The following is a 57,671-nucleotide window of genomic DNA, read 5'->3' as shown; positions in this document are numbered from 1 at the left end:
TGCATTGAGCCTGGAACTGAGCGCCGACAAGGACTCCTTCCTGCAGGACATGCGCCCGGCGGGCACCAACGTCAACTTCGCGCCGTTCCGCCAATAACACTGTAGGAGCCGGCTTGCTGGCGATGGCGGTGTATCTGACGCATCAATATTGACTGATACATCGCCATCGCCAGCAAGCCGGCTCCTACAAGTCATAGATCTGTGTCAGGCGCAAAAAAAACCCGCATCGGCGGGTTTTTTTGTGGCTTACGCGGTGGCTTTCTTCGCGTTGATCTTCTTCAGCTCTTCATCGCGCAATTCACGACGCAGGATCTTGCCGACGTTGGTGGTCGGCAGTGCATCGCGGAATTCCACGGAGCGCGGGACCTTGTAGCCGGTGACGTTGGCGCGCATGTGCTCCATCACCTGTTCCTTGGTCAGGGTCACGCCCGGTTTGGCAACGATGAAAATCTTGATCGCCTCGCCCGACTTTTCGTCCGGCACGCCAATGGCCGCGCATTGCAGCACGCCCGGCAGGGTAGCCAGCACGTCTTCGAGCTCGTTCGGGTACACGTTGAAACCGGACACCAGAATCATGTCTTTCTTGCGATCGACAATGCGCATGAAGCCATCGGGCTGGATCAGCGCGATGTCGCCGGTCTTCAACCAGCCTTCGCTGTCGAGGATCTCGTCGGTGGCTTCCTGGCGCTGCCAGTAACCCTTCATGACTTGCGGCCCCTTCACGCACAGTTCGCCGATTTCGCCCAGCGGCTGCTCGACACCGGCATCGTTGATAACTTTGCACAGGGTCGACGGCACCGGAATGCCAATGGTGCCGACCTGGATGTGCTGGATCGGGTTCACCGTCGCCACCGGGCTGGTTTCGGTCATGCCGTAGCCTTCGCAGATGGCGCAACCGGTCACCGCTTTCCAGCGTTCGGCCGCGGCCAGTTGCAGGGCCATGCCGCCCGACAAGGTGACTTTCAGCGCAGAGAAGTCCAGCTTGCGGAAGCCTTCGTTGTTGCACAGGGCCACGAACAGCGTGTTCAGGCCGACGAAGCCGCTGAACTTCCACTTCGACAGTTCCTTGACCATCGCCGGCAAGTCGCGCGGGTTGCTGATCAGGATGTTGTGGTTGCCCGCCAGCATCATGGCCATGCAGTGAAAGGTGAACGCATAGATGTGGTACAGCGGCAGCGGCGTGATCAGGATCTCGCAACCTTCATTGAGGTTGGAACCCATCAGCGCCTTGCACTGCAGCATGTTCGCCACCAGGTTGCGGTGGGTCAGCATCGCGCCCTTGGCCACGCCGGTGGTGCCGCCGGTGTATTGCAGCACCGCGACATCGCTGCTGGCCGGGTTGGCTTCCGCCACTGGCTGGCCCAGGCCTTTGCTCAGCACGTCGTTGAACTTGACGGCTTTTGGCAAGTGATAGGCCGGCACCATCTTCTTCACGTACTTGATGACGCTGTTGATCAGCAAGCGCTTGAGCGGCGGCAGCAGGTCGGCGACTTCGGTGACGATCACGTGCTTGACGCCGGTTTTCGGCACCACGGATTCAGCCAGGTGCGCCATGTTGGCCAGGCAGACCAGAGCCTTGGCACCGGAGTCGTTGAATTGGTGTTCCATTTCCCGCGCGGTATACAGCGGGTTGGTGTTGACCACGATCAGCCCGGCGCGGATGGCGCCGAAGACGGCAACCGGGTACTGCAACACGTTGGGCAGTTGCACGGCGATTCGATCGCCGGGCTGCAAGTCGGTATGCTGTTGCAGGTAAGCGGCAAACGCACCGGACAATTCGTACAGTTCACCGTAGGTGAGTGTCTTGCCCAGGTTGCTGAATGCCGGCTTGTTGGCGAAGCGTTGGCAGGATTGCTTCAACACTGCCTGAATATTCGGGTACTCGTCGGGATTGATGTCGGCAGCAATCCCGGCTGGGTACTTATCCTTCCAAAAGTCTTCGATCATGGAAGCCCACTCCTCAGCAACGCGAATTCAGCACCGCATTTGATGCGATTATTATTGGTGTTTGGCCATTGGTGAATCTGGCTGATAGAAGGCCGAGAAGTCACAAAGCGCGCCGAGAGTAGCAGCTTTGCAAAGGGTCGACTAGAGCCAAAAGCGGCCTCTACGGTCACAAATGTGACTAAAGACTTACAAGCAGTCATTTTAGAGCAAAAAACCTATAACGCCCTGAAACCCACGAAAACCGGGGCTTTAGCGTCCGCCGAAAAGCATCGCGGGCAAGCCCGCTCCCACAGGTTTCGTGTCGTTCACATATGTTGTGTACGGCACTGAACCTGTGGGAGCGTGGCTTGCCCGCGATCCGCGCGAAGCGCGGCCATTCACCCATCAGGCAATATCACGCAACTCCCGCCGCAGGATCTTGCCCACCGGCGTCATCGGCAGCGATTCGCGCAGCACGATGTGTTTGGGTACCTTGTACGCCGTGAAGTTCTCCTTGCAGTAAGCCTTCAGCTCTTCAAGGCTGACGCCCGCTTCACGGGCCACCACGAACAGCTTCACCGCCTCCCCCGACCGTTCGTCTGGCACACCGATGACCGCACAGTTGGCGACTTTCGGGTGTGCCATCACCACGTCTTCGATCTCGTTCGGGTACACGTTGAAACCCGAGACAATGATCATGTCCTTCTTGCGATCGACGATACGCACGAAACCGTCCGGGTCGATCACCGCAATATCACCGGACTTGAACCAGCCCTCGGCATCCAGCACTTCGGCCGTGGCCTCAGGTTTCTGCCAGTAGCCCTTCATGATCTGCGGGCCCTTGATGCACAACTCGCCGCGCTCGCCCAAAGGTTGTTCGACGCCGTCATCGCTGATGACTTTCAGCGCAGTGCCCGGCACCGGCAGGCCGACCGTGCCGATCCGCGACTGGTCGCCATACGGGTTGGTACAAGCCACCGGCGAAGTTTCGGTCAGGCCGTAACCTTCGGTGATGCGGCAACCGGTCAGTTGTTCCCAGCGTTCGGCAGTAGCCTTGACCAGCGCAGTACCGCCGGAGTTGGTGAGCTTGAGACTGGAGAAGTCCAGGGTCTTGAAGTCCGGGTGATCCATCAGCGCGACGAACAGCGTGTTGAGCCCCAGCAGCGCCGAAAACCGCCAGTTCTTCAGTTCCTTGATGAAGCCGCCGATGTCACGCGGGTTGGTGATCAGCACGTTGTGGTTGCCCGTCACCATCATGCACATGCAGTTCGCCGTGAAGGCATAGATGTGGTACAGCGGCAGCGGCGCGATCATGACCTCCTGCCCTTCGCGCAACAACGGTTGCCCGTCGCTGCCGAACTGTCCCAGACAGGCCCGTGCCTGTTGCATGTTCGCCACCAGGTTGCCGTGGCTCAGCATCGCGCCCTTGGCCAGGCCGGTGGTGCCGCCGGTGTATTGCAGCACGGCGATGTCGTCGAGACCGACGTTCAGCGGCTTGATACCCAGGCCACGGCCCATGCGCAATGCGCTCTTGAAAGAAACGGCCTGGGGCAAGGAATAGTCCGGGACCATCTTCTTGACCTTGCTCACCATCGTATTGACCAGCCAACCCTTGGCGGTGGGCATCAGGTCGCCCATCTTCGCTTCGATCAGGTACTGGATATCGGTGTCGGGGAGCACTTCCTGGACTTTCTGGCCGAACACGTTCAGGTACACCAGCGCCCGGGCACCGGAATCCTTGAACTGGTGACGCATTTCCCGCGCGGTGTACAGCGGGTTGGTGTTGACCACGATCAACCCGGCGCGCAAGGCCCCGAACACGGCAATCGGGTAATGCAGGACGTTGGGCATCTGCACCGCGATGCGGTCCCCCGCCACCAGATCGGTGTGGGCTTGCAGATAACCGGCGAAGGCAGCGCTCTGGCGCTCCAGCTCGGCGTAGGTCAGGGTCACGCCCATGTTGCTGAACGCCGGGCGGTCAGCAAACTTCTTGCAGGAACGCTCGAACACCTCGATCACCGACTTGTAGGCTCCCAGATCGATATCCAGGGGTACACCGGCCGGGCGTTTGTCATTCCAGAAATCAGGTTGCATTGTTCTTGTCCTCTTTACCTGAATCTATCCGTGGCCACTTTTCTGTCACTTTTCAAAAAAAATGCAAAAAGCGGAGCTTCACGGACACTAGCAGTTATGACGTAACAGGCAAATATGCCCACCGTCGTCATTGATCCCATGAATCTTCTTGCCGTGGCGTAAGCTGATCAGACGCCCAGCCAAGGATGCGTTATAAACTGCAACGAGCTGTTTGCGACCAGGCAGCCTCATGCAAAGGAACCGCCATGATCCATGACACATTCTGGCTGACCACGAGCGACCACAACCGCCTCTTCGTCAACCAGTGGCTACCCGACGGCAGCCTCAAGGCAATGATTCTGCTGGCCCACGGCATGGCCGAACACAGCGGTCGCTATGCCCCCCTTGCGCAAAAGCTGTGTGATCAGGGCTATGGCGTGTGCGCGCCGGACCTGCGGGGACATGGCAAAACTGCCGAAAACGGGACACTCGGGCATTTCGCCGATGACAATGGCTGGTCCAAGGTTGTGAGCGACCTGGCTTGCCTCAACCAGCACATCGGCCAGCAGCACCCAGGCATACCGATCGTACTGCTCGGTCACAGCATGGGCAGTTACGTTGCCCAGGCTTATCTGCTGCACCACAGTGCCAGCCTGCACGGGGCGATCCTCAGCGGCTCGAACTTCCAGCCTGTGGCGCTTTATCGCGCGGCACGGCAAATCGCCCGTTTCGAACGCCTGCGCCAAGGCCGCCAAGGACGCAGCGCGTTGATCGAATGGCTGTCGTTCGGCTCGTTCAACAACAGATTCAAACCGGCACGTACGCCGTTCGACTGGCTCAGCCGCGATCCGGCGCAGGTCGATCTGTACGTCAACGACCCGCTCTGCGGTTTCCGTTGCACCAATCAACTGTGGATCGACTTGCTCGGTGGCTTGCAGCAAATCAGCAAAGCGTCCAATCTCGCGCAGATCGACCCGGGCCTGCCGTTGCTGGTGATTGGCGGTGAATGTGATCCGGTGAGCGAAGGCAAACGTCTCAAGGATCTGGCCAGCGCACTGCGCGCGGCCGGCAGCCAGCACCTGCAACTGACCGTTTACCCGCAGGCACGGCACGAACTGTTCAACGAGAGCAACCGCGATGAAATCATCGCCGATGTGCTGAACTGGATCGCACAGGCCTTGAGCACGCCTCGGCCACACCGATCCGAATAGTTTTTTAGTGATTTTTTTAATTCGTCACAGGAATTGAGACAGATGACCCAGGTTACCAACACCCCTTACGAAGCCCTCGAAGTCGGCCAGACCGCCAGTTTCAGCAAGACCGTCGAAGAGCGCGACATCCAGTTGTTCGCCGCGATGTCCGGCGATCACAACCCGGTGCACCTGGATGCCGAATACGCCGCCAGCACCATGTTCAAGGAGCGCATCGCCCACGGCATGTTCAGCGGTGCGTTGATCAGCGCGGCGGTCGCCTGCGAGTTGCCTGGACCGGGGACTATCTACATCGGCCAGCAAATGAGCTTTCAGAAACCGGTGAAGATCGGCGACACCCTGACCGTACGCCTGGAAATTCTCGAAAAACTGCCGAAGTTTCGCGTGCGCATTGCCACTCGCGTGTTCAATCAGCGCGATGAACTGGTGGTGGATGGCGAGGCGGAAATCCTCGCACCACGCAAGCAACAGAGCGTGACCTTGACCACGCTGCCGGCCATCAGCATCGGCTAACCCTCTGTGGCGAGGGGACTGCCCCCTCGCCACAGTCCCCGTAGCACCTCAACTACTGCAGTCTCTTGCAATGCCTGTTCGCATAAAAAACGCCAGGCTAGCTGGCATTATTCATGTCGGTCATTTGGCCTGCATGTAGAAGGCCTGTATTTTCCAGACTGACTGAGTCAAGACGACCGATCGATGAATCCTGAAAAGCTCGAACTGCTGATCACCCGCGAAATGCCTTTCGGCAAGTACAAAGGGCGAATCATTGCCGACCTGCCCGGCCCTTATCTGAACTGGTTCGCCCGGGAGGGTTTCCCTCACGGCGAGTTGGGCGGCCTGCTGGCCCTGATGCAGGAAATCGATCACAACGGCTTGTCGGACCTGCTCGAACCGCTACGCGCCAAACACGGCAAACCGGCCCCGCGCCACTGAATCACCGACTGAGTAGCCCATGCCCGACAACACCCGCCGCGCCCGTGATGAAGCCTTCTGGCAAACCTTTGCCGACCGCTACGATGTCGAACCCGGCCCGCTCAACCTGGAGAACGGTTACTTCGGTCGCATGTCGCGCACGGTGGTCGAGGAATACCAGCGCAACATCGAGCTCATCAATCGCAGCAATTCGGTCTACGTGCGCCAGCGCTTCGAGCAGGGCGACAGCCTGAAGATTCGCGCGCAACTGGCCAGGTTGACAGGCGCACCCGCCGACAGCATTGCCCTGACCCGTAACGCGTCGGAAGGTTTGCAGTCGCTGATCCGCAACTACAACCGGCTCCAGCCCGGCGATCAGGTACTGGTATGCGATCTGGAATACGACACGGTCAAAGGCGCCATGCGCTGGCTGGCACGCAATCGCGGTGTCGAAGTGATCGAAATCGAACACGCCCACCCGGCAACTTTCGATAGCCTGCTCAATACCTATCGGGAAGCCTTCGCACGGCATCCGCGGCTGAAGCTGATGGCCCTGACCCACGTTACCCATCGCACGGGCCTGGTGATGCCGGTGCAGGAGATTGCAGCCGCGGCGAAGGAGCAGGGCATCGACGTCATCCTCGACGGGGCCCATGCCCTCGGCCAACTCGAATTTGACCTGGCCGGGCTCGGTATCGCCTTCGCCGGCTACAACCTGCACAAGTGGATCGGCGCACCGCTGACGCTCGGCTTTATCTACATCGCCCCCGAACGCCTGGCCGACATCGACCCGGACATGGGCGAGATGCACTTCCCGGTCACTGACATTCGCGCCCGTACGCCGTACAGCACACCGAACATTCCGGCACTGCTGACCCTGCCGCTGGTACTTGAGGAGCATCACGCCATGGGCGGCGCTGCGGCCAAGGGTTCGCGGCTCAACTACCTGCGCAACCTGTGGGTCCGCCCCGTACGCGAACTGCCGGGCATCGAAGTCCTGACCCCGGACGACCCGCGACTGTACTGCGGCATCACGTCCATGCGTTTCATCGCACAGACCGATCAGCAGCCGATGGTCGAGCGGCTGCTCAAGGACTACAACCTGTTCACCGTGGTACGCACCGGCGCGGCGTGCGGCCCGTGCATCCGCATCACTCCGGGACTGACCACCACCGCCGAGCACATGACGCGGCTGACCACGGCGCTGGCGCAATTGTGCTGACCTGCTTGCGATGGGCGTGAACGATGACGCGCGGCGCCTGTAGGAGCGAGCTGGCTCGCGATGGTCGTGAACGATGACGCGGGAACCCGATAGCCAGCGGTGCCTGGAGGTTTTTCGCGAGCAAGCTCGCTCCTACAAGTATCAAGGGCAAAAAAAAACGGTGCACCGACCAAGCGCACCGTAAAGCCGTAGAACACACAACGAGTGTCGGGTGAAGCGATCAGTCCAGCAGCGCCAAAGCCTCGGCGGTGCATTCCTGAATGCGGGCCCAGTCGCCGTTCTTGATCCACTCCGGATCAAGCATCCAGCTACCGCCCACGCACATGACGTTTTTCAACGCCATGTAGCTCTTGATATTGGCCGGGCCGACGCCGCCGGTCGGGCAGAATTTCACTTCGCCGAACGGGCCGCCCAAAGCCTTGATGGCTGCGACGCCGCCGCTGACTTCGGCCGGGAACAACTTGAATCGGCGGTAACCCAGAGCGTAGCCTTCCATGATTCCCGAGGCATTGCTGATGCCTGGCAACAGTGGAATCGGGCTGGCGACACTGGCTTCCAGCAAGTCGCGGGTGATGCCCGGCGTGACGATAAACTGCGAACCGGCCGCTTCGGCGGCAGCCAGCATCTGGCGATCGAGCACGGTGCCAGCACCGGTCACCAGCTCCGGACGCTGCTCGCGCAGAATCTGGATGGCCTTGAGGCCGAATTGCGAACGCAGGGTCACTTCCAGGGCCGTCAGGCCTCCGGCCGCGAGCGCGTCGGCCAACGGCAGAACGTCCTGCTCGCGGGCGATGGTGATCACCGGCAGAATCCGCGCCTTCGCGCAGAGGCTGTCGATCAGGGCAACTTTGTCCGCCATGGAAACGGTCGGGGATGGGTTTGTCATAGCGGCTGTTCCTTGGCTCATGGGCACCAGTAAATCTCTAACGTGGGTTGCAGAAATGCGCGCACCGGCATTTCGGCGACATCGTCACCGGCCAGCGCGAAACTCAGGGTGGTCAGCTTGGACTGACCGGAAATCGACAGAATCTTGTGTTTGGCCGAAGCCAGCAGCGCGCGACTCATGGTCAGGCGCTGACGCGGCACGGTCGGTGCCAGCATCGGCCAGCAACGACGTGTGCCGTCGACTTTCAAGGCCTCGTCAAGGTTCGGGCTGTCGGGGAACAGCGACGCGGTGTGGCCGTCATCGCCCATGCCGAGGATCAGCACGTCGATCGCCGGCAACTCGGACAGCAAGCGGTCGGCCTGCTCGGCCGCCTGTTCAAGGTTGGCACTGGCGCTGTACAGGCTCAGGAATTGCGCCTTGGCCGCCGGGCCTTGCAATAGGTATTTCTTGAGCAGGCCAGCGTTACTGTCGGCGTGCTCCACCGGCACCCAACGCTCGTCAGCCAGGCTGACCACTACGTTGGACCAGTCCAGCGCCTGCCTGGCCAGGTGCTGGAAAAACGCCACCGGGCTGCGGCCACCGGACACCACCAGCGTCGCTGTACCCTGGGCGTCGATTGCATCGCTCAATTGTTTGGCCACATTCAGCGCCAGGCTTTCGGCCAGCAGCACCGGACTCTTGAACGCATGGGCGCTGACGCCCTGCGGCAGTTTCAAATCAGATATCGCCATACCATGACCTCCCGTCCCGCGTGATCAGAGCAATGGAGCTCATCGGCCCCCAGGACCCGGCCGCGTAAGGCTTGGGCGCATCGCCGGATTTTTTCCACCCGGCGATCAACTGGTCACACCACTTCCACGCGGCTTCGATTTCATCTTTACGGACAAACAGGTTCTGATTGCCACGCATCACTTCCAGCAACAACCGCTCGTAGGCATCGGGAATCCGTGCGCTACTCCAGGTGTCGGAAAAATTCAGCTGCAATGGACCGCTGCGCAGCTGCATGCCTTTGTCCAGGCCTTGATCTTTGGTCATCACGCGCAAGGAAATGCCTTCGTCCGGTTGCAGGCGGATAATCAGCTTGTTGCTGATTTGCAGGCGCTGCTCGGGAGCGAAGATGTAGTGCGACGGTTCCTTGAAGTGGATGACGATCTGCGACAGCTTCTGCGGCATGCGCTTGCCGGTACGCAGGTAAAACGGCACGCCGGCCCAGCGCCAGTTACGGATGTCGGCACGCAGGGCGACGAAGGTTTCGGTGTCGCTCTGGGTGTTGGAATTGGGTTCTTCCAGGTACCCCGGTACCGCCTTGCCTTCGCTGTAGCCGGCGATGTACTGGCCGCGCACCACTTGAGTGGTCAGGCCTTCCGGGCTGATCGGCGCCAGGGCCTTGAGCACTTTGACCTTCTCGTCACGGATGCTGTCGGCGGACAGGTCGGCCGGTGGGTCCATGGCGATCAGGCAGAGCAGTTGCAACAGGTGGTTCTGGATCATGTCGCGCAACTGGCCGGCCTTGTCGAAGTAACCCCAGCGGCCCTCGATACCGACCTTCTCGGCCACAGTGATTTCCACGTGGGAAATGTAGTTCTGGTTCCACTGGGTTTCGAACAGGCTGTTGGCGAAACGCAAGGCGATCAGGTTCTGGACGGTCTCTTTGCCCAGGTAGTGGTCGATGCGGTAGGTGCGGTTCTCCGGGAAGAATTGCGCCACGGCGTCGTTGACCTTGCGCGAGGACTCCAGGTCCGAACCGATGGGCTTTTCCAGCACCACACGGGTGTTTTGCGCCAGGCCGACCTTGGCCAGGTTTTCGCAAATCGCGCCGTATACGGCGGCCGGGGTCGCAAAGTAGGCGATGACCCGTTGCGCGGTGCCGGCGACTTCGGCCAGGGCCACATAATCTTCGGCATTGAGGAAGTCGACGTGCAGGTAGCTCAGGCGCGCCAGAAAACGCTCGACCACGGCGTCGTCCAGCTCTTTGGCACCGACATAGCGGCGCAGCTCGGAGGCAATGAACGTCAGGTGCTCCTGCTCGCTGCCAGGCTCACGGGCCAGCGCGATAATACGCGTGTCCTCGTGCAAGAGGCCTGCGCCGTCGAGTTGATAGAGGGCAGGAAACAGCTTGCGCAAGGCCAGATCGCCCAGGGCGCCGAACAAGGCAAAGGTGCACGGTTCAACCGTAATCGAGAGCATGATGTTTGTTCTTTTATCAAGTTAAGCTACAAATACCTTTTTTCAAGGCATCACTCAAGGAAAAATGTAGTAATAACCACAACATTTTCGCAAAATACAGATTCCGAGTGGTGGTCGGTCGGAGCCATCAGTAGGATAGGCCACCGTTACGGGCCTCACCAAAGGCCCTTTTTGCATTAGCCGCGCGCTTATCGGTGCCGGTGAATCAAGGAATCCCATATGGACCGCGTGCGAAATTTACTGGAACAAATCCAGAATCGCCTTGAAGAGCTGAACAAGGCCGAGCGCAAAGTCGCCGAGGTGATCCTGCTCAACCCGCAGCAGGCTACCCGGTTCAGCATCGCTGCCCTCGCCCAGGCGGCTTCGGTCAGCGAACCGACGGTCAACCGTTTCTGCCGTTCGTTCGGCGTCAGCGGCTACCCCGAGCTCAAACTGCAACTGGCCCAGAGCCTGGCCAGTGGCGCCGCGTACGTCAGCCGTGCCGTGGAAGCCGACGACAATCCGGAAGCCTATACCCAGAAGATCTTCGGCAGTGCCATTGCCTCGCTGGACAGCGCTTGCCAGGCACTGGACCCGAACCTGATCAGCCGCGCCGTCGACCTGTTGATCCAGGCCCGGCAGATCCACTTCTTCGGCCTCGGCGCCTCGGCCCCGGTGGCCCTGGATGCACAGCACAAGTTCTTCCGTTTCAACCTCGCCGTCACGGCCCACGCCGACGTGCTGATGCAGCGCATGATTGCCTCGGTGGCCCACACCGGCGAGCTGTTCGTGATCATTTCCTACACCGGCCGCACCCGCGAACTGGTGGAAGTCGCGCGCATCGCCCGGGAAAACGGCGCATCGGTACTGGGCCTGACCGCCGAGAACTCGCCGCTGGCCAAGGCCAGCACCCTGAGCCTGAACATACCGCTGCCGGAAGACACCGACATCTACATGCCGATGACGTCGCGGATCATCCAGTTGACCGTGCTGGACGTGCTCGCCACCGGCATGACCTTGCGCCGTGGCGTGGATTTCCAGCCGCATTTGCGCAAGATCAAGGAGAGTCTGAATGCCAGCCGGTATCCGGTGGGTGACGAGTTCAACTGAGGTCAGATGCTTCTGAGTTGAATGATCCGGCCTCTTCGCTGGCAAGCCAGCTCCTACAGATTCGTGGACCGTCGCATTTTTTGTGCTCGACACAAACACCGTAGGAGCTGGCTTGCCAGCGAAGGGGCCAGCCCAGACACCGCAAAATCTTGAGCTAAGCCCCCACCCGCGCCTGCAAACTCAAATGCGCCCGCTCCCCAGGTGCAAGGCACAGGCTGTCGGTACCGCCGCTTGCGGCCTCTACGCAAACGAATTCGGATATCTCGTTCCAGGTCACGCCGAGCAACGGCCGCGAACCGGGATGCCAAACCACCGTGTCGGCCGTTTCACCAGTGTCGATGCACAGCGCCCGCTGCCAGGCGTGGTCGTTGAGCTGCAATTCGCCGTCGTGCTGGAACACTCGCTGACAACCGCCGTCCACGCGCAACTCGCCTTCCTGCTGACAAACCTGTCGGCTCAACTGGTCATATCCTTGCGCACCTTCCAGCCCAGACAGCGCTATCTCACTGACATCGCCAATACGCCAGTAAGCGTGCAAAGCCTGGCTCAACTGGCACGGCATGTCGTCCTGATGCTCGGTGCTCAGGCGCAACGCCATACGCTCGCCCAGATGCGCGTGCAGATCCACCTGCCAGTCGCACAACTTCAGTTGCCAGTGCAATCGCACGCCCTCGTCGTCACTGCTGCTGTCGAGCAGCTTCCAGTCGAGCAACCGCGCCCAGCCATGGGACGGCCAGGCGTTTTCGCTTGGATGCCGGCCATACCAAGGCCAACACACCGGCACGCCACCGCGAATGGCACCGACCTGCGGCCACTTCGCCGCGCACCACAGCCAGGGTTTCTGGCCCTTGGGCTGGAAGTGCAACAACTGCGCGCCCTGACGGCTGAACACCGCCTGACACAGCGGATGATCGATCACCAGCACGTCGCGCATCTGATAGCGCTCCCACGCGAACACCGGACGCTCGCGCAAGGATTTGAAGAAGCGTTGTAGCGGATGCTCAAGCATGTGCCACGGTCCTGAAAATCATCTGTCACCGGGGTGCGCGGCCCGCAAAAAAAAGCGGACAGCCAAGGCTGTCCGCAAAAATGCGCACATTGAGGAGAGCTTATCGCAACAGCGTTAGAACACCGACTGAATTTTCAGGCCGGCCACCAGCGCGTTGTCGACTTCATCCACACCACCCGGGTGCGTGACGTATTGCAGGTTGGGACGTACGGTCAGCCAGTTGGTCACGTGGAAGCCGTAGTTGATCTCGTAGTTGTATTCGGTTTCACGAATGGGCGAGAACAGCGGATTGTCGAAGTCCGAAACACCGTTGGCCGCGTTGGTCAGTTCGGCGTTTTTCTTCACGTCGTCGTTGACATGGATACGGGCGAAACCAATCCCGACGTCATCTTTCGGACGCGCATCAAACGGACCTTTGTACACAAACATCAGCGACTGGTAGTTGTCGATGAAGTTGGTGTCCTTGTCGTGGAAAGTGGCGTTGGCCGCGATGTTCAGACCGCGAGAAGCGTCACCGTTGTGGCTGGTGAGTTGCTGCTGCGCGACGAACCAGTAGCCGTGCTTGCTATCGTGGACACGGAAAGGATTGCCGGTGGTCGCCGCATCCTGGCCGTTGTCGTCTTCGCGAACGTCGTTGGCATCGGAGGTACTTTTGTAGTAACCGACACGGTATTCGCCGGGCAGGTTGTTGACCTTCGGCGACCAGACCAGCTCGACCGGCAGGACGGTGCCATTGGTACCGCTGCCGCTGAGCTTGAAGCCGTTGCCGTGCTCCAGTTGCGACGTGTTCTGGTTGTACGCACCGATCTGGGCGTAGAGCTCGTCATTGATGTTGTACTTCACGCGGATCGCCGCCTGCATCACCGGCCAGTTGTACCAGATGTTGGTGGCCCAGTTACCCACCTGGGATCCGCAGAACGCCAGGTTCTGGAACTCGCACGGGAAGGTGTTGAAGTCTTCACCCTCACCGAAGTAACCGGCCTTGACGTCCAGTTTATTGTCGAAGAACTGATGCTGAATCCACAACTGGGTCAGACGCACCATGTGGCCACGGCCGAAGACTTCCTGGGAGGAACTCAGGGTGCCGGCACGCGGGTCGCCGATACGGTCGTTGGAGATGTTCTCGCCGTTACGGTTGGTGAGCTGGATCTTGGCCTGGGTGTTGTCCCAGCCCAGCAGTTTTTCCAGGTCCAGCGCTGCCCCCAGGCCGAACTGGTCGGCGTAGCGCGCGGTCTTGTCATCGTTGAAACCGCCATGCAGGTTAGCGCCGACTTCACCGACATAATCCATCTTGATGTCGATGCCCTGCTCGATCAGTTTGGTACGCTCGCCACCCCAATCGCCCGTCATCCATTTGGAGTCGGAGCTGAACGCTTCAGCGGCCATCGCATTGCCGGCCAGAACCAGTGCTGCCGCTGCTGACACTTGGCAGATCAACCGGGCCTTGTTCTTCATCTTCATCCCTACATCCTCGTTTTATTGTTATTAACTTTTCTTCTTTAACGCGGTTACATCAGTGGCGACGGATGTCTCCACCCGCCACATGTCCCCCCTGTAGGAGCCGGCTTGCCGGCGAAGGCGGCTTAACAGTCAACATCGATGTTGAATGTCAGTCCGTGATCGCCGGCAAGCCGGCTCCTACCGCGATCTTCAGCGACCTTTGAATTGCGCTACGTTGGCGGCGTGAGTCTCCGTTTTCGGCACACCGGCAACCCCCAGCCGCTCCCCGCTCTTGGCATCGAACAGCAGCACTTTCGAAGGATCGAATTGCAGGGTCAGGGTCTCGCCCACCGCCGGCGCCACGTCCGGCGCCATGCGGCAGCAGACCTTGGTGTCGTTGAGATTGACGAAGACCAGGGTGTCCGGCCCGGTCGGTTCGGTGACCTGGACTTCGGCGCGAATGGTCGGCAAACCGTTCGCCTCGCCGTTGGCCAGAACGATCTGCTCAGGGCGCATGCCGAGGATCACTTCGCGGTCCTCAAGACCGGCGTCCTGCATACCCAGCGGCAATTCGCAACGGGCCTGGCCACTGTCGAGCAGCGCCAGCAGGCGACCGTCCTTGCGCTGCAAGCGCAGCGGGATGAAGTTCATCGGCGGCGAGCCGATGAAGCTCGCCACGAACAGGTTGGCCGGGTTGTTGTAGATGTCCTTCGGCGTGCCGAACTGCTGGATGATCCCGTCCTTCATCACCGCCACCTTGTCACCCAGGGTCATGGCCTCGATCTGGTCGTGGGTCACATAGACCGTGGTGGTCTTCAGGCGCTGGTGCATCAGTTTCATTTCGGTGCGCATCTCGACCCGCAGCTTGGCGTCGAGGTTGGACAGCGGCTCGTCGAACAGATAAATCTTCGGCCGCCGTGCCAGGGCACGGCCCATCGCCACGCGCTGTTGCTGGCCACCGGAGAGTTGACCGGGCTTGCGGCTGAGCAGGTGTTCGATCTGCAACAGCTTGGAGACGCGGGCGACTTCTTCGTCGATTTCCGCGGTCGGCATTTTGCGGATCTTCAGGCCGAACGCGATGTTGTCGCGAACGCTCATGGTCGGGTACAGCGCGTAGGACTGGAACACCATGGCGATGTCGCGATCCTTGGGGCTCATGCCGCTGATGTCGGCGTCGTCCACCAGAATCGCGCCGCCGCTGATGGTTTCAAGGCCCGCGATGCAGTTCATCAAGGTGGATTTGCCGCAGCCCGACGGGCCGACCAGGATCAGGAACTCACCGTCATCGATCTTCAGTTCGATGTTTTTCAGGGTGTCCGGCAAACCGGCGCCGTAGGTCTTGTTGACGTTGCGTAATTCGAGAGTTGCCATGTCTTTACCCCTTGACCGCGCCGGACGTCAGCCCACGCAGGAAATACTTGCCAGCGAATATGTAGACCAGCAGTGTCGGCAGCCCGGCGATCATCGCGGCGGCCATATCAACGTTGTATTCCTTGACCCCGGTGCTGGTGTTGACCAGGTTGTTCAGGGCCACGGTAATTGGCTGGGCATCGCCACTGGCGAACACCACGCCGAACAGGAAGTCGTTCCAGATCTGGGTGAACTGCCAGATCAGGCAGACCATCACGATCGGGATCGACATCGGCAACAGGATCTTCAGGAAGATCGTGAAGAAGCCTGCGCCATCGAGCCGCGCGGCCTTGACCAGCGCATCCGGAATGCTCACGTAGTAGTTGCGGAAGAACAGCGTGGTGAACGCCAGGCCGTAGACCACGTGCACCAGCACAAGACCCGAGGTGGTGTTGGCCAGGCCGAACTTGCCGAGGGTGAACGAGGCCGGCAGCAGCACGGTCTGGAACGGCAGGAAGCAGCCGAACAGCAGCAGGCCAAAGAACAGCTGCGAACCACGGAAGCGCCACATCGACAGCACGTAGCCGTTCATGGCCCCGACGAAGGTGGAGATCAGCACCGCCGGCACGGTGATTTTCACCGAGTTCCAGAAGTAGCCGCCGACCACGTCCCAGGCCTTGATCCAGCCGATGCCGTCAATCACGGTCGGCCAGCTCAGCAGGTTGCCGGTACGGATGTCTTCCGGGGATTTAAAGCTGGTCAGCAGCATCACCACCAGCGGGATCAGGTACACCGCCGCCGCCAGCAACAAGGTGGCGTAGATCGCAATGCGGCTGAAGCTCAGGGTTGGTTTGCCGAGTTGATTAGTCATGGCGTTTGCCTCGCAGCTCGGAGTACAGGTACGGCACGAGGATGGTCAGCACGGCGCCGAGCATCAGCATGGCGCTGGCCGAACCGATGCCCATCTGGCCACGGCTGAAGGTGAAGGAATACATGAACATCGCCGGCAGGTCGGAGGAGTAACCCGGACCGCCCGCGGTCATCGCCGCGACCAGGTCGAAGCTCTTGATCGCGATGTGCGCGAGGATCATGAAGGCACTGAAGAACACCGGGCGCAGGCTCGGCAGCACGATCTTCAGGTAGATGGTCGGCAGGCTCGCCCCGTCGACTTGCGCGGCTCGGATGATCGATTGATCGACGCCGCGCAGGCCGGCAAGGAACATCGCCATGACAAACCCGGAGGCTTGCCACACGGCGGCGATCACCAGGCAGTAGACGACGCGATCCTGATCCACCAGCCAGTCGAGACGCAAGCCTTCCCAGCCCCAGTCACGCAGCATCTTGTCCAGGCCCAGGCCCGGGTTGAGCAGCCATTTCCACGCGGTACCGGTGACGATCATCGACAGCGCCATCGGGTACAGGTAGATGGTGCGGATGAAGCCTTCCTTGCGAATGCGCTGGTCCAGCAGCACGGCGAGGAACACGCCCAGCACCAGGCTGATGCCGATGAACATGCCACCAAAGACCGCGAGGTTCTTGCTCGCGACCCACCAGCGGTCGTTGTCCATCAGGCGCATGTATTGCTGCAGGCCGACCCACTTGTAGCTCGGCATGAAGCTGGAGTTGGTGAAGGACAGAATGAACGTCCAGATGATGTAACCGTAAAAGCCAACCAGCACGATCAGCATGCTCGGCGCGAGTACCAACTTGGGTAGCCAGCGTTGCAGCGCATCGAACGGTGAGGCTTTGCTGAAAACCGCCACAGAGCTCATCGGGATAATCCAGTTGAGAATTGAAGAACCACCTGTAGGAGCTGGCTTGCCAACGAACCAGGCACTGCGGTGTGTCAGGCACACCGCCATCGCCGGCAAGCCGGCTCCTACAGGAGAGCGCGTCGAATGAGGCCGCAGGTGTACCTGCGGCTCAGGGATTACTGGGCCGCTTTGACAGCCGAGGCCAGTTGGGCGCTGGCCTTGGCCGGGTCAGCGTTCTTGTCGTTCATGAAGTTGGTGACCACGTCGAAGATCGCGCCCTGTACGGCCAGGGAGGTGGCCATGTTGTGCGCCATGCTCGGTTGCAGGCCGCCGGTCTTGTCGTCCGCAATGAAGTCCTTCGCCGACTTCTGGGCACACTCGTCGAAGCCGAGCTTGTCCATTTCGTTCAGCATGTCGTTACGCACCGGGATCGAACCCTTGTTCATGCTGAAGACTTTCTGGAAGTCGGTACCCAATGCGACTTTGGCCAGGTCTTGCTGGGCAGCGATGTCGCCCTTGCGATCAGCTTTGAGCTTGAACACCGCCATCGAGTCGATGTTGTAGGTGAAGGCTTTTTCGGTGCCCGGGAACGCTACGCACTGGTAATCCTTGCCCGCGACTTTCTTCGCCGCAGTCCATTCGCTTTTCGCCCAGTCGCCCATCATCTGCATACCGGCCTTGCCATTGATGACGTCGGCGGCGGCGATGTTCCAGTCACGACCGGCGCGGTTCGGGTCCATGTAGCCGGTGATCTTTTTCAGCTGGGCAAACGACTGGGTCATCTCCGGGCCGGACAGGGTTTTCTGGTCCAGGTCGACCAGGGCTTTCTTGTAACCGTCGGCGCCCATGACCGAGAGCACCACGTCTTCAAACACGGTGCTGTCCTGCCAAGGCTGACCGCCGTGGGCGAGCGCGATGAAGCCTGCGGCCTTGAGTTTGTCGCCGGCGGCATAGAATTCTTCGAGGGTCGTCGGGGCTTTTTCGATCCCGGCTTTCTTGAACACTTGCGGGTTGATCCACAGCCAGTTGACGCGGTGGATGTTCACCGGCACGGCCACGTAATCGCCTTCGTATTTGACGGTGTCGGAGACTTTCTTCGACAGCAGGCCATCCCAGTTTTCCGCCTTGGAAACGTCTTTCAACGCGTCGGTGCTGAGCAGGCCAGTGCTGCCCCACTCCTGGATGTCCGGGCCTTTGATCTGGGCAACGCCCGGTGGGTTGCCGGCTACGGCGCGACTTTTGAGTACGGTCATGGCCGTGGAACCGCCACCACCGGCGACTGCGCCGTCCTTCCAGGTGAAGCCGTCTTTTTCGACTTGAGCCTTCAGGACATCGACCGCTGCTTTTTCACCACCGGAAGTCCACCAATGAACGACTTCAACGGAACCTTTGGATTCGGCAGCGAGGACACTCAGGGGGAGCGCAGACAGGGAAGCGAGAGAAATGACAGTAGCGAGGCGAGAGATCGCATTCATCTAGGAGCACCTTTCTTGTTGTTATGCATGCAAGTCTGTTGCTTGCGCTGCATAAGATTCTAAACAGGGGATATCCCCTCGCAGGTAACGAAGGGATGCGCGAATGTCACCGCATGGTTACATAGAACCGCTCTGGGACAACTGCGCCAGCGCCGTGGCCATGCTCGGCGCCAGCGCCAGGCGCGGAATCAGCACGGCTTGCCAGGCGTGGTAAAGGTCCGGCTTGCCGGGCCAGATATCGGCACTCGGGCGGTTTTGCGGATCGAGTTCGTGATACCAGCTGCCATCACAGCGGTCGATGAAATGACTGTCACAGAATTCCCAGAACAGTCGGTACCAGCGTTCGTATTGCTCATCACCGGTGCGCTTGAGTAGTGCGCTTGCAGCGGCGCTGGCTTCGCAATGGGTCCAGTGCAGGCGATGGCGGACCACCGCTTTGTTGCCCCAGTCCAGGGTGTAGACAATCCCCGGCGCGCCATCGATGTTCCAGCCATGGAGGCAATTCTTCTCGAACAGTTTTTGCGCGTCGGTGAGCAGCCAGCCCGGCGTGAGCATCCCCGCTCTGACCCGCGAAGCTTCGAGATGCAGCAACAGCCGCGCCCACTCGAAACCGTGGCCCGGGGTGGTGCCGTAGGGGCGGAAGCCGTCGGCCGGATTGTCGCGGTTGTAGTCATGCAGCGGCTGCCAGGCGCGATCGAAATGCTCGATCACCAGGTAATCGTTGGCGGCGGCGTGGCCATGAATTACGCGCTCGACAATCCGTTGGGCACGACTGAGCCAACGGTTGTCATCGGTGACATCGGCCAGGGCGAGGAAAGCTTCGGTGGCGTGCATGTTGCTGTTGGCGCCCCGGTACGCCTCCTCTTCGCTCCAGTCGCGGTTGAAGGATTCGCGCATGGCGCCCTCCTCCTCGCTCCAGAAGTTCGTGTCGATGATGTCGACGGCATCATCGAGCAAGGCTTGCGCACCGGGACGCTGCGCGACCACCGCAGAACTTGCGGCCAGCGCGACGAAGGCATGCAGGTAGGCGTTCTTGTCGGTGTTGCCATCGCGATGTTCGGCAGCCGCGAACCAGCCGCCGTGAAGCGCATCACGCAGTGGCCCGCGCAGTGCCGCGACACCGTGATCCACCAGCTCGGCAAAACCCGGCAGCCCCTGGATATGGGCCATGGCGAAGCTGTGGGTCATGCGCGCTGTGTTCATGGTCCAGGCTTGCGCATTGGCCGGGAGCCGACCTTTTTCATCGAGGTTGCCGAAGCCTTCGGGGAGCCTCGAAGCCTTGGCAAACGCCAGCAGGCGCAAGCCTTCGGCGGCGAGCCATTGCTGATGGGCAGGTGCATTCAGCCAACTGCTGAAAGCAGGTTGGAAGGTGTCCATGACGTACCTTTTTTGTTGTTATGACTGCTGGGCAGCATAAACAACGGACGAAGGCAGGCTTGTAACGAAGGGGGTGGGTTATGTCACTGGATTGTGACAATGACAACTGTAGGAGCTGGCTTGCCAGCGATGACATTCTTGAATACGCCATCGCCGGCAAGCCAGCTCCTACAGGGACGGGTGCGTCAGTCGATTGAGCGCGGCAACTGCAACGTCACCCTTAACCCGCCCTCACGCAGGTTCTGCAAGCTGACCTCACCACCATGACTATGGGCAATGTTGCGGGCAATCCCCAGTCCCAACCCATACCCCTGCTGCTGCCCGGCCAGGCGGAAGTGCGGTTCGAACACCTGCTCCAGCCGCTGCTCCGGCACGCCCGGCCCCTCATCATCGACATGCAGAATGAATGCACTTTCATCGTCATCGATGTGCAAGTGTGCGTTCTGCCCGTATTTCAACGCGTTGTCGATCAGGTTGCCGATGCAGCGCTTGAGCGCCAGCGGTTTCCCCGGATACGCCGCCAGCGCCCGTCCCTGCTGGGTCACGCGACCGTTGCCGTTCGGTGCCAGATACGGTTCCACCAGACAGTCGAGCACGTGATTGAGATCCACCTGCTCGATGTTTTCGTGGATGTCGGTGTCCTTCACGCATTGCAGCGCGCCCTTGACCAGCAGCTCCAGCTCATCCAGATCGCGGCCGAACTTGGCTTGCAGCGTTTCGTCTTCGAGCAATTCAACCCTCAGGCGCAGGCGGGTGATCGGCGTGCGCAAGTCGTGGGAAATCGCACTGAACAACTGGCTGCGCTCGGTCAAGTAGCGGCTGATGCGCTCGCGCATGGTGTTGAAGGCACGGCCGACTTCAACCACTTCACTGCCGCCGCCCTCGGCCACCGGTTCCACGTCAGCCCCCAACGACAAATCCCGCGCCGCCCGCGCCAGACGCTTGAGCGGACGACTCTGCCAGTGCACCAGCAGGCCGATGAACAACAGCAAAAAGCTGCTGGTCAGGACGATGAACCACACCTGCTGCGCCGGCAGGCCCTGCTCTTCAAGACTGGTGTAGGGCTCGGGCAGCAGCGAGGCGATGTACAGCCATTCGCCCGGTGCCATCTGGATCTGCGTGACCAGCACCGGAGGATTCACCGGTTCCAGCGTCAGCGCGTAGTGCGCCCATGAACGTGGCAACTCATCGAGCTTCAGGCCGCCATTGAAGATGCGCAGGTCTTCCGGGCTGACGAAGGTCACCGAGATGTCCGTGTCCTGGCCGAGGGACTGGCGCAGCACCTCGTCCACGGCTTTGAGCACCGCCTCTTTGCGCGGGGTGATGGGCAGCACTTCCATGCCCAGGGGTTTGTCATTGAGCGTCACCACGAACCGGGTGCCGCCCATGCTGCGCAACTGATCGAGCACCAGGGGCCGAAACGCCACCGGCAACGAACGGAAGTAACTGACACTGGCCGTCATCGAATGGGCCAGGCTGCGGGCGCTGGTGACCAGGCCCTCGAGCTGCGTGGCGCGCAGTTGCGAGACCCAGATCACACTCGACAACGTCTGGGCGAACAACACGGCCAGCAAGGTCAACAGCAACATCCGCCCGAGCAGCGAACGCGGCATCGGTACCTTGGCCGCGAGCTTGCGCAATAGCTTAGTGACCATTGCTGGCAACCACAGTGGCTGCCAATTGGTAGCCACTGCCGCGCACGGTACGGATCAGCCGTGGTGGTTTTTCGGTGTCGCGCAGACGCTGGCGCAGCCGACTGACCGCCATGTCGACAATGCGATCGAGGGGCATCAGGTCCCGTCCACGGGTGGCGTTGCCGATGGTGTCGCGGTCGAGGATTTCCTGCGGGTGATCGAGGAACAGTTTCAGCAGTGCGAAGTCGGCGCCCGAGAGAATCACCTCTTCGCCATCGATGTGAAACAACCGATGGCTGACCATGTCCAGACGCCAGTCATCGAAGGCCAGCACCTCGCCACCGTTACGTTCCTGACCGAACTGCGCACGGCGCAGCAACGCCTTGATCCGCGCCTGCAACTCCCGTGGGCTGAACGGTTTACCCAGATAATCGTCGGCGCCCAGTTCCAGGCCGATGACGCGGTCGGCTTCGTCGGAACTGGCGGTGAGCATGATGATCGGCACCTGCGCCTGGCGTGGATGCTGGCGAATCCAGCGGCACAGGCTGAAGCCGTCTTCGTCGGGCAGCATCACATCAAGGATCACCAGATCGCTCGGCGCCTCGTTCAGCGCCTGGCGAAAACCGGCGCCGTCGGGCGTGGTACGTACCTGGAAACCGGCGCGGGTCAGGTAGGTGTCCAGCAACTCGCGTATCTCTTGATCGTCGTCGACCAATAAAATCGACTTGTTGACTGAGCTCACGGGAAGGCGTCCTTGTTGTTTGAATTGGGCGGATTATGCCTGATGAACTTTGGATATTTGCTGTCTGTTCGGGCGCTATCGCTGGCAAGCCAGCTCCTACAGGGTTCGTGCCGAACGCAAGAACACCAATAACCTGCAGGAGCTGGCTTGCCAGCGATGAAGGCGCCACGGTCTCAAGCCTGCTCCAGCGCCACTCCCGCACCAACAAGTCCGGAATACGGCGCCGTCACCAGCCACACCGGAATCCCCTTGAAGTAGTCGCTCATGCAACCCTTGTCGGCGAAGCACCGGGCGAACCCGCTCTGCAGGAAGAAGTCGGCAAAGCGTGGAATCACCCCGCCAACGATGTACACGCCAGCGCGTCCACCGGAGGTCAGCACGTTGTTGCCGGCCACGCGACCGAGCCAGCAGCAGAACTGTTCAAGCACTTCCACGGCAATCGGGTCGCCCGCCAGCCCGGCAGCGGTGATGGCTTCCGGCGTGTCGAGCACCGGCGTATGCCCGTCCACCGCGCAGATCGCCCGATAGACGCGCGGCAAGCCGCCGCCGCTCAACGCGGTTTCAGCACTGACGTGGCCGATTTCGCTGTAGATGTGCTGCCAGAGTTGGGTTTCACGCGGGCTGCTCAACGGCAGGTCGACGTGACCGCCCTCCCCCGGCAACGCGGCGAACCGGCCCTCACCCAAATCGAGCAAGGTGCCGACCCCCAGGCCGGTGCCCGGGCCAATCACCACCGCCGGGCGCAACGGCTCCGGCGTGCCCTCGCAGACCACGCGGAATTCACCGGGTTGCAAACGGGTCATGCCCAGGGCCATGGCCGAGAAGTCGTTGACCAGCAACAGTTGCTCGACCTGCAAGGTCTGGCAAAAGCCCTTGCGGCTCAGGCGCCAGTGATTGTTGGTGAATTTGAATTCGTCGCCACTGACGGGGCCGGCCACCGACAGGCACACCGAACCGATCGAGCCCGGCGCCAGGCCCAGCCCGCTCAGGTAGAGGCTGATGGCCTCTTCCGGGCTGTCATGGTCGGCCGTCGCCAGCACCTGGACCGATTCCAGCTGCTGGTTTTTCCACAACGCGAAACGTGCGTTGGTCCCACCGATGTCACCGACCAAAGCCAGTTTCAATTAAGCGTCTCCAGGGCAGAAGTGAAGGCGCTGGCGCCCTGCTCCGCCGAGCTGAAGGCCATGCGCATGAAACCGAACAGCTCGCGACCGGTGCCGATGTTGTTGCCCAACAGGCCCTTGGCCGGCGTGCGCGCTGCGAATTCTTCGGCGTCCACCTTAAGCTCCAGGGTGCCTTTGACGCCATCGACGCGGATGATATCGCCCTCTTGCACCCGCGCCAAAGCGCCACCTACATAGGCTTCGGGGCTGACATGAATGGCCGCTGGAATTTTCCCCGACGCACCGGACATGCGTCCGTCGGTCACCAGCGCCACCTTGAAGCCGCGGTCCTGTAACACACCGAGGAACGGTGTCATCTTGTGCAGCTCCGGCATGCCGTTGGAGCGCGGCCCCTGGAAGCGCATCACCGCGACAAAATCCTTCTCCAGCAAACCGGCCTTGAAGGCATCGGCCAGGTCCTGCTGATCCTGGAACACCATGGCTGGCGCTTCGACGATCTGGTTTTCCACGGCTACGGCTGAGACTTTCATCACACCGCGACCGAGGTTGCCTTCCATCACCCGCAGGCCACCTTCCGGCGAAAATGCGCGGGCAACCGGACGCAGGATGCTTTCATCGAGGCTGTCGGTCACGCCTTCGCGCCACACCAGCTGGCCGTTGTCGAGGAACGGCTCCTGGGTGTAGCGGCTCAGGCCGTGGCCCATCACGGTGTTGACGTTTTCGTGGAGCAACCCGGCTTCCAGCAGTTCACGGATCAGGAACGACATGCCGCCCGCGGCCTGGAAGTGGTTGATGTCGGCTTTGCCGTTCGGGTAGACGTGGCTCAGGGTCGGCACGACTTCGGAAAGGTCGGCCATGTCCTGCCAGGTCAATTGAATGCCCGCCGCCATGGCGATGGCCGGCATGTGCAAGGTGTGGTTGGTCGAGCCGCCCGTGGCGTGCAGCGCCACGATGGAGTTGACCAGCGAACGCTCGTCGACGATTTCGCCAATCGGCATGAAGTTGCCGTTCTGTTTGGTCAGGCGTGTGACCTGGTGCGCGGCTTCGCGGGTCAAGGCATCGCGCAACGGCGTGTTCGGGTTGACGAAGGACGCGCCCGGCAGGTGCAGGCCCATGACTTCCATCAGCAACTGGTTGGTGTTGGCGGTGCCGTAGAAGGTGCAGGTGCCAGGGCTGTGGTAGGACTTCATTTCCGATTCCAGCAGCTCTTCGCGGGTCGCCTTGCCTTCGGCGTACTTCTGGCGCACATCGGCTTTCTGCTTGTTGGAAATGCCCGACACCATCGGCCCGCCCGGCACGAAGATCATCGGCAGATGGCCGAAGCGCAGCGCGCCCATCATCAGGCCCGGCACGATCTTGTCGCAGATGCCGAGCAGCAGCGCGCCGTCGAACATGTTGTGGGACAGCGCCACGGCCGTGGACAACGCGATCACTTCGCGACTCGGCAGGCTCAATTCCATGCCCGGCTCGCCCTGGGTCACGCCATCGCACATGGCCGGTGTGCCACCGGCGAACTGGCCGACGGAGCCAATCTCGCGCAGGGCCTTTTTGATCATCTCCGGGAAGACTTCGTACGGCTGGTGCGCCGAGAGCATGTCGTTATATGACGAAACTATCGCGATGTTCGCGGCGTTCATCATCCGCAGGCTGTGCTTGTCGTCGCTGCCGCAACCGGCCACGCCATGGGCGAAGTTGGCGCATTGCAGCTTGCCGCGCATCGGACCGTCGCTGGCCGCACCGCGGATCAATGCAAGGTAAGCCTCACGCGTGGCGCGGCTGCGGGCGATAAGCCGTTCAGTGACCTCAAGGACGCGGGGATGCATGTGTAGAACTCCAGGCTAACGGATGTGGCGACCTGATTGTCTATGCTGATCAAAGGCCGGTGTCGATGGGATGACAGACGGTTTAATTGACCATTCGGACCAGTTGATTCAGGTCACTCGTTGTAGATTGAACAAAATATTGCCATTAAAAAGGCTTGTTTTCTATTTTTTTGCGAATAATCTTGTAATTCCAACAACAAAACGACGGTAGCGCCGCACTATGACTCTTCGAATCGCAATCAATGGTTTTGGCCGCATCGGCCGTAACGTCCTGCGTGCACTCTATACCCAGGGCTACCGTCAGGATCTGCAGATCGTCGCCATCAACGACCTGGGCGACAGCGCGATCAATGCTCATCTGCTCAAGTACGACACCGTTCACGGCACATTCGATGCCGATGTCCAGCACGACCAGGAGAGCCTGACGGTCAACGGCGACCGCATTTCGGTCAGCGCCATCCGCAACCCGGCCGATCTGCCCTGGGCCGCGGAAAAAATTGATGTGGTGTTCGAATGCACCGGTCTGTTCACCGACCGGGCCAAAGCCGCCGCGCATATTACGGCGGGCGCGCGCAAAGTGATTATCTCTGCACCGGCCAAAGGCGCCGACGCCACCGTCGTTTACGGGGTGAACCACGACATTCTGCGCCAGTCGCACCAGATCATTTCCAACGCGTCGTGCACCACCAACTGCCTGGCCCCGGTGGCCCAGGTGCTGCACCGCGAGCTGGGCATCGAAAGCGGCCTGATGACCACCATTCACGCCTATACCAACGACCAGCACCTGACCGACGTCTATCACGTCGATCCGTACCGCGCTCGTTCGGCCACCCAGAACATGATCCCGAGCAAGACCGGTGCCGCCGAAGCCGTCGGCCTGGTGTTGCCGGAACTGGCGGGCAAATTGACCGGCATGTCGGTGCGCGTACCGGTGATCAATGTGTCGCTGGTGGACCTGACGGTGCAGCTCAAGCGCGAAGCGTCGGCCGATGAGGTCAATGCGCTGATGAAAGAAGCCAGCCAGCACTCGAAGATCCTTGGCTACAACACCCTGCCGCTGGTCTCCAGCGACTTCAACCACAACCCGCTGTCGTCGATCTTCGACGCCAACCACACCAAGTCCAGCGGCAAGTTGCTCAAGGTACTGGCGTGGTATGACAACGAGTGGGGCTTCTCCAACCGCATGCTCGATAACTGCCTGGCGCTGTGCAACGCTGAATAAGCCGCTGTCGCACCCAATTCTGTAGGAGCTGGCTTGCCAGCGAAGGCGCCCTCGAGATTACCTTCGCTTGTAGGAGCGAGCTTGCTCGCGATGGATGTAAGGGCCCCGCGTTCATTCAGGCACCCCTTGTCATCGTTAACGACCATCGCGAGCAAGCTCGCTCCTACAGGTTGCGTGTCATTTCTGGAGTAGCCATCGATGATCGGCATCACCTTTACGCAAAAGACCCTGGCGGCGCGCAAGCGTATTGCCCTGGTCGCCCATGACCACTGCAAGGTGTTCTTGCTGGACTGGGCCGAACGGCAAAAAGACAAGCTGGCCCAACATGATCTGGTCGCCACCGGCACCACGGGGTTGTTGTTGCAACAACGTCTCCCCCTGCCGGTGCAAAGCATGATCAGCGGGCCACTGGGCGGCGACCAACAGCTCGGTGCGCAAATCGCCGAGCAGCGGGTCGATATGCTGGTGTTTTTCTGGGACCCGTTCGAACCCCAGCCCCACGACCCGGACATCAAGGCGTTGCTGCGGGTCGCCGCAGTGTGGAACATCCCGGTGGCCTGCAACGAGTGCAGCGCCGACTACCTGCTCAGCAGCCCGCTGATGGATCAGGCGCACACCCATCGAATACCCGATTACGCGAGCTATTTGCAGGGTCGTGCTTAAACCTTAACAAATCAGTCCTTGACCACTCGAGTGGATGATAAGCATTATCATTAACTCGAAATGGATCAGGTCCTCCCGTGAGTCAGTCGCGCTTCAACCACGTTTTCCTCACCCAGCGCACCTCCCTGCTGCGCACGCTGGAACGGATGGTCAACAATCACAGCACCGCTGAAGACCTCTTGCAGGAAACCTACCTGCGGGTGACCCGTGCATTGAGCGAACGGGCCATCGATCATCTTGAGCCCTTTGTCTTCCAGACGGCGCGCAACCTGGCGCTGGACCATTTGCGCGCGCGGCGCATCCATTCGCGCACCATGGTCGATGACGTGCCGCCGGAGGTGGTGCACAGCGTTGCCGCCCCCACCAGCAGCGCCGAAGACGCCGCCCATGCCGAACAATTGCTGGAGCGCCTGAACGTGAGCCTCAGTGAACTCAGCGCCCGCCAACAGCGGATTTTCATCCTCAGCCGCTTGCACGGGCACAGCTACCAGGAAATCGCCGCCGAGCTGAACGTGTCCCTCAGTACCGTGCAGAAAGAACTCAAATTGATCATGTCGATCTGCATCGGGGTTGCTGAAAGAAATGACAGCAGCGGCAAGCCATAAGCGGTAAGACAAACTCCGAACCGAGCTTGCAGCTTGTCGCTTGTAGCTTGAAACTGCTCTTCAGAAGCCCCTGCCGAGGACACACCGTGACGGACAACCACCGCTCCCCTGAGCCTTCGCCGGCGCAGGATCCCGCAAGCGCGATGGACCAGGCCCTGGACTGGCTGATCGTGCTCGGCAGTCCCGACGAGGAGCAGACCCGCCAATTCCAGGCATGGCTTGAGGCCGATCCGTTGAATGCCCAGGCGTTCGCCAAGGCCCAGGCGATCTGGGACGGCCCGCAAGTGGCGCAATGCGCGCAAAGCCTGGCCGCGCGTCCGGCGAAAGTCACGGTTCTCGCCCGTCTGCGTCCGCACCGGAAACCATTGGCCACCGCCGCTGTGCTGCTGCTCGGGCTGTTCAGTTTCAGCAACTTGCCGATGCGCCTGCAGGCCGATCACCTGACCGTGGTCGGCGAGCGCCAGCACCTGCAACTGGAGGACGGCTCCAAGGTCCTGCTCAATACCAATTCGGCGTTCTCAAGCACCATCAACGACCAGCAACGTGTTGCCCGTCTGTATCAGGGCGAAGCGTTTTTCGAAGTGCAGGCCAATCGCAGCCAACCACTGGAAATCGACGCAGGCCCAGTCACGGCCAGCGTTCGCGATACCGCATTTGCCGTGCGCTACCTCGACGGCGTGGCGCAGGTGCGGGTACAGCGCGGCGACGTCGACTTGCGTGCCACCCGTGACGATGCACGGGTGCACTTGTCCGCAGGGGAAAGCATACGCATCGGCCCCAACGGCTTCGATCGCCCGGCCAGGCTGGATGCCGCCACTGACCTTGCGTGGATCCAGGGACGACTGGTGTTCGAAAACTGCCCGTTGAACCAGGTGCTGGCAGAACTTCGCCGCTACTACCCGGGCTGGATCATCAACAACAACGAACAACTGGCCGATGTCGCCGTGACCGGAAACTATCGTCTCGATCAGCCGCTGGACGTGATTCGCTCCCTGGCCCACATCACCTCGGCACGGCTCCAGGAATTCCCGGCGCTGGTCATATTGAACTGAATGAGAATTATTTTTACTCGATAGCCGAATCCCGTACGTCTCGTTATAGCCAATGCAATTGATTCGCATCTCACCATGCCAATCAGCACCTATAAAGATTCGTGCGACACGGAGCGCTATCGATGTCCTCTTGCCTTACCCGTCCAGCCTCTTCACCCTCCCGCGTGCTGTCGCTGCTGACCGCCGCCATCCTGATGGCCGGTGCTGCACCGCTCATGGCCGCCACCGCCCCCGAGCAGTCGACGCACAAAATGGGCGACTACTCGTTCGCCATTCCCCAGCAGTCACTGGTGTCGGCACTCAATGCCTTTACCGCCGTGACGGGCTGGCAGGTCGGTGTGTCGTCGGAGCTGGCACAAGGTGTGGCCTCGCCGGGCGTCCGTGGTTCGCTGTCGGCGGAGAAAGCCCTGGATCGCCTGTTGGTGGGGACCAACCTGAGCTATCGCAAACTGGGCAATAACAGCATCGTCCTGGAAAAACGCAGCGCCAGCAGCACGCTCAACCTGCAACAGGTGACTATCAGTGCCACCCGTAACGAACAGGATGTGAACAGTGTGCCGAGCACGGTCTCTGTTTATACGCGCGAAGATCTGGACCGCAACAACGTCAATACCATCAAAGAACTGGTGCGTTACGAGCCGGGTGTTTCGGTGGGTGGCACAGGCCAACGCGCAGGCATCACGGGCTACAACATTCGCGGCATCGATGGCGACCGCGTGCTGACGCAGGTCGATGGCGTGCAGGTGCCCGACGGTTTCTTCAACGGCCCGTATGCCCAGACCAACCGCAACTATGTCGACCCGGAAATCGTCAAGCGTGTGGAAATCCTCCGGGGCCCGGCGTCGGTGCTGTATGGCAGCAACGCCATTGGCGGTGCGGTCAGCTACTACACGCTGGACCCGGACGACATCATCAAACCGGGCAAGGATGTCGGCGCGCGCCTGAAAACCGGCTACAACTCCGCCGACGACAGCTGGCTGACCTCCGGCACCGTCGCCGGCCGTACCGGCGAGTTCGATGGCCTGTTGCACCTCAGTCAGCGCAACGGTCATGAGACAGAGTCCTTTGGCGAAACCGGCGGCACTGGCCTGAATCGCACTGAAGCCAACCCTGAGGATGCGCGCACCACCAGCGTGCTGGCCAAACTGGGCTGGGATTACGCTGACGACGCACGTTTTGGCCTGACCTACGAGCATTACAAGGCCGACCGCGATACCAACCAATTGAGCGCCGTGGGCGGCCCGTTCAATGCCGGACGCGGTATGGGCTTCTATAAGTCCCGTACCGGTAACGACACGATCACCCGCGAACGCTTTGGCCTGGAACACAGCTTCGGTCTGGACAGCGCACTGGCCGACAACATCAAGTGGACGCTGAACTACCAGATCGCCAAGACCGACCAGAGCACCGAGGAAATCTACGCGCCGCCGTCACGGACCGTGCTGCGTAACCGCGATACCACCTTCAAGGATCGCCAATGGATATTCGACGCCCAGGCTGACAAGTCGTTTGCCATCGCCGACACCGATCACCTCGTCACCTATGGCACCACCATCAAGCAGGACAAAGTCACCGGTCTGCGTACCGGCACTGGCTCTTGCCTGACCGTGGCCGGCACCTGCCGGGTCATCGGCGCCCCTAGCGCGACCGATACGCTGAAACCCGCCAGTGACTTCCCGGACCCGACCATCGACAGCTACAGCCTGTTCGCCCAGGATCAGATCAGCTGGGGTAACTGGACCTTCCTGCCCGGTGCACGCTATGACTACACCGAGCTCAAGCCGCACATCACCGAAGAGTTCCTGGCCACCGCCGACCAGAGCCGCAACGGCGAAGTGAGCGACAAAACCAAAACCTGGCATCGCCTGTCGCCGAAATTCGGCACCACTTACAGCTTCGACGACCACTACACCTGGTACGGCCAATACGCCGAAGGCTTCCGCACCCCGACCGCCAAGGCGTTGTATGGTCGTTTCGAAAACATCGCCGGCGGCTATCGGGTCGCGCCTAATCCGGACCTCGAACCGGAAAAGAGCAAAAGCTATGAGACGGGTTTGCGCGGCAACTTCGAGCAAGGCTCGTTTGATGTGGCGGTGTTCTACAACAAATACCGCGACTTCATTAACGAGAACGCCATCACTCCGGGCTACACCGAGACCACATTCAAGAGCAACAACATCAAACACGCCACCATCAAGGGTGCCGAGGTCAAGGGACACCTGAACCTCGACGCCTTCGGCGCGCCGCAAGGCCTCTACACCCGGGGCTCGGTGGCTTATGCCTACGGTCGCAACGACGACAACGGCGAGCCGCTCAACAGCGTCAACCCGCTGACCGGTGTGTTCGGACTCGGTTATGACCAGGACACCTACGGCGGTCTGCTCAGTTGGACCCTGGTGAAGAAGCAGGACCGCGTCGACAGCACCAGCTTCAAAACCCCGGACGGCACCAGCACCCAGTTCAAGACCCCGGGCTTCGGCATTCTGGACCTGAGCGCGTTCTACAAGGTGACCGACGACGTGACCGTCAGTGGCGGCGTCTACAACCTGACCGACAAGAAATACTGGCTGTGGGATGACGTGCGCGGCTTCGACAGCGTCGGCGAAGCCGCGGTGACCCAACCGGCCAACCTCGACCGCCTGACCCAGCCGGGTCGCAACTTTGCGGTCAACCTGATCTGGGATATCTGATTCGGTTATCCCGTCGGACGGTTAATTGGAGCCGTCCGGCGAGGATTTTTTACTGTCAGGCGCCTGCTTGTTCGTCTCGTTACCAAGCGCCTCTTCTTTCTCCAAGGAATTGCCATGACTACCCAGGCTACCGAACAACGCCCCAACCTGCGTTCGCAACGTTTGAACCAGATCACCAACGAGCCGCACAGCAAGCTCGATGCCCTGGTCAAGGCCCATGCTCCGTTTGAAACCCAGGCCAGTTTCGCCCGCTTCGTGGTGGCGCAGTACCTGTTCCAGTCGGAACTGGTGTCGCTGTACAACGATGCCGAACTGACCGCCATCGTCCCGGACCTGCCGGCCCGCTGCCGTGCCGAGGCGGCCAAGGCTGATCTCGCGGACCTGGACACCGACGTGCCGGCACCTGTCGCCGGTGCCCTGAAGAATCCGACCAAGGCCGAAGCCCTGGGCTGGCTCTTCGTTTCCGAAGGCTCGAAGCTTGGCGCAGCCTTCCTGATCAAGCGTGCCGTGGGCCTTGGCCTGAGCGAAACCTTCGGCGCCCGTCACCTCGGCGAACCGGCCGGCGGCCGCGCTGAAGGCTGGAAAAGCTTCGTCAAAACCCTGGACGGCCTGGCGTTCAGCGCCCGGGAAGAAGCCGAGGTGGAAAAAGGCGCCATCGACGCGTTCAACCGTTTTACGGTGTTGCTGGAGCAGGCTTACGCCACCGAAGCCGCCTGACCCAACGCGTTCCCCTTGTAGGAGCGGGCTTGCCCGCGAAAGCGGTGGGTCAGACTACGTTGATGTCGAGGCTGATGACCTCTTCGCGAGCAAGCCCGCTCCTACAAGAGACGAAGCAAATCCGTAAGATTTCGATCAGCCCCACATGTTGCCTTGAGCCCATGCCTGCCTCCTCCAGACTCTCCCGCCTCCTCTTCGGCCTGCTAGCCTATGTCAGCCTGGGTATCGGCCTGATCGCCATCGTCATTCCCGGCCTGCCCACCACCGAGTTCATCCTGCTGGCCGCCTGGGCCGCGACCCGAAGCTCGCCGCGCCTGAGTGCCTGGCTGGAAAACCACCGGCTGTTCGGCCCCATCCTCCATAACTGGCGCAACGGCAAGATCATCGCGCGCCGGGCGAAAATCAGCGCCACTGTCAGCATGCTGTTATGTGCCGGCCTGATGCTGGCGATGCTCGATCACGGTTGGCCGGTCTACCTGGCGATTGCCGGGATGGGGCTGGGCAATCTGTGGATCTGGTCACGGCCGGAATCACTAGCGGAACCCACCTGAACAACTCCGCGACTTTTCATCGTTTTAAAGCGCTTTTCGGCACATTTTTCTGCGCAAACGTTCAACCACTACCGTTCGTCGGGTAGCCCCTTATGTAACCTCAACGCCACGCCGATGTGCATTGATCGGCGCTAAACGGACTTAGCGAGTGAGCCGCAACGGCCCACAGCCAACACTTCATCCATTCGCGAGTTCGCCCTATGTTCGACTCAGTGTCCATCCGTCTGAAAATCGTCCTGCTGTCCGGTTTGTGCCTGCTGGGTGTAGTCGCCTTGATAGTGGGCATGAACATTTACCAGACCAATCAGAACGATGACCTGGTCAGTGATTCCAGCAGCAGAATGCTCACCGCCAGTGTGCAGGACCTGCTCCAGGCCAAGGCCGCCGAGCAAGCGGTGCGGGTGCAGAAGACATTCGGTGAAACCCTGACGGTGGTAACGGCCCTGGCGGACCAGATCCAGGACATGCGCAACCTCGCCGCCAAGCGTTCGCTGGAGCCCGGTGCGCTGCGTGAAGAGTTGAACCAGAGCCTGAAAACCGCCTTCGAACGCAACGGCAAAGTGCTGGGCATCTGGCTGGCGTTCGAACCCAACGGCCTGGACGGCAAGGACAGCGAGTTCGTCAGTGACGCCGCCCGTCAATCCAACGAGACCGGACGCTTCGCCACATACTGGAGCCGCGCCGGGGGTGAGTCGCTGAACACGATCATGGTCGAAGAGGACATGACCAAGACCACCCTGAACCTCAGCGGTACCCCGTACAACGTCTGGTACACCTGCCCGCGGGACAGCAAGCGCACCTGCCTGCTCGACCCGTACGCCGATACTGTCGGCGGCAAGGAAGTGCTGATGACCACCATTTCCGTACCGCTGCTGGTGGATGGCAAATCCATCGGCGTGGTCGGAGTCGACATCGCCCTCGACGCCCTGCAAGCGGCGGCGGTCGATTCCCAGCGCGATCTGTTCAACAACGCCGGGCACATGCTGATCGTCTCCGGCACCGGCGTGATGGCGGCGTACAGCGTCGATGCAACGAAAGTCGGCAAAAGCATCGGCGACATCCTGGGTGCGGATGGCAAGGACATCCTGCAATTGCTCGGCAGCGGCGCAGCGAAGATTCTCCAGCAAGGCGACCTGATCCGTGCGGTGTACCCGGTCAGCCCGATTGCCGATGCCAAGGCCTGGGCCGTAGTGATCGACTTGCCCGGACAAGTGCTGCTGGCCGACTCGGTGAAGCTGCAGACAGTGCTCGACGAGGCCCAGCAAAGCGGCACGATCAAGGCCTTGTCGGTGGCGGTGATCGCCGGTGTGCTCGGCCTGCTGCTGATGTGGCTCACGGCATCCGGCGTGACCCGGCCGATCGATAGCGTGGCCCAGATGCTCAAGGCGATTGCCAGCGGCGACGGCGACCTGACTCAGCGCCTGCACTACAGCAAGCAGGACGAACTGGGCGAACTGGTGAGCTGGTTCAACCGCTTCCTCGACAAGCTGCAACCGACCATCGCGCAGATCAAGCAAAGCATCAGCGACGCCCGCGGCACGGCCGATCAGTCGTCGGAGATTGCCCGCCAGACCAGCGAAGGCATGCAGGTGCAGTTCCGCGAAATCGACCAGGTCGCCACGGCGTCCAACGAGATGAGCGCCACCGCCCACGATGTTGCCAACAGCGCCTCGAACGCGGCCAACGCCGCCAAGGGCGCCGACCAGTCGGCCCGCGACGGCATGTCGATCATCGAGCGCAGCACCCGCGATATCAATCAATTGGCGGACGAAGTCAGCAAGGCCGTGACCGAAGTCGAAGCCCTTGCGGTCAACAGCGAACAGATCGGTTCCGTGCTGGAGGTGATTCGCAGCATCGCCGAACAAACCAACCTGCTGGCCCTCAATGCGGCGATTGAAGCCGCCCGCGCCGGCGAGAGCGGTCGCGGCTTTGCGGTGGTGGCCGATGAAGTGCGCAACCTGGCCAAACGCACCCAGGATTCGGTGGAAGAAATTCGCCTGGTGATCGAACGCATCCAGTCCGGCACCCGCGGCGTGGTCGCCACCATGCATTCAAGCCAGACCCAGGCCCACAGCAATGCCGGGCAGATCCAGCAGGCGGTCCAGGCCTTGAGCAAGATCAGCGACGCAGTCACCGTGATCAGCGACATGAACCTGCAAATCGCCAGCGCCGCCGAGCAGCAAAGCGCCGTGGCCGAAGAGGTCAACCGCAATGTCTCGGCGATCCGCACCGTCACCGAAACCCTGACCGGCCAGGCCACCGAATCGGCGCAGATCAGCAGCCAGCTCAACGCCCTGACCACTCACCAGATGAAGTTGATGGATCAGTTCCGCGTGTAACCCCGCCGCCCCCCTGTAGGAGCTGGCTTGCCAGCGATAGCGATCTTTCATTCGACATGGTGTTGAATGCCAGTCCGCCATCGCTGGCAAGCCAGCTCCTACAAAGGAATTCATCTGGACTGCGTTTGTTTTGGTCTATGCTCGGCCTCTCGCTCCGGAGGCCCTTCGATGACTGATCTGCTCACGTCCATTCAAGCCGCGCTCGGTTTGCCTCACACCCCGATTCCATTCACGTCCAGCGGCGCCCTGCCCTCGGCGTTTGCCGTCACCGACCTGGCCTGCTCCAGCGTGGCCGCCGCCGGCCAGGCCGTCAGCGAACTGCTGCACCAGCAAACCGGTCGCCTGCCCGACCTTGAAGTTGACCGCCGCCTGGCGTCCTTCTGGTTCGCCACGTCGATTCGCCCGATCGGCTGGAGCGTTCCACCGCTGTGGGACCCGGTGGCCGGTGACTACGCCACCCGCGATGGCTGGATTCGCCTGCACACCAACGCGTCCCATCACCGCGCTGCTGCCGAAAGCGTGCTCGGAGCCTGTGCCGACCGTGCAGCGATGGCCGGCAAAGTGGCGAAATGGGCGAAAAACGAGCTGGAACAGGCAGTGGTCGATGCCGGTGGTTGTGCCGCACAAACGCGTACCTGGGAACAATGGCAGGCCCATCCTCAGGGACAGGCGGTCAATGCCGAGCCCTTGATTCAATTTGCCAACGACCCAGGCCAGAGCCGCAAACCGTGGACAGGTTCAGTGGCTCGACCACTGGCCGGCATCAGGGTGCTGGACTTGACCCGGGTACTGGCAGGCCCCATCGCCAGTCGCTTCATGGCTGGCCTCGGCGCCGATGTCTTGCGCATCGATCCACCGACCTGGAACGAGCCGGGGGTGGTGCCGGAAGTCACGTTGGGAAAACGTTGCGCGCGTCTTGATCTGCATGACAAGTTCGACCGCGCCGTATTCGAAAGTCTGCTCAAGGACGCCGACATTCTGCTCCATGGCTATCGTGCCGATGCGCTGGAGCGGCTGGGCTTGGGCACCAATGAGCGCCGGCAACTGAACCCGGACTTGATTGATGTTTGCCTGAACGCCTATGGCTGGAGTGGCCCTTGGCAAAACCGCCGGGGCTTCGACAGCCTGGTGCAGATGAGCAGTGGCATTGCCGAAGCGGGCATGCGCTGGAAGCAGGCGGACAAGCCGACGCCATTGCCGGTGCAGGCCCTCGATCACGCCACCGGGTATTTGATGGCGGCCAGTGCGATCAGGTTGCTGGCGCAGCGGTTGAGCGACGGTACGGGGGGCTCGGCGCGGTTGTCGCTGGCACGTACGGCGAAGTTGTTGATCGAGCATGGACCAGGGACAAGAGAAACGTTACGTGCGGAAGATGAGCTGGATCAGGGGTTGATGGTGGAGCAGACACCGTGGGGGCCGGCGCATCGATTGCAGGTGCCTCTGAAGATCATCGGGACGCCACTACAGTGGGCATTGCCAGCGACTGAACTGGGTTCACATCCCGCGCAGTGGTGGTGACAGTCATATCGCCATCGCGGGCAAGCCCGCTCCCACAGGTTCTGTGGTGCCCACAGATTTTGTGTACGACGCAGTCCCTGTAGGAGCGGGCTTGCCCGCGAAGGCGTCAGAACTGCCAGTACAAATTCCAGATCAGCTCAATCCACCCGACTCAACGAAGTCCACAGCACCTGCGCCGCATACCCTCGGTAGGGCCGCCAGCCTTCAGCCCGCAACTGCAACTGCTTCGCTGTCACCGGCCCACCCTCCAGTGCCACCAGCGCATTGATCAGCCCCACGTCGCCATTGGGAAACCCATCCATCTCCCGCAACTGCCGCAGCGCAATGTATTGCGCCGTCCAGTCACCAATCCCGTGCAACGCCAGCAACCGCGCTACGCCCCCCTCGCGACCGGGCTCGAATAATCGCGGATCATCGAGCAGTGCCTGAGCCACACCCGACAACGTCCGGCCTCGGTTTTTCGGCATGCCCAACGCAGCCAGATCGGCCCCCGCCAACACGTCAGCCGTGGGGAACACGTGGCTCAAACCCGGCAACGGTCTGCCCAGCGGTGCGCCATATTGCACCACCAGTTTCCCCGCCAGGCGGATCGCCGCCGCCACCGTAATCTGCTGCCCAAGCACCGCACGGATCGCCAGTTCCAGCCCGTCCCACGCCCCCGGTACACGCAGCCCGGGGCGTCGGGTAATCAACCGGGCCATCAGCGGATCAACCGATATTAAATGCCGATGGATCGTGGTGAGCTCAGCGTCGAGATCGAACATCCGCCGCACTTTTGCGACGATTTCGGACACGGCGTTCGGGTCGGGAAAATCCAGTGTCAGCTCAAGGGCATCAGACGTAGCAGGCCGGATGGAAAAGGTACCGTGCGTACCGTTCAGTTCGATGCCTCGCGAGTAAACGCCGTCGGCAACCGTTTCCAGTCCCGCAATCGCCCGCGCCGACAAAAAACCCAGCATCACCGGCCAGTCATAGGGTGGCTGATACGCCAGCAACACCTTCACAGACTCAGCAACCCGCTATACAACCCATAAGCCGCCAGCCCGGCGCCGCCAATGACAGCGGTGAAAATGCCTTTCTCGATGACCGTGAACAAGGGCATGCCCTGCTCATGGCGTGCCTTGGCAAACAGGATCACGCCCGGTGCATAGAGTAGCGCCGACAGCAGCAAATACTTCAGGCCACCGGCGTACAGCAACCACACCGCATAACTCAAAGCGATGACGCCAATGAGCAAATCCTTGCTTCGCTCGGCTGGCGCCTGTTGATAAGTTTCGCCGCGCACGCACAACAACACCGCATAGGCCGCCGACCACAGGTACGGCACCAGAATCATGGAAGACGCCAGGTAAATCAGACTGGTGTAGGTACCGGCGGAAAACAGCGTAATCAACAGGAACAGCTGGATCATCGCGTTGGTCAGCCACATCGCATTGACCGGCACACGGTTGGCGTTTTCCCTGGTCAGGAATGCCGGCATGGTCTTGTCTTTCGCCGTGGCGAACAGGATTTCGGCGCACAACAACGCCCAGGACAACAAGGCACCCAACAACGAGATCGCCAGACCGACGCTGATCAGCAACGCCCCCCAGGGGCCGACGATGTGTTCCAGCACCGCCGCCAACGAGGGGTTCTGCAATTTCGCCAGCTCCGGCTGGGTCATGATCCCCAGCGACAGCACGTTCACCAGCACCAGTAGCGCCAACACGCCAATGAACCCGATTACCGTTGCGCGACCTACATCGGAACGTTTCTCCGCCCGGGCCGAATAGACACTGGCCCCCTCGATCCCGATAAACACGAACACGGTGACCAGCATCATGTGCCGAACCTGGTTCATCACGCTGCCGAATTCCGGGTTGTTGCGGCCCCAGATATCGAGGGTAAAGATGTCCGCCTTGAACGCCACGGCGGCGATCACGATGAACATGATCAGCGGCACGATCTTGGCCACGGTGGTCACTTGATTGATGAACGCCGCCTCCCTGATCCCGCGCATCACCACAAAATGCACGGTCCAGAGCAGCAGCGAAGCGCAGACGATCGCGATCGGTGTGTTGCCTTCGCCAAAGACCGGGAAGAAATAACCGAGGGTGCTGAACAGCAGCACGAAGTAGCCGACGTTACCCAGCCAGGCACTGATCCAGTACCCCCAGGCCGAAGAAAAGCCCATGTAGTCGCCGAAGCCGGCCTTGGCGTAGGCATATACCCCGGAGTCCAGCTCCGGCTTGCGATTGGCCAGGGTCTGGAACACGAACGCCAGGGTCAGCATGCCGACGGCAGTGATTGCCCAGCCGATCAGGATCGCCCCGGCATCGGCCTTGGCCGCCATGTTTTGCGGCAGGGAAAATATCCCGCCACCGATCATCGAACCCACCACCAATGCGATCAATGCGCTCAGGCGAAGCTTGTTCGGTGATTGCGCCATCGTTGCATCTCCATTTTTCCGGGGGGCGACAACTGCCGCGAGATCATCCCATAACGTGCATCAACTAAACTGCTGAAGAGTAATAACGTTTATTGGATAACGCCAACAAGTGGCTTTTTTACTTGCACAAAATGGCTATTTTTACGCCGATATAATCATTTGTTTTATACGATTTTTTAATACATCAATTCTGTACAAAAAATGCATGAAGAAAATTTGCAGATTCTGAAAAACCAACTAGCGTCATAATTCGAAACAAATTACAAAAACACTGAAATAATCCACAAAAGGCTCTAGAACAAGCGTTACAAGCAAAAGCATTGTAAATGATGGCACTCCGCCAACAACCTGGGAACGCTCTCATTTAATGATCTAAGTCAGCTGATTGAACAGGCAACGGAATTAGTCTGTTGCCTCTCTTCTCCTGCATTGGAGTCATGCAATGTCTGAAGCACCCGGAAAACTGAAACTCGGCGCGCTGGTTGCGTTAGTCGTGGGCTCGATGATTGGTGGCGGTATATTTTCCTTGCCACAAAACATGGCCGCGAGTGCGGATGTCGGCGCCATTCTGATCGGTTGGGCGATCACCGCCGTCGGCATGCTAACCCTGGCGTTCGTGTTCCAGACCCTGGCCAACCGCAAACCCGACCTGGACGGTGGGGTCTACGCCTACGCCAAGGCCGGTTTCGGCGACTACATGGGCTTCTCGTCCGCCTGGGGATACTGGATCAGTGCCTGGCTGGGTAACGTCGGCTACTTCGTACTCTTGTTCAGCACCCTCGGCTACTTCTTTCCGCTATTTGGCGAGGGCAATACCCCCGCTGCCGTGATCGGCGCCTCGGTACTGCTTTGGGCCGTACATTTCCTCGTACTGCGAGGAATCAAGGAAGCCGCGTTCATCAACCTGGTGACCACCGTCGCCAAGATTGTGCCGCTGCTGTTGTTCATGTTGATTGCGTTGTTCGCCTTCAAGCTGGACATCTTCATCGCCGACATCTGGGGCCTGAAGAACCCGGACCTCGGCAGTGTGATGAACCAGGTGCGCAAAATGATGCTGGTCACCGTGTGGGTGTTCATCGGCATCGAAGGCGCGAGCATCTTTTCGGCCCGGGCGGAAAAACGCAGCGATGTGGGTAAAGCCACCGTGATCGGCTTCGTCACCGTGCTGCTGTTTTTAGTCCTGGTCAACGTGCTGTCGCTGGGGATCATGACCCAGCCGGAATTGGCCAAACTACAGAACCCGTCAATGGCCGCCGTGCTGGAACACGTGGTCGGTCACTGGGGCGCGGTGCTGATCAGCGTCGGCTTGATCATCTCCTTGCTGGGGGCGTTGCTGTCGTGGGTGCTGCTGTGCGCGGAAATCATGTTCGCCGCCGCGCGGGACCACACCATGCCGGAGTTCTTGCGCAAGGAAAACGCCAACCATGTGCCGGTCAACGCCCTGTGGCTGACCAACGCCATGGTGCAGATTTTCCTGATCATCACGCTGTTCTCGGCCAGCACCTACCTGTCGCTGATCTACCTCGCCACCTCGATGATTCTGGTGCCCTACCTGTGGTCGGCGGCCTATGCCTTGCTGCTGGCGGTGCGTGGCGAAAGTTACGAAGGCGCGGCGAGCGAGCGGCAGAAGGATCTCGTCATCGGCGCGGTGGCCCTGATCTACGCGATCTGGCTGCTGTACGCCGGCGGCATCAAATACCTGCTGCTGTCCGCCCTGCTCTACGCCCCCGGCGTGATCCTGTTCGCCAAGGCCAAGCTGGAAATCAACAAACCGGTTTTCACCAACGTCGAGAAGCTGATTTTCGCTGCGGTGGTCGTGGGCGCCGTGGTGGCGGCCTACGGACTCTACGACGGCTTCCTGACCCTTTAGCTTCTGCTTCTGGAAGCACAACCCTGTTTTGTCATCTGGAGGATCACTGTAATGACCAAGGAAAAAGTTAAGTACGGCGTCCATTCCGAAGCCGGCAAACTGCGCAAAGTCATGGTTTGCTCCCCGGGACTTGCCCATCAGCGGCTGACCCCGAACAACTGCGATGAACTGCTGTTCGATGATGTGCTGTGGGTGGCCCAGGCCAAGCGCGACCACTTCGACTTCGTCACCAAGATGCGCGAACGCAACATCGATGTGCTGGAAATGCACAACCTGCTGACCGACATCGTCGCCATTCCCGAAGCGCTGGACTGGATCCTGGAACGCAAGATCACCGCCAACTCGGTGGGCCTGGGCCTGATCAACGAAACCACCTCGTGGCTGCGTAGCCTGGAGCCGCGCAAGATCGCCGAGTTCCTGATCGGCGGCGTTTCGGGCGATGACTTGCCCACCAGTTTCGGTGGCAAGGCCATCGAGATGTTCCGCGACTTCCTCGGCAACTCCAGCTTCATCCTGCCGCCGCTGCCCAACACCCAGTTCACCCGCGATACCACCTGCTGGATCTACGGTGGCGTCACCCTCAACCCGATGTATTGGCCGGCACGCCGCCAGGAAACCCTGCTGACCACCGCTATCTACAAATTCCACCCCGAGTTCACCAACGCCGACTTCCAGATCTGGTACGGCGACCCGGACAAGGATCATGGCAACTCCACCCTTGAGGGCGGTGACGTGATGCCGATCGGCAACGGCGTGGTGTTGATCGGCATGGGCGAACGCTCGTCGCGCCAGGCCATTGCCCAACTGGCGGTGAACCTGTTCAAAAACAAGGCCGTCGAGAAAGTGATCGTCGCCGGCCTGCCAAAATCCCGCGCGGCCATGCACCTGGACACCGTGTTCAGCTTCTGCGATCGCGACCTCGTCACGATCTTCCCGGATGTGGTGAACCAGATTGTCGCCTTTACCCTGCGTCCCGATGAAAGCAAAGCGGGCGGCATCGACATCCGCCGTGAAGAAACCAACTTCCTCGACACCGTGGCCCAGGCCCTCAACCTCAAGGCCCTGCGTGTGGTTGAAACCGGCGGCAACAGCTTTGCCGCCGAACGCGAGCAATGGGACGACGGCAACAACGTGGTGGCCGTGGAGCCAGGCGTGGTCATCGGCTACGACCGCAATACCTACACCAATACTCTGATGCGCAAGGCCGGGGTGGAAGTGATCACCATCAGCGCCGGCGAACTCGGCCGGGGACGGGGCGGCGGCCATTGCATGACCTGCCCGATCATCCGCGACCCGATTGACTACTAACCTATTGCCTTGGCCCGCGCTGCCCCCTACCCAAGGGCATGCGCAGGCCAAGGGGATAACCGACACCTTAGGAGATCCAAAATGGCGTTCAATATCCATAACCGCAATCTGCTGAGCCTGGAACACCACACCCCTCGCGAATTGCGCTACCTGCTCGACCTGTCCCGCGACCTCAAGCGTGCCAAGTACACCGGCACCGAACAGCAGCATCTCAAGGGCAACAACATCGCGCTGATCTTCGAAAAGACCTCGACCCGCACCCGTTGTGCGTTCGAAGTCGCCGCCTATGACCAGGGCGCCAATGTCACCTACATCGACCCGAACTCCTCGCAGATCGGTCACAAGGAAAGCATGAAGGACACCGCCCGTGTGCTCGGGCGAATGTATGACGCCATCGAATACCGTGGCTTCAAGCAGGAAATCGTCGAAGAACTGGCCAGGTTCGCCGGCGTACCGGTGTTCAACGGCCTGACCGACGAGTATCACCCGACGCAAATGATCGCCGACGTGCTGACCATGCGTGAGCACGCCGACAAGCCCATCCACGAGATCAGCTACGCCTACCTCGGCGATGCGCGCAACAACATGGGCAACTCGCTGCTGCTGATCGGCGCCAAGCTGGGCATGGACGTGCGCATCTGCGCGCCGAAAGCCCTGTGGCCGGCAGACGACCTGGTGGCTCGCTGCAAACAGTACGGGGAAGAAAGCGGCGCGCGCATCACCCTCACCGAAGACCCGAAAGCGGCGGTCAAGGGCGTGGACTTCATCCACACCGACGTCTGGGTATCGATGGGCGAGCCGGTCGAAGCCTGGGCCGAACGCATCCAGCAACTGCTGCCGTATCAGGTCAACGCCGAACTGATGAAAGCCACCGGCAACCCGCGCACCAAGTTCATGCACTGCCTGCCGGCGTTCCACAACAGCGACACCAAGGTCGGCAAGCAGATTGCCGAGCAATACCCGCACCTGAAGAACGGCATCGAAGTGACCGATGACGTGTTCGAGTCGCCGGCCTGCATCGCCTTCGAGCAAGCGGAAAACCGCATGCACACCATCAAGGCGATTCTGGTGTCGACGCTGGCGGATCTCTAACGGCTCACTCGGCTCCCACAGACGGAACACGGTCAATGTGGGAGCTGGCTTGCCTGCGATGGCAGCGCCGCGGTGCATCTGACAGACCGAGGCGATCCCATCGCGAGCAAGCTCGCTCCCACAGGGTCAGGGTTCCATCGACAGACCGAGCCGCCCGTTTACTTCTCTTTTAGAAGGACTAGCACCATGCGTATCGTCGTTGCTCTGGGCGGTAATGCCCTGCTCCGCCGGGGCGAACCCATGACCGCTGACAACCAGCGCGCCAACATCCGGATCGCCACCGAACAGATCGCCAAGATTCATCCCGGCAACCAACTGGTCATCGCCCACGGCAATGGCCCCCAGGTCGGCCTGCTGTCTTTGCAGGCAGCGGCCTACACTTCCGTCACCCCTTACCCGCTGGACGTGCTCGGCGCCGAAACCGAAGGCATGATCGGCTACATCATCGAGCAGGAACTGGGTAACCTGCTGGACTTCGAAGTCCCCTTCGCCACCTTGCTGACCCAGGTCGAAGTCGACGCCAACGACCCGGCCTTCAAAAACCCGACCAAACCCATCGGCCCGGTCTACAGCAAGGCCGATGCGGAAAGACTCGCCGCCGAAAAAGGCTGGGCCATTGCCCCGGACGGCGACAAATATCGCCGTGTGGTCGCCAGCCCGAAACCCAAACGCATCTTCGAAATCCGTCCGATCAAGTGGCTGCTGGAAAAAAGCAGCATCGTGATCTGTGCCGGTGGCGGCGGCATTCCGACCATGTATACGTCCCCCGGCAAACTCGAAGGCGTCGAAGCGGTCATCGACAAGGACCTGTGCTCGGCACTGCTGGCCGAACAGCTTGAAGCCGATCTGCTGGTGATCGCCACTGACGTCAACGCCGCGTTCATCGACTTTGGCAAACCCACGCAGAAAGCCATCGCCCAGGCACATCCCGACGAAATGGAAAAACTTGGCTTCGCCGCCGGCTCCATGGGACCGAAGGTGCAGGCAGCCTGCGAATTCGCACGCCATACTGGAAAGGTCGCGGTGATCGGCTCACTCGCGGATATCGAAGCGATCGTCCAGGGCACGGCCGGCACGCGCATCAGCACGGCAACACCTGGCATTACCTACTTGTAAGGAGAGACGCCCATGGCACAGTTTGAGCCAGGTCACTTGCACATCGAGCGTCATGCGCTGACACCGGACGATGTCAGCTACAACGTGCACCTCGACTATGAAGTCAGCAAGAATGCCAAAGGCGAAAAAGGCATCCAGTTCACCATGCACGGCAGCATTCAGGGCAAGGTCATGTCAGAGCCCTTCTTCCTGCCCAAGGAGGAGGCCTACAACTTCGCCAGCAACGTGACGAAAATCGCCGAGAAGTACGGTATTCCAAAGACCCATAGTCAGATCGGTTCGACACACAAGCACTACGATCTGATGTTTGAGGACATCCGCAAACAGCTGAACATGAAATCCGGCGACCCGATAGATCTCGAGAAATTCGAGTAACCCGATCACACAATCTGTGATCAACCACAAACTACTGTGGGAGCGGCGGTGCGGCGACCCGACTTGCCCGCGATAGCGGTATATCTGTCACATCAATGCCAGATCTGCCGCCGTCATCGCGGGCAAGCCCGCTCCCACAGGGGATTGTCGTCGTCAGGAAATCCCGCGCAGGATTTCACCATTAGCCCGCCCCAAGGCATACTTGCCACCCTCCGCACTGCAGAACCCGAAACCGCCCCATGCGTATCCACGTCAGCTTCATCGACCGCGTCGGTATCACCCAGGAAGTCCTGGCCCTGCTCGGCGGGCGCAATCTGAACCTGGATGCGGTGGAAATGGTCCCGCCCAATGTTTATATCGACGCCCCGACCCTGAGCCCGAAAGTCCTCGAGGAGTTGCGCGATGCCCTGTTCAGCGTGCGTGGTGTGCAAGCGGTGACGGTGGTCGACATCCTGCCCGGCCAGCGCCGGCACTTGCAGCTCGACGCGTTGCTTGCCGCCATGACCGACCCGGTGCTGGCGCTGGACAGCGACGGCAAGGTGCTGCTGGCCAACCCCGCCTTGATCGCCCTGTACGGCCGCGAACCCGACGGTGAAAGCGTGGCCGACCTGTTTGCCGACCCGGCCTTGCTCGACGCCCTGCTCGAACACGGCTTTCGCCTGCCGCTGCGGGAAATCACCGTCAACGGCCAGACCTTGTTGCTCGACGCCACACCGATCACCGACGCCGGCGCCCTGCTGACCCTGTACCAACCGAACCGCATCGGCGAACGCCTGTCCGCGCTGCACCATGACCATGCCGAAGGTTTCGATGCACTGCTCGGCGAGTCCCCGGTGATCCGCACCCTCAAGGCGCGCGCCCAGCGGGTGGCGGCCCTCGATGCACCGCTGTTGATCCAGGGCGAAACCGGCACCGGCAAGGAACTGGTGGCCCGTGCCTGCCACGCCATCAGCGCCCGGCACAGCGCACCGTTTCTGGCGTTGAACTGCGCGGCATTACCGGAGAACCTCGCCGAAAGTGAACTGTTCGGCTACGCCCCCGGCGCTTTCACCGGCGCGCAACGAGGTGGCAAGCCAGGGCTGATGGAACTGGCCAACCAGGGCACGGTGTTTCTCGATGAGATCGGCGAGATGTCGCCGTATCTGCAGGCCAAATTGCTGCGTTTCCTCAACGACGGCAGTTTTCGCCGGGTCGGCGGTGACCGTGAGGTCAAGGTCAACGTACGGATTCTCAGCGCGACCCACCGCGACCTGGAAAAAATGGTCAGCGAAGGCCTGTTCCGCGAAGACCTGTTCTATCGCCTCAACGTCCTCAACGTTGAAGTGCCGCCGTTGCGCGAGCGCGGCCAGGACATTCTGCTGCTGGCCCGCTACTTCATGCAGCAGGCCTGCGCGCAGATCCAGCGCCCGATCTGTCGCCTGGCGCCGGGCACCTACCCGGCGCTGCTGGGCAACCGCTGGCCGGGCAACGTGCGGCAATTGCAGAACGTGATCTTCCGCGCCGCGGCGATCTGCGAAAGCAGCCTGGTGGACATTGGCGACCTCGACATTGCCGGCACCTCGGTGGCCCGTCAGAGCGACCATGACGTCGACAGCCTGGAGCAGGCCATGGACGAATTCGAGAAAACCCTGCTGGAAAAACTCTACGTCAGCTATCCCTCGACCCGGCAACTCGCGACCCGCCTGCAAACCTCCCACACCGCAATTGCCCATCGGTTGCGCAAGTACGGGATTCCCGGCAAGGCTTGAGACTGCGCACACCCGTAGGAGCTGGCTTGCCAGCGAATAGGCCATCCCTAACGGCTCATGTCTGAGGGGAGACCAATTCCGCCTTCGCTGGCAAGCCAGCTCCTACAGGAATGCAACGGAGCTCAAAAACGACCTCCATCTGTACTGAAAGCGCTACAGCGGAACGATATCGCTACACCCCTCTCCGATCACGGCTGTACAAGGCTTTGATCCACCTCGGCTTTTATCCTTGTCATACGCCGTATCGATTTCGCTACAGCGATTGAATTTCAGCCTTTGTCAAAACCCGCTAAATCATTGATCAATAACAATAAAAACAAGGTTGGCCGCGTTCTTGCTATGTAGTCCTCCATAACCAGGGCATCGCCCAAGCATTCAATCGCGTCCACCAGACGAGTCTGGCCCCTTAGGAGTTTCCATGAGCGAGTTGCGTTTTACTGAAGATCACGAATGGCTGCGCACCGAAGCTGACGGCAGCGTCACTGTCGGCATCACCGCTTTCGCACAGAACGCCCTGGGCGACGTGGTTTTCGTTCAACTGCCTGAGCTGCAGTCTTACGACAAAGGCGCCGAAGCCGCCACCGTGGAATCGGTAAAAGCCGCCAGCGGCGTGTACATGCCGCTGGACGGCGAAGTACTGGAAGTGAACCCGGCGCTCGACAGCAGCCCGGAACTGGTCAACGAAGATCCGCTGGGTGAAGGCTGGTTCTTCCGTTTCAAACCAAGCGACGCCACCGCTGTCGGCCAACTGCTGGATCAGGACGCCTACGACCGCCTGATCAAAGCCCAAGCCGAAGCCTGAGGAGCACCGACATGACCCAGATCAATTTGACCACCGCCAACGAATTCATCGCCCGTCACATCGGCCCGCGCGCCGGTGACGAGCAAGCGATGCTCAACAGCCTCGGTTTCGACTCCCTGGAAGCCCTGAGCGCCAGCGTGATTCCCGACAGCATCAAGGGCACCAGCGTCCTCGGCCTGGAAGACGGTCTGAGCGAAGCCGATGCCCTGGCCTTGATCAAGTCCATCGCAACTAAAAACCAGCTGTTCAAGACCTACATCGGCCAGGGTTACTACGGCACCCATACGCCGTCGCCGATCCTGCGCAACCTGCTGGAAAACCCGGCCTGGTACACCGCCTACACCCCATACCAGCCAGAAATCTCCCAGGGCCGTCTCGAAGCGCTGCTGAACTTTCAGACCCTGATCAGCGACCTCACCGGCCTGCCGATCGCCAACGCTTCCCTACTCGACGAAGCCACCGCCGCTGCCGAAGCCATGACCTTCTGCAAACGCCTGAGCAAGAACAAAAGCAGCCACGCGTTCTTCGCCTCTGTGCATTGCCACCCGCAGACCCTCGACGTACTGCGCACCCGTGCCGAGCCTCTGGGCATCGACGTGGTGGTGGGCGACGAGCGTGAACTGAGCGACGTGACGCCGTTCTTCGGCGCCCTGCTGCAATACCCGGCGAGCAACGGTGACGTGTTCGATTACCGCGAGCTGACCGAACGCTTCCATGCTGCCAACGCCCTCGTCGCCGTGGCTGCCGACCTGCTGGCCCTGACCGTGTTGACCGCGCCGGGCGAATTCGGCGCCGACGTGGCCATCGGCAGCGCACAACGCTTCGGCGTGCCGCTGGGCTTCGGCGGCCCGCATGCTGCGTACTTCGCCACCAAGGACGCCTTCAAACGTGACATGCCCGGCCGCCTGGTCGGTGTTTCGGTAGACCGTTTCGGCAACCCGGCCCTGCGCCTGGCCATGCAGACCCGCGAGCAACACATCCGTCGCGAGAAAGCCACCAGCAACATCTGCACCGCGCAAGTATTGCTGGCCAACATCGCCAGCATGTATGCCGTGTACCACGGTCCAAAAGGCCTGACGCAGATCGCCAATCGCGTGCATCACCTGACTGCAATCCTGGCCAAAGGCTTGAGCGCATTGGGTCTGAACGTCGAGCAAGCGAGCTTCTTCGACACCCTGACCGTGAAGACCGGCGCTCACACCGCCGCCCTGCACGACAAGGCGCACGCCCAGCGCATCAACCTGCGCGTGGTCGATGGCGAGCGCCTGGGCCTGTCCCTGGACGAAACCACCACTCAGGCCGACGTTGAAACCCTGTGGAGCCTGCTGTCCGACGGCAAGGCCCTGCCGGACTTCGCCGCCCTCGCCGCCTCGGTGCAAAGCACCATCCCGGCCGCGTTGGTGCGTCAGTCGCCGATCCTCAGCCACCCGGTGTTCAACCGCTATCACTCGGAAACCGAGCTGATGCGTTACCTGCGCAAACTGGCGGACAAGGACCTGGCGCTGGACCGCACCATGATCCCGCTGGGTTCGTGCACCATGAAACTCAACGCCGCCAGCGAAATGATCCCGGTGACCTGGGCCGAGTTCGGCGCCCTGCACCCGTTCGCCCCGGCCGAGCAAAGCGCCGGTTATCAGCAATTGACCGACGAACTGGAAGCCATGCTTTGCGCTGCGACCGGCTACGACTCGGTGTCCTTGCAACCAAACGCCGGTTCCCAGGGCGAATACGCAGGTCTCTTGGCGATTCGTGCCTACCACCAGAGCCGTGGCGAAGACCGTCGCGACATCTGCCTGATCCCGTCGTCGGCCCACGGCACCAACCCGGCCACTGCACAAATGGCCGGCATGCGTGTCGTCGTCACCGCGTGCGATGCCCGTGGCAACGTTGACATCGAAGACCTGCGCGCCAAGGCCATCGAGCACCGCGAACACCTCGCTGCGCTGATGATCACCTACCCGTCGACCCACGGCGTGTTCGAAGAAGGCATCCGCGAAATCTGCGGCATCATTCATGACAACGGCGGCCAGGTGTACATCGACGGCGCCAACATGAACGCGATGGTCGGCCTCTGCGCGCCGGGCAAGTTCGGCGGCGACGTTTCGCACCTGAACCTGCACAAGACCTTCTGCATTCCGCACGGCGGTGGCGGCCCGGGTGTCGGCCCGATCGGCGTGAAATCGCACCTGGCGCCATTCCTGCCGGGCCACGCACAGATGGAGCGCAAGGAAGGCGCCGTTTGCGCGGCACCGTTCGGCAGCGCAAGCATTCTGCCGATCACCTGGATGTACATTCGCATGATGGGTGGCGCAGGTCTCAAGCGTGCATCGCAGTTGGCGATCCTCAATGCCAACTACATCTCCCGTCGCCTCGAAGAGCACTACCCTGTGCTGTACACCGGCAGCAACGGCCTGGTGGCGCACGAATGCATCCTCGACCTGCGCCCGCTGAAAGACAGCAGCGGCATCAGCGTCGATGACGTCGCCAAGCGCCTGATCGACTTCGGCTTCCACGCGCCGACCATGTCGTTCCCGGTAGCCGGCACGCTGATGATCGAGCCGACCGAAAGCGAATCCAAGGAAGAACTGGACCGCTTCTGCGACGCCATGATCCGCATCCGCGAAGAAATTCGCGCGGTGGAAAACGGCACCCTGGACAAGGACGACAACCCGCTGAAAAACGCTCCGCACACCGCGAAGGAGCTGGTCGGCGAGTGGTCGCACCCGTACAGCCGCGAGCAAGCGGTTTACCCGGTTGCGTCGCTGATCGAAGCCAAGTACTGGCCACCGGTCGGTCGCGTCGACAACGTGTTTGGCGACCGCAACCTGGTCTGCGCCTGCCCGTCGATCGAAAGCTACGCTTAAAGCAATGGGGGCGGCTTGCCCGCCCCTCTCAAGAACACCGCAACCCCCTGTAGGAGCTGGCTTGCCAGCGAAGACGGAAGATCAGCCGACACAAATGTTTGCCTGATACACCGCCTTCGCTGGCAAGCCAGCTCCTACAAAATCGAGTTTCACCCAAGGTTGATGCTGACCCTCCATAACAAGAAACCGGAGAACCACCATGTCGTTAAGCGTGTTCGACCTGTTCAAGATTGGCATCGGCCCCTCCAGCTCCCACACCGTCGGCCCGATGCGCGCCGCTGCACGTTTCGTCGAAGGTTTGCGTCGTGAAGGGCTGCTGACGGCCACCACCTGCGTCAAAGTCGAGCTCTACGGCTCGCTCGGCGCCACCGGCAAGGGTCACGGCAGCGACAAGGCTGTATTGCTCGGTCTCGAAGGCGAGCATCCGGACACCGTGGACACTGAAACCGTCGCCGCCCGTCTGCAAGACATTCGCGGTAGCGGTCGCTTGAACCTGCTCGGCGAACACAGCATTGCGTTCAACGAAAAAGAACACCTGGCGATGATTCGCAAACCGTTGCCCTACCACCCCAACGGCATGATCTTCCGCGCCTTCGACGCCGCCGGCCTGCAAGTCCGCAGCCGCGAGTACTACTCGGTCGGTGGTGGTTTTGTGGTCGATGAAGACGCTGCCGGCGCCGACCGCATCGTCGAAGACGCCACCCCCCTGACCTTTCCCTTCAAAAGTGCCAAGGACCTGCTCGGTCATTGCGCCACCTATGGCTTGTCGATCAGCCAGGTGATGCTGACCAACGAAAGCGCCTGGCGCCCGGAAGCGGAAACCCGCGCCGGCCTGCTGAAAATCTGGCAAGTGATGCAGGACTGCGTCGCCGCCGGATGCCGCAATGAAGGCATCCTGCCCGGCGGGCTGAAGGTCAAGCGCCGGGCCGCCGCACTGCATCGGCAATTGTGCAAGAACCCGGAATCGTCATTGCGCGACCCACTGTCGGTGCTCGACTGGGTCAACCTCTACGCGCTGGCGGTCAATGAGGAAAACGCCAACGGCGGGCGCGTCGTAACGGCGCCCACCAATGGTGCAGCGGGGATCATTCCAGCGGTGTTGCACTACTACATGCGCTTTATTCCCGGCGCGAATGACGACGGCGTGGTGCGATTCCTGCTGACCGCCGCGGCCATCGGCATTCTATACAAGGAAAACGCCTCGATCTCCGGCGCCGAAGTCGGCTGCCAGGGCGAAGTCGGCGTCGCCTGCTCGATGGCCGCCGGTGCCTTGTGCGAAGTGCTGGGCGGCAGCGTGCAACAAGTGGAGAACGCCGCGGAAATCGGCATGGAACACAACCTCGGGCTGACCTGCGACCCGATTGGCGGGCTGGTGCAAGTGCCTTGCATTGAGCGCAACGCCATGGGTTCGGTCAAGGCCATCAATGCCGTGCGCATGGCACTGCGCGGCGATGGACAACACTTCGTTTCCCTCGACAAGGTCATCCGCACCATGCGCCAGACCGGCGCCGACATGAAAAGCAAATACAAGGAAACCGCCCGTGGCGGTTTGGCGGTCAACATTATCGAGTGCTGATGCGCGCTCATCTGCACCCTTCTTCAGGAGCTGAATATGTCCACCGAACAACTGTTGAAAACCCCGTTGCACGCGCTGCACATCGAACTCGGCGCGCGCATGGTGCCGTTCGCCGGCTACGACATGCCCGTGCAATACCCGCTGGGCGTGATGAAAGAACACCAGCACACCCGCGACCAGGCCGGGCTGTTCGATGTCTCGCACATGGGTCAGATCCGCTTGACCGGCGCCAATGCCGCCAAGGCCCTGGAAACCCTGGTGCCAGTGGACATCATTGACCTGCCAGTGGGCATGCAGCGTTACGCGATGTTCACCAATGCCACCGGCGGCATCCTCGATGACCTGATGGTCGCCAACCTGGGCAACGACGAACTGTTCCTGGTGGTCAACGCCGCCTGCAAGGACCAGGACCTGGCACATCTGCGCAAGCACATTGGCGACCAGTGCACGATCGAGCCGCTGTTCGAAGAGCGCGCCCTGCTCGCCCTGCAAGGCCCGGCGGCGGTTAGCGTACTGGCACGCCTGGCCCCGGAAGTGGCAAAAATGACCTTCATGCAGTTCGCCCGCGTGAAGCTGCTGGGCGTGGACTGCTTTGTCAGCCGCTCGGGTTACACCGGTGAAGACGGTTTCGAAATTTCCGTGCCCGCCGCCAACGCCGAAGCCCTGGCTCGTGCGCTGCTGGCTGAAGCGGAAGTGGCTGCCATCGGCCTTGGCGCCCGCGACTCCCTGCGCCTGGAAGCGGGTTTGTGCCTGTACGGCCACGACATGAACACCGACACCAGCCCGATCGAAGCAAGCCTGCTGTGGGCCATCTCCAAGCCACGTCGTGCCGATGGCGCTCGTGCCGGCGGCTTCCCGGGCGCCGAAACCGTATTCGCCCAGCAACAGGCAGGTGTCAGCCGCAAGCGCGTCGGCCTGCTGCCGCAAGAGCGCACGCCGGTGCGTGAAGGTGCCGAGATCGTCAACGAAGCCGGCGACATCATCGGTAGCGTCTGCAGCGGCGGTTTCGGGCCGACCCTGGGCGGGCCGCTGGCCATGGGCTATGTCGACAGCGCCTATATCGCACTGGACACCCCCGTTTGGGCGATTGTTCGTGGGAAAAAGGTGCCTTTGCTTGTAAGCAAAATGCCATTCGTTCCACAACGCTACTATCGTGGCTGATTGAATGTTCCTATAAGTAACGCGGTTGCGTTAACTGCGCACTAATGTGTAACGCAACCGCCATAAAATAGTGCATTGTTTGGCTCTAAGCTTCGATTATGAACTTTGCTTATAACGATCGAAAGCATTTGAACAACGCCAGCGTATAAGGCCTCACTAGTGGACTGACTTTGCCATCAACCTGAGGAAATACGGGGCCTTCACAGGGCTTGTTTTTTCTCCCGTAGTTGGCGTAGAGTTTGTTCACTGTGTTTGCATGGGTCGCTTGGAATCGTGACCTGGGCAGTAGCCTACAAGTTAGCTACATCCCGTTCGACGTCTTCTTACTCTCCTGCAACCAGCCCCAGTACTCTTTCATGAGAAAGAGACTGTCATTAATTTTTTGCGTCAAAGGAAATAAGAAATGTCCCAACGTCAGAGCGGTACCGTCAAGTGGTTTAACGACGAGAAAGGTTTTGGTTTTATCACTCCAGAAAGCGGTCCGGATCTGTTCGTGCATTTCCGCGCTATTCAGGGCAACGGTTTCAAGAGCCTGAAAGAAGGCCAGAAAGTGACCTTCATCGCTGTGCAGGGCCAGAAAGGCATGCAGGCTGACGAAGTACAAGCAGAAGGCTAATCTTCTGTAACGAAAAAGCCCCTGATGCTGACATCAGGGGCTTTTTTGTGCGCGTAAATCCGTAAAATGGCTTCTTTTTTCGCCGAGAGCCTGTCATGTCGAAACACCTGCTTACTCCCCAGGGCGACTTTCCTGCCGCTGGTCTGGGTCGTCGCCTGGCAGCCATGTTCTATGATTTCCTACTGTGCACCGCCCTGCTGATCGTCACCAGCGGCATCTACAAGATGATCCAGATGGCGATCATCGGCGAAGAAAGGATGCGCACCCTGACCGAAGCGGGTGCGCTGGACGGTGATCCCCTGCTCTCCACAGTCCTGCTGTTCGTACTGTTCGGCTTTTTCGCCAAATTCTGGACCTGGTCCGGTCAGACCCTGGGCATGCAGGTGTGGTGTATCCGGGTGCAGAATGCCGACGGCTCATCCATCAGCCTGTGGCAGGCGCTGCTGCGCTTTGTCGTGTCGATTGCTTCGCTGCTGTGTGTTGGCCTTGGATTCATCTGGTCGCTGTTCGACAAACAGCAACGCAGCTGGCATGACATGTATTCCAACACCCGGCTGGTGCGGATTCCCAAAAAACAAAAGTAATTCAGCCGTACAAAAATCACTGTGGGAGCGAGCTTGCTCGCGATGGCGGCTTATCAGTCAACACGCATGTGACTGACAGACCGCTATCGCGAGCAAGCTCGCTCCCACAGTTTTTTGGGCCTGGTTGAAAAATCTCAGGCGTTACCCGCCAATTTCATCCGCGCTGCGGCGGTGAAATCAAGCATGCGCTTGAGCGGACGAATCGCCTGCGGAATCAGCGCCGGATCGACAAAGATCTCGTTCGCCCCTTCTTTCAACGCCTTCAGCGTGCGCTCAAGGGTGTTCATGGCCATCCACGGGCAATGCGCGCAACTGCGGCAAGCAGCGCCGTTACCGGCCGTCGGGGCTTCGATAAAGACCTTGTCCGGGCACAGCTGCTGCATCTTGTAGAAGATGCCGCGGTCAGTCGCAACGATCAGCGTCTTGTTCGGCAGGCTCTGCGCCGCCGCGATCAACTGACTGGTGGAGCCCACAGCATCGGCCAACTCGATCACCGATGTCGGCGACTCAGGGTGCACCAGAATCGCCGCATCCGGGTACAGCGCCTTCATGTCTTCAAGCTGCTTGGACTTGAACTCTTCGTGAACGATGCAGGCACCGTCCCACAGCAGCATGTCGGCACCGGTCTGGCGCTGGATGTAGGTCCCCAGGTGCTTGTCCGGCCCCCAGATGATGGTCTCGCCGTTGTCCATCAGGCTTTCGACGATTTCCAGCGCACAGCTTGAAGTCACAACCCAATCCGCTCGGGCTTTGACCGCAGCGGAAGTGTTGGCGTACACCACAACCGTGCGCTCCGGGTGTTGATCGCAGAACGCGGAAAACTCGTCCACCGGGCACCCCAGGTCGAGCGAGCAGGTCGCTTCGAGCGTCGGCATCAGTACGCGCTTTTCCGGGTTGAGGATCTTGGCGGTCTCGCCCATGAACTTCACGCCGGCGACGACCACGGTCCTGGCTGGATGGGCGTTGCCGAAGCGGGCCATCTCCAGCGAGTCGGAGACACAGCCGCCCGTCTCTTCGGCCAGCGCCTGAATGACGGGATCACAATAGAAGTGGGCCACCAGCACCGCGTCCTGAGCCTTGAGCTCGGCAGCGATGGCAGCACGGTAATAAGCCTCTTCATCGGCGGTCAGCGGCTTGGGCTGTTTGGCGTCGAGGTGGGCTTGAACCAGAAGGCGTTCGGAAATTTGCGTCATGTTCGCAAGACCTGCAAGCGCATTCGCGCGAAAGTCGAGTATACACCCGGCTCCGGACCCTTCGGGGTACCGCCGGGAAAGTGGGTATTCATCAGGCACGGACAGCGTTGAAGCTGCGCAAGGCTACAGAATATCCGACGGATGCAAAAGATGATTCTGACCCGTGTCATGCGCAGCAGCCCGGAGCGAGGCGGACTTGAATCGCGGGCAAAAAAAAATCCGGAAATCCTCACTTGCGTGGGCCTTCCAGACTTTTAAAACAGCTAAAAATGGTGGGTCGTGTGGGATTCGAACCTACGACCAATTGGTTAAAAGCCAACTGCTCTACCAACTGAGCTAACGACCCGCTGTGTGGTGGCGCGTATAATACTGATTTTTAAGGACTATTCAACACCTATTTTGAAATAAATCAAAAATAAGGGGTTGGATCGCTGATTCCGGCCGCCGCAAAGCCTTCTGCACGCAGCCGGCAGCTGTCGCATTTGCCGCACGCACGGCCTTCATCATCGGCCTGATAGCAGGAAACGGTCAGAGCGTAATTCACGCCAAGCTTCACGCCCGCCTGAACGATCTGCGCCTTGCTGAGGTTTTGCAGCGGGGCCTGGATCCGGAAGCCATTGCCTTCCACGCCGGCTTTGGTTGCCAGGTTGGCCATGCGCTCGAACGACTCGATGAACTCGGGACGGCAATCCGGGTAACCGGAGTAATCCACCGCATTGACGCCGATGAAGATGTCGCGCGCACCGAGCACTTCAGCCCAGCCCAGGGCCAGGGACAGGAATACCGTGTTACGCGCAGGCACGTAAGTCACCGGAATACCCTCACCCAACTCCTCCGGAATGTCGATGCTGCGGTCGGTCAGCGCCGAGCCACCCATGCCGTTCAGGTTCAGACCGATCACCTTGTGTTCGACCACACCCAGGTCTCGGGCCACGCGTTCGGCGGCGTGCAATTCGGCATGGGACCGCTGACCGTAGTCGAAGCTCATGGTGTAGCAGCTATAGCCTTCGGCGCGCGCCATGGCCACGACGGTCGCCGAGTCCAGGCCACCGGATAGCAGGATGACCGCGCGTTTTTCAGGAATGTTCAGTTGTTCAGTCATTTCAGCGCCCCGGCTCGTCATTCCATAGATATTTATGCAGCTGCAATTGCAAACGCACTGGCAGGTTGTCCGCCACCACCCAGTCCGCCAGATCCCGAGCGTTGAGATCATGGTGACTTGGCGAGAACAGGACTTCACCGGCACGCTGGTCCAGACCGTACTGGATCAGCTTGGAAACGGACCAGTCATAGTCCTCCCGCGAGCAGATGACAAACTTCACCTGATCGTTGGGCGTGAGCAGCTCAATGTTTTCGTAGCGATTGCGGTGCGCTTCCTTCGAACCCGGGGTCTTCAGGTCGACAACGCGACTGACCCGGGAATCTACCGCCGAGATATCAATGGAGCCACTGGTTTCCAGCGACACTTCGTAACCGGCGTCACACAAGCGCTTGAGCAAGGGAATGGCATTGGGTTGCGCCAGGGGCTCGCCGCCCGTGACACAGACGTATCGCGGACGGAAACCGGCGACCTGCTCGAGGATGTCGTCGAGCGTGCGAATGGTTCCGCCTGTGAACGCGTAGGCGCTATCGCAGTATTGGCAACGCAACGGGCAACCGGTCAGGCGCACAAAAACAGTGGGCAGGCCGGCGGTCCGAGTTTCACCCTGCAACGAGTAGAAAACTTCGGTGATTCTCAATGTGTCTTGCATAGTCGCCACGGGCGTAACAGCTAAACAGGCTGTCCGCCTCCGTCAGGCACTTCAAGGAACCCCGGCAATGCGCAGATCCCAAAAAGCGTGTTTCAGAAAAAGGGGATGAATTCTAACGAAAAAAACCGCGACAAGCGCGGGTTTCTTCAAAACGGGTCAAGCAGTCTTACATTTTCTGCAGATCGCGCTGGGCCAACTGGGCGGCGGACGTGCCCGGATACTGGGACACCACCTGCTGCAGAATGCCCTTGACCCGGTCGGTGTGACCCAGCCGGCGCTCTACATCAGCGAGCTTGTACAGCGAGTCTGGCACTTTGGCGTGCTTCGGATACAGCTGCGAAACCTTGGCAAACGCCTGACCTGCACCTTGCAGATCGCCTTTGGCCAGGTTCACTTCGCCCAACCAGTATTGGGCGTTGCCCGCGTACTGACTGTTCGGGTATTTGCGCAGGAACGCCGAGAAAGCCTGACTGGCCTTGTCGAAGTCCTTGGCCTTGATCAGGTCGAAGGCAGCATCGTAATAGAGCTTTTCCTTCGCCGGATCTGCCGGCTCGCTACCCGCGGCAGGTGCTTGAGCGGCGGCTGCGCCTGCTGCC

General features: G+C 60.6%; 49 protein-coding genes, 1 tRNA gene and 1 pseudogene (1 of these 51 running past the window's edge). 28 read left to right on the top strand and 23 right to left on the bottom strand.

Annotated features, from left to right (window positions below):
* Positions 1-97 carry the 3' portion of a hypothetical protein gene (locus tag PMI31_RS16440; protein WP_008019269.1) on the top strand. The gene continues 281 nt to the left of window position 1, outside the view, so 97 of the gene's 378 nt are visible here — the last part of the coding sequence; its start codon lies beyond the left edge, outside the window; it ends in the stop codon at positions 95-97.
* Positions 98-246: 149 nt separating this feature from the next.
* On the opposite strand, the gene fadD1 is transcribed toward PMI31_RS16440, so the two are convergent.
* Together fadD1 and fadD2 are read right to left on the bottom strand one after the other, a co-directional pair.
* A complete protein-coding gene (fadD1, locus tag PMI31_RS16435; protein ID WP_008019268.1) occupies positions 247-1,947 on the bottom strand; it encodes a long-chain-fatty-acid--CoA ligase FadD1 in 1,701 nt (566 codons plus the stop codon).
* Positions 1,948-2,331: 384 nt separating this feature from the next.
* Complete coding sequence (gene fadD2 / locus PMI31_RS16430; protein ID WP_008019267.1) at positions 2,332-4,020, bottom strand: long-chain-fatty-acid--CoA ligase FadD2; 1,689 nt, start codon at positions 4,018-4,020, stop codon at positions 2,332-2,334.
* Positions 4,021-4,265: 245 nt separating this feature from the next.
* Between fadD2 and PMI31_RS16425 the strand changes: the two genes are divergently transcribed.
* The 4 genes from PMI31_RS16425 (at position 4,266) to PMI31_RS16410 (ending at position 7,344) form a co-directional block, all read left to right on the top strand.
* The gene (locus PMI31_RS16425; protein WP_008019266.1) at positions 4,266-5,210 is read left to right on the top strand and encodes an alpha/beta hydrolase; all 945 of its coding nucleotides are present in this window, start codon (positions 4,266-4,268) and stop codon (positions 5,208-5,210) included.
* A gap of 42 nt (positions 5,211-5,252) precedes the next feature.
* A complete protein-coding gene (locus PMI31_RS16420; RefSeq protein ID WP_007995982.1) occupies positions 5,253-5,723 on the top strand; it encodes a MaoC family dehydratase in 471 nt (156 codons plus the stop codon).
* Positions 5,724-5,906: 183 nt separating this feature from the next.
* Positions 5,907-6,143: a DUF3820 family protein gene (locus tag PMI31_RS16415; protein ID WP_003227425.1), complete on the top strand. Its 237-nt coding sequence runs from the start codon at positions 5,907-5,909 to the stop codon at positions 6,141-6,143.
* Between the two features lie 19 nt (positions 6,144-6,162).
* A complete protein-coding gene (locus PMI31_RS16410; protein ID WP_008019265.1) occupies positions 6,163-7,344 on the top strand; it encodes an aminotransferase class V-fold PLP-dependent enzyme in 1,182 nt (393 codons plus the stop codon).
* A gap of 220 nt (positions 7,345-7,564) precedes the next feature.
* Here the strand turns inward: PMI31_RS16410 and PMI31_RS16405 are convergent, their stop codons facing one another.
* Genes PMI31_RS16405 through zwf form a run of 3 tightly spaced genes read right to left on the bottom strand, consistent with a single transcriptional unit; the run spans position 7,565 to position 10,417 of the window.
* On the bottom strand, positions 7,565-8,230 hold the full coding sequence (locus PMI31_RS16405; RefSeq protein WP_008019264.1) for a bifunctional 4-hydroxy-2-oxoglutarate aldolase/2-dehydro-3-deoxy-phosphogluconate aldolase: 666 nt from the start codon (positions 8,228-8,230) through the stop codon (positions 7,565-7,567).
* 17 nt (positions 8,231-8,247) lie between these two features.
* Entirely contained in the window at positions 8,248-8,961 is a 714-nt protein-coding gene (gene pgl / locus PMI31_RS16400; RefSeq protein WP_008019263.1) for a 6-phosphogluconolactonase, read from the bottom strand.
* A complete protein-coding gene (gene zwf, locus PMI31_RS16395) occupies positions 8,948-10,417 on the bottom strand; it encodes a glucose-6-phosphate dehydrogenase (RefSeq protein ID WP_008019262.1) in 1,470 nt (489 codons plus the stop codon). Before zwf ends, pgl begins: the two co-directional genes overlap by 14 nt.
* 228 nt (positions 10,418-10,645) lie before the next feature.
* Here zwf and PMI31_RS16390 point away from each other — a divergent pair, with 228 nt between their 5' ends.
* Positions 10,646-11,506 carry a MurR/RpiR family transcriptional regulator gene (locus PMI31_RS16390; RefSeq protein ID WP_170948639.1) on the top strand — a complete coding sequence of 287 codons (861 nt, stop codon included), beginning with the start codon at positions 10,646-10,648 and terminating at the stop codon, positions 11,504-11,506.
* Between the two features lie 154 nt (positions 11,507-11,660).
* Here PMI31_RS16390 and PMI31_RS16385 read toward each other — a convergent pair whose 3' ends face one another.
* The 11 genes from PMI31_RS16385 to edd all read right to left on the bottom strand — a co-directional run bounded on the left by PMI31_RS16385 (position 11,661) and on the right by edd (position 25,234).
* Positions 11,661-12,515, bottom strand: a complete 855-nt coding sequence (locus PMI31_RS16385; protein WP_008019261.1) for a D-hexose-6-phosphate mutarotase — start codon at positions 12,513-12,515, stop codon at positions 11,661-11,663.
* A 114-nt stretch (positions 12,516-12,629) separates the two neighbouring features.
* Positions 12,630-13,976 carry a carbohydrate porin gene (locus PMI31_RS16380; protein ID WP_008019260.1) on the bottom strand — a complete coding sequence of 449 codons (1,347 nt, stop codon included), beginning with the start codon at positions 13,974-13,976 and terminating at the stop codon, positions 12,630-12,632.
* Between the two features lie 189 nt (positions 13,977-14,165).
* Entirely contained in the window at positions 14,166-15,326 is a 1,161-nt protein-coding gene (locus PMI31_RS16375) for an ABC transporter ATP-binding protein (protein ID WP_008019259.1), read from the bottom strand.
* A gap of 4 nt (positions 15,327-15,330) precedes the next feature.
* Positions 15,331-16,176, bottom strand: a complete 846-nt coding sequence (locus PMI31_RS16370; RefSeq protein ID WP_008019258.1) for a carbohydrate ABC transporter permease — start codon at positions 16,174-16,176, stop codon at positions 15,331-15,333.
* Positions 16,169-17,077 (bottom strand): carbohydrate ABC transporter permease, encoded by a 909-nt coding sequence (locus tag PMI31_RS16365; RefSeq protein ID WP_008019256.1) that lies wholly within the window; start codon positions 17,075-17,077, stop codon positions 16,169-16,171. Before PMI31_RS16365 ends, PMI31_RS16370 begins: the two co-directional genes overlap by 8 nt.
* A 158-nt stretch (positions 17,078-17,235) precedes the next feature.
* Complete coding sequence (locus tag PMI31_RS16360; RefSeq protein WP_008019255.1) at positions 17,236-18,534, bottom strand: ABC transporter substrate-binding protein; 1,299 nt, start codon at positions 18,532-18,534, stop codon at positions 17,236-17,238.
* 117 nt (positions 18,535-18,651) lie between these two features.
* Complete coding sequence (locus tag PMI31_RS16355) at positions 18,652-19,911, bottom strand: D-mannose isomerase (RefSeq protein WP_008019253.1); 1,260 nt, start codon at positions 19,909-19,911, stop codon at positions 18,652-18,654.
* A 185-nt stretch (positions 19,912-20,096) separates the two neighbouring features.
* Positions 20,097-21,524, bottom strand: coding sequence for an ATP-binding protein (locus PMI31_RS16350; RefSeq protein ID WP_202949438.1), 1,428 nt, complete (start codon positions 21,522-21,524; stop codon positions 20,097-20,099).
* Positions 21,525-21,555: 31 nt separating this feature from the next.
* Entirely contained in the window at positions 21,556-22,287 is a 732-nt protein-coding gene (locus PMI31_RS16345; protein ID WP_008019251.1) for a response regulator, read from the bottom strand.
* Between the two features lie 173 nt (positions 22,288-22,460).
* Positions 22,461-23,411, bottom strand: coding sequence for a glucokinase (locus tag PMI31_RS16340; RefSeq protein WP_008019250.1), 951 nt, complete (start codon positions 23,409-23,411; stop codon positions 22,461-22,463).
* A complete protein-coding gene (gene edd / locus PMI31_RS16335; protein WP_008019249.1) occupies positions 23,408-25,234 on the bottom strand; it encodes a phosphogluconate dehydratase in 1,827 nt (608 codons plus the stop codon). Before edd ends, PMI31_RS16340 begins: the two co-directional genes overlap by 4 nt.
* Before the next feature lie 220 nt (positions 25,235-25,454).
* On the opposite strand from edd, the gene gap reads away from it, so the two are divergent.
* The 10 genes and pseudogenes from gap to PMI31_RS16290 all read left to right on the top strand — a co-directional run bounded on the left by gap (position 25,455) and on the right by PMI31_RS16290 (position 36,591).
* Entirely contained in the window at positions 25,455-26,456 is a 1,002-nt protein-coding gene (gene gap, locus PMI31_RS16330; protein WP_007974423.1) for a type I glyceraldehyde-3-phosphate dehydrogenase, read from the top strand.
* 198 nt (positions 26,457-26,654) lie between these two features.
* The gene (locus PMI31_RS16325) at positions 26,655-27,119 is read left to right on the top strand and encodes a methylglyoxal synthase (RefSeq protein ID WP_008019248.1); all 465 of its coding nucleotides are present in this window, start codon (positions 26,655-26,657) and stop codon (positions 27,117-27,119) included.
* A gap of 77 nt (positions 27,120-27,196) precedes the next feature.
* Positions 27,197-27,724 (top strand): RNA polymerase sigma factor, encoded by a 528-nt coding sequence (locus PMI31_RS16320; RefSeq protein ID WP_008019247.1) that lies wholly within the window; start codon positions 27,197-27,199, stop codon positions 27,722-27,724.
* An 86-nt stretch (positions 27,725-27,810) separates the two neighbouring features.
* Positions 27,811-28,776 carry a FecR family protein gene (locus PMI31_RS16315; protein ID WP_008019246.1) on the top strand — a complete coding sequence of 322 codons (966 nt, stop codon included), beginning with the start codon at positions 27,811-27,813 and terminating at the stop codon, positions 28,774-28,776.
* A gap of 122 nt (positions 28,777-28,898) precedes the next feature.
* Positions 28,899-31,466, top strand: a complete 2,568-nt coding sequence (locus PMI31_RS16310; protein ID WP_008019245.1) for a TonB-dependent receptor — start codon at positions 28,899-28,901, stop codon at positions 31,464-31,466.
* 114 nt (positions 31,467-31,580) lie between these two features.
* Entirely contained in the window at positions 31,581-32,183 is a 603-nt protein-coding gene (locus PMI31_RS16305; protein ID WP_008019244.1) for a biliverdin-producing heme oxygenase, read from the top strand.
* A 161-nt stretch (positions 32,184-32,344) separates the two neighbouring features.
* The gene (locus tag PMI31_RS16300; protein ID WP_008019243.1) at positions 32,345-32,734 is read left to right on the top strand and encodes a YbaN family protein; all 390 of its coding nucleotides are present in this window, start codon (positions 32,345-32,347) and stop codon (positions 32,732-32,734) included.
* Positions 32,735-32,934: 200 nt separating this feature from the next.
* Positions 32,935-34,215: pseudogene (locus tag PMI31_RS31895) on the top strand (PDC sensor domain-containing protein); the annotation flags it as partial.
* 102 nt (positions 34,216-34,317) lie between these two features.
* The gene (locus tag PMI31_RS31890; RefSeq protein ID WP_443217014.1) at positions 34,318-35,073 is read left to right on the top strand and encodes a methyl-accepting chemotaxis protein; all 756 of its coding nucleotides are present in this window, start codon (positions 34,318-34,320) and stop codon (positions 35,071-35,073) included.
* Between the two features lie 168 nt (positions 35,074-35,241).
* Positions 35,242-36,591, top strand: a complete 1,350-nt coding sequence (locus PMI31_RS16290; RefSeq protein WP_008019240.1) for a CoA transferase — start codon at positions 35,242-35,244, stop codon at positions 36,589-36,591.
* A 137-nt stretch (positions 36,592-36,728) separates the two neighbouring features.
* Here PMI31_RS16290 and PMI31_RS16285 read toward each other — a convergent pair whose 3' ends face one another.
* The gene (locus PMI31_RS16285) at positions 36,729-37,595 is read right to left on the bottom strand and encodes a DNA-3-methyladenine glycosylase family protein (RefSeq protein ID WP_008019239.1); all 867 of its coding nucleotides are present in this window, start codon (positions 37,593-37,595) and stop codon (positions 36,729-36,731) included.
* Positions 37,592-39,019: an arginine-ornithine antiporter gene (gene arcD / locus PMI31_RS16280; protein ID WP_008019238.1), complete on the bottom strand. Its 1,428-nt coding sequence runs from the start codon at positions 39,017-39,019 to the stop codon at positions 37,592-37,594. The genes PMI31_RS16285 and arcD (PMI31_RS16280) overlap by 4 nt, the downstream gene beginning before the upstream one ends.
* Positions 39,020-39,461: 442 nt before the next feature.
* On the opposite strand from arcD (PMI31_RS16280), the gene arcD (PMI31_RS16275) reads away from it, so the two are divergent.
* The 12 genes from arcD (PMI31_RS16275) to PMI31_RS16220 all read left to right on the top strand — a co-directional run bounded on the left by arcD (PMI31_RS16275) (position 39,462) and on the right by PMI31_RS16220 (position 54,131).
* The gene (arcD, locus tag PMI31_RS16275) at positions 39,462-40,889 is read left to right on the top strand and encodes an arginine-ornithine antiporter (RefSeq protein WP_008019237.1); all 1,428 of its coding nucleotides are present in this window, start codon (positions 39,462-39,464) and stop codon (positions 40,887-40,889) included.
* A 51-nt stretch (positions 40,890-40,940) separates the two neighbouring features.
* Positions 40,941-42,197: an arginine deiminase gene (gene arcA, locus PMI31_RS16270; RefSeq protein WP_008019236.1), complete on the top strand. Its 1,257-nt coding sequence runs from the start codon at positions 40,941-40,943 to the stop codon at positions 42,195-42,197.
* Positions 42,198-42,278: 81 nt separating this feature from the next.
* A complete protein-coding gene (locus PMI31_RS16265; protein ID WP_008019235.1) occupies positions 42,279-43,289 on the top strand; it encodes an ornithine carbamoyltransferase in 1,011 nt (336 codons plus the stop codon).
* 186 nt (positions 43,290-43,475) lie between these two features.
* Positions 43,476-44,405, top strand: coding sequence for a carbamate kinase (gene arcC, locus PMI31_RS16260; RefSeq protein ID WP_008019234.1), 930 nt, complete (start codon positions 43,476-43,478; stop codon positions 44,403-44,405).
* A 12-nt stretch (positions 44,406-44,417) separates the two neighbouring features.
* Positions 44,418-44,780 carry a DUF5064 family protein gene (locus PMI31_RS16255; RefSeq protein WP_008019233.1) on the top strand — a complete coding sequence of 121 codons (363 nt, stop codon included), beginning with the start codon at positions 44,418-44,420 and terminating at the stop codon, positions 44,778-44,780.
* Positions 44,781-45,019: 239 nt separating this feature from the next.
* Positions 45,020-46,528: a sigma-54-dependent transcriptional regulator gene (locus PMI31_RS16250; protein WP_008019232.1), complete on the top strand. Its 1,509-nt coding sequence runs from the start codon at positions 45,020-45,022 to the stop codon at positions 46,526-46,528.
* A 418-nt stretch (positions 46,529-46,946) separates the two neighbouring features.
* Positions 46,947-47,330, top strand: coding sequence for a glycine cleavage system protein GcvH (gene gcvH, locus PMI31_RS16245; RefSeq protein ID WP_007982298.1), 384 nt, complete (start codon positions 46,947-46,949; stop codon positions 47,328-47,330).
* A gap of 11 nt (positions 47,331-47,341) precedes the next feature.
* A complete protein-coding gene (gcvP, locus tag PMI31_RS16240) occupies positions 47,342-50,194 on the top strand; it encodes an aminomethyl-transferring glycine dehydrogenase (RefSeq protein WP_008019231.1) in 2,853 nt (950 codons plus the stop codon).
* 199 nt (positions 50,195-50,393) lie between these two features.
* Positions 50,394-51,770, top strand: a complete 1,377-nt coding sequence (locus tag PMI31_RS16235; protein WP_008019230.1) for an L-serine ammonia-lyase — start codon at positions 50,394-50,396, stop codon at positions 51,768-51,770.
* A gap of 36 nt (positions 51,771-51,806) precedes the next feature.
* Entirely contained in the window at positions 51,807-52,931 is a 1,125-nt protein-coding gene (gene gcvT / locus PMI31_RS16230; protein WP_008019229.1) for a glycine cleavage system aminomethyltransferase GcvT, read from the top strand.
* Between the two features lie 403 nt (positions 52,932-53,334).
* A complete protein-coding gene (locus tag PMI31_RS16225; RefSeq protein WP_007931076.1) occupies positions 53,335-53,547 on the top strand; it encodes a cold-shock protein in 213 nt (70 codons plus the stop codon).
* Between the two features lie 95 nt (positions 53,548-53,642).
* Entirely contained in the window at positions 53,643-54,131 is a 489-nt protein-coding gene (locus PMI31_RS16220; RefSeq protein WP_008019228.1) for an RDD family protein, read from the top strand.
* 134 nt (positions 54,132-54,265) lie between these two features.
* Here PMI31_RS16220 and nadA read toward each other — a convergent pair whose 3' ends face one another.
* From nadA to ybgF, 5 genes are all read right to left on the bottom strand, one after another.
* Positions 54,266-55,324 carry a quinolinate synthase NadA gene (nadA, locus tag PMI31_RS16215; protein WP_008019227.1) on the bottom strand — a complete coding sequence of 353 codons (1,059 nt, stop codon included), beginning with the start codon at positions 55,322-55,324 and terminating at the stop codon, positions 54,266-54,268.
* A gap of 270 nt (positions 55,325-55,594) precedes the next feature.
* Positions 55,595-55,670 (bottom strand) — tRNA-Lys (locus PMI31_RS16210).
* A 63-nt stretch (positions 55,671-55,733) separates the two neighbouring features.
* A complete protein-coding gene (gene queC / locus PMI31_RS16205) occupies positions 55,734-56,408 on the bottom strand; it encodes a 7-cyano-7-deazaguanine synthase QueC (RefSeq protein ID WP_177323569.1) in 675 nt (224 codons plus the stop codon).
* Positions 56,409-56,427: 19 nt separating this feature from the next.
* Positions 56,428-57,075, bottom strand: a complete 648-nt coding sequence (gene queE / locus PMI31_RS16200; RefSeq protein WP_007995628.1) for a 7-carboxy-7-deazaguanine synthase QueE — start codon at positions 57,073-57,075, stop codon at positions 56,428-56,430.
* Positions 57,076-57,241: 166 nt separating this feature from the next.
* A partial coding sequence (gene ybgF / locus PMI31_RS16195; RefSeq protein WP_008019224.1) for a tol-pal system protein YbgF occupies positions 57,242-57,671 on the bottom strand: 430 nt, incomplete at its 5' end.

Origin of the sequence: Pseudomonas sp. GM55, assembly GCF_000282395.1 — a bacterium.
GTDB classification, from domain to species: domain Bacteria; phylum Pseudomonadota; class Gammaproteobacteria; order Pseudomonadales; family Pseudomonadaceae; genus Aquipseudomonas; species Aquipseudomonas fluorescens_CC.
The sequence above is the reverse complement of the archived record's forward strand: the minus strand, read 5'-3'. Positions and strand labels throughout refer to the sequence as shown.

What these genes read in the sequence shown, in the direction of transcription:
- fadD1 (WP_008019268.1), bottom strand. Translation starts at nt 1,947, where the DNA reads ATGATCGAAGACTTTTGGAAGGATAAGTACCCAGCCGGGATTGCTGCC.
- fadD2 (WP_008019267.1), bottom strand. Translation starts at nt 4,020, where the DNA reads ATGCAACCTGATTTCTGGAATGACAAACGCCCGGCCGGTGTACCCCTG.
- PMI31_RS16425 (WP_008019266.1), top strand. Translation starts at nt 4,266, where the DNA reads ATGATCCATGACACATTCTGGCTGACCACGAGCGACCACAACCGCCTC.
- PMI31_RS16420 (WP_007995982.1), top strand. Translation starts at nt 5,253, where the DNA reads ATGACCCAGGTTACCAACACCCCTTACGAAGCCCTCGAAGTCGGCCAG.
- PMI31_RS16415 (WP_003227425.1), top strand. Translation starts at nt 5,907, where the DNA reads ATGAATCCTGAAAAGCTCGAACTGCTGATCACCCGCGAAATGCCTTTC.
- PMI31_RS16410 (WP_008019265.1), top strand. Translation starts at nt 6,163, where the DNA reads ATGCCCGACAACACCCGCCGCGCCCGTGATGAAGCCTTCTGGCAAACC.
- PMI31_RS16405 (WP_008019264.1), bottom strand. Translation starts at nt 8,230, where the DNA reads ATGACAAACCCATCCCCGACCGTTTCCATGGCGGACAAAGTTGCCCTG.
- pgl (WP_008019263.1), bottom strand. Translation starts at nt 8,961, where the DNA reads ATGGCGATATCTGATTTGAAACTGCCGCAGGGCGTCAGCGCCCATGCG.
- zwf (WP_008019262.1), bottom strand. Translation starts at nt 10,417, where the DNA reads ATGCTCTCGATTACGGTTGAACCGTGCACCTTTGCCTTGTTCGGCGCC.
- PMI31_RS16385 (WP_008019261.1), bottom strand. Translation starts at nt 12,515, where the DNA reads ATGCTTGAGCATCCGCTACAACGCTTCTTCAAATCCTTGCGCGAGCGT.
- PMI31_RS16380 (WP_008019260.1), bottom strand. Translation starts at nt 13,976, where the DNA reads ATGAAGATGAAGAACAAGGCCCGGTTGATCTGCCAAGTGTCAGCAGCG.
- PMI31_RS16375 (WP_008019259.1), bottom strand. Translation starts at nt 15,326, where the DNA reads ATGGCAACTCTCGAATTACGCAACGTCAACAAGACCTACGGCGCCGGT.
- PMI31_RS16370 (WP_008019258.1), bottom strand. Translation starts at nt 16,176, where the DNA reads ATGACTAATCAACTCGGCAAACCAACCCTGAGCTTCAGCCGCATTGCG.
- PMI31_RS16365 (WP_008019256.1), bottom strand. Translation starts at nt 17,077, where the DNA reads ATGAGCTCTGTGGCGGTTTTCAGCAAAGCCTCACCGTTCGATGCGCTG.
- PMI31_RS16360 (WP_008019255.1), bottom strand. Translation starts at nt 18,534, where the DNA reads ATGAATGCGATCTCTCGCCTCGCTACTGTCATTTCTCTCGCTTCCCTG.
- PMI31_RS16355 (WP_008019253.1), bottom strand. Translation starts at nt 19,911, where the DNA reads ATGGACACCTTCCAACCTGCTTTCAGCAGTTGGCTGAATGCACCTGCC.
- PMI31_RS16350 (WP_202949438.1), bottom strand. Translation starts at nt 21,524, where the DNA reads ATGCCGCGTTCGCTGCTCGGGCGGATGTTGCTGTTGACCTTGCTGGCC.
- edd (WP_008019249.1), bottom strand. Translation starts at nt 25,234, where the DNA reads ATGCATCCCCGCGTCCTTGAGGTCACTGAACGGCTTATCGCCCGCAGC.
- gap (WP_007974423.1), top strand. Translation starts at nt 25,455, where the DNA reads ATGACTCTTCGAATCGCAATCAATGGTTTTGGCCGCATCGGCCGTAAC.
- PMI31_RS16325 (WP_008019248.1), top strand. Translation starts at nt 26,655, where the DNA reads ATGATCGGCATCACCTTTACGCAAAAGACCCTGGCGGCGCGCAAGCGT.
- PMI31_RS16310 (WP_008019245.1), top strand. Translation starts at nt 28,899, where the DNA reads ATGTCCTCTTGCCTTACCCGTCCAGCCTCTTCACCCTCCCGCGTGCTG.
- PMI31_RS16305 (WP_008019244.1), top strand. Translation starts at nt 31,581, where the DNA reads ATGACTACCCAGGCTACCGAACAACGCCCCAACCTGCGTTCGCAACGT.
- PMI31_RS16300 (WP_008019243.1), top strand. Translation starts at nt 32,345, where the DNA reads ATGCCTGCCTCCTCCAGACTCTCCCGCCTCCTCTTCGGCCTGCTAGCC.
- PMI31_RS31890 (WP_443217014.1), top strand. Translation starts at nt 34,318, where the DNA reads ATGCAGGTGCAGTTCCGCGAAATCGACCAGGTCGCCACGGCGTCCAAC.
- PMI31_RS16290 (WP_008019240.1), top strand. Translation starts at nt 35,242, where the DNA reads ATGACTGATCTGCTCACGTCCATTCAAGCCGCGCTCGGTTTGCCTCAC.
- arcD (WP_008019238.1), bottom strand. Translation starts at nt 39,019, where the DNA reads ATGGCGCAATCACCGAACAAGCTTCGCCTGAGCGCATTGATCGCATTG.
- arcD (WP_008019237.1), top strand. Translation starts at nt 39,462, where the DNA reads ATGTCTGAAGCACCCGGAAAACTGAAACTCGGCGCGCTGGTTGCGTTA.
- arcA (WP_008019236.1), top strand. Translation starts at nt 40,941, where the DNA reads ATGACCAAGGAAAAAGTTAAGTACGGCGTCCATTCCGAAGCCGGCAAA.
- PMI31_RS16265 (WP_008019235.1), top strand. Translation starts at nt 42,279, where the DNA reads ATGGCGTTCAATATCCATAACCGCAATCTGCTGAGCCTGGAACACCAC.
- arcC (WP_008019234.1), top strand. Translation starts at nt 43,476, where the DNA reads ATGCGTATCGTCGTTGCTCTGGGCGGTAATGCCCTGCTCCGCCGGGGC.
- PMI31_RS16255 (WP_008019233.1), top strand. Translation starts at nt 44,418, where the DNA reads ATGGCACAGTTTGAGCCAGGTCACTTGCACATCGAGCGTCATGCGCTG.
- PMI31_RS16250 (WP_008019232.1), top strand. Translation starts at nt 45,020, where the DNA reads ATGCGTATCCACGTCAGCTTCATCGACCGCGTCGGTATCACCCAGGAA.
- gcvH (WP_007982298.1), top strand. Translation starts at nt 46,947, where the DNA reads ATGAGCGAGTTGCGTTTTACTGAAGATCACGAATGGCTGCGCACCGAA.
- gcvP (WP_008019231.1), top strand. Translation starts at nt 47,342, where the DNA reads ATGACCCAGATCAATTTGACCACCGCCAACGAATTCATCGCCCGTCAC.
- PMI31_RS16235 (WP_008019230.1), top strand. Translation starts at nt 50,394, where the DNA reads ATGTCGTTAAGCGTGTTCGACCTGTTCAAGATTGGCATCGGCCCCTCC.
- gcvT (WP_008019229.1), top strand. Translation starts at nt 51,807, where the DNA reads ATGTCCACCGAACAACTGTTGAAAACCCCGTTGCACGCGCTGCACATC.
- PMI31_RS16225 (WP_007931076.1), top strand. Translation starts at nt 53,335, where the DNA reads ATGTCCCAACGTCAGAGCGGTACCGTCAAGTGGTTTAACGACGAGAAA.
- PMI31_RS16220 (WP_008019228.1), top strand. Translation starts at nt 53,643, where the DNA reads ATGTCGAAACACCTGCTTACTCCCCAGGGCGACTTTCCTGCCGCTGGT.
- nadA (WP_008019227.1), bottom strand. Translation starts at nt 55,324, where the DNA reads ATGACGCAAATTTCCGAACGCCTTCTGGTTCAAGCCCACCTCGACGCC.
- queE (WP_007995628.1), bottom strand. Translation starts at nt 57,075, where the DNA reads ATGCAAGACACATTGAGAATCACCGAAGTTTTCTACTCGTTGCAGGGT.